The sequence below is a fragment of the Kitasatospora sp. NPDC127067 genome, assembly GCF_042724755.1.
Taxonomy (GTDB): domain Bacteria; phylum Actinomycetota; class Actinomycetes; order Streptomycetales; family Streptomycetaceae; genus Kitasatospora; species Kitasatospora lactacystinica.
In genome coordinates, this window is sequence record NZ_JBHXEM010000016.1 from 36,130 (window position 1) to 93,301 (window position 57,172).

The 57,172-nt window shown below is 73.2% G+C and carries 48 protein-coding genes, 2 tRNA genes and 1 pseudogene (1 of these 51 cut by a window edge); 29 read left to right on the forward strand and 22 right to left on the reverse strand.

The features are described from left to right. Positions 1-116: 116 nt before the first annotated feature. From ACFWJ4_RS09600 to ACFWJ4_RS09620, 5 genes are all read right to left on the reverse strand, one after another. Positions 117-1,181 (reverse strand): hypothetical protein, encoded by a 1,065-nt coding sequence (locus ACFWJ4_RS09600; RefSeq protein ID WP_380541279.1) that lies wholly within the window; start codon positions 1,179-1,181, stop codon positions 117-119. A gap of 37 nt (positions 1,182-1,218) precedes the next feature. Next, positions 1,219-1,899, reverse strand: a complete 681-nt coding sequence (locus ACFWJ4_RS09605; protein WP_380541282.1) for a hypothetical protein — start codon at positions 1,897-1,899, stop codon at positions 1,219-1,221. A 108-nt stretch (positions 1,900-2,007) separates the two neighbouring features. Then, on the reverse strand, positions 2,008-3,330 hold the full coding sequence (locus tag ACFWJ4_RS09610; RefSeq protein ID WP_380541285.1) for an MFS transporter: 1,323 nt from the start codon (positions 3,328-3,330) through the stop codon (positions 2,008-2,010). 127 nt (positions 3,331-3,457) lie between these two features. Continuing rightward, positions 3,458-4,540 (reverse strand): inositol-3-phosphate synthase, encoded by a 1,083-nt coding sequence (locus tag ACFWJ4_RS09615; protein ID WP_359909486.1) that lies wholly within the window; start codon positions 4,538-4,540, stop codon positions 3,458-3,460. Between the two features lie 126 nt (positions 4,541-4,666). Next, on the reverse strand, positions 4,667-5,365 hold the full coding sequence (locus ACFWJ4_RS09620) for a PadR family transcriptional regulator (protein WP_380541288.1): 699 nt from the start codon (positions 5,363-5,365) through the stop codon (positions 4,667-4,669). A 518-nt stretch (positions 5,366-5,883) separates the two neighbouring features. Between ACFWJ4_RS09620 and ACFWJ4_RS09625 the strand changes: the two genes are divergently transcribed. Together ACFWJ4_RS09625 and ACFWJ4_RS09630 are read left to right on the forward strand one after the other, a co-directional pair. Next, positions 5,884-8,352 (forward strand): transglycosylase domain-containing protein, encoded by a 2,469-nt coding sequence (locus ACFWJ4_RS09625; RefSeq protein WP_380541291.1) that lies wholly within the window; start codon positions 5,884-5,886, stop codon positions 8,350-8,352. A 193-nt stretch (positions 8,353-8,545) separates the two neighbouring features. After that, complete coding sequence (locus ACFWJ4_RS09630) at positions 8,546-10,123, forward strand: glycosyltransferase family 87 protein (protein ID WP_380541294.1); 1,578 nt, start codon at positions 8,546-8,548, stop codon at positions 10,121-10,123. A gap of 1 nt (position 10,124) precedes the next feature. Here the strand turns inward: ACFWJ4_RS09630 and ACFWJ4_RS09635 are convergent, their stop codons facing one another. The 3 genes from ACFWJ4_RS09635 to ACFWJ4_RS09645 all read right to left on the reverse strand — a co-directional run bounded on the left by ACFWJ4_RS09635 (position 10,125) and on the right by ACFWJ4_RS09645 (position 12,806). Continuing rightward, on the reverse strand, positions 10,125-11,159 hold the full coding sequence (locus tag ACFWJ4_RS09635; protein WP_359909474.1) for an alanine racemase: 1,035 nt from the start codon (positions 11,157-11,159) through the stop codon (positions 10,125-10,127). Between the two features lie 13 nt (positions 11,160-11,172). Continuing rightward, positions 11,173-12,291 (reverse strand): peptidoglycan bridge formation glycyltransferase FemA/FemB family protein, encoded by a 1,119-nt coding sequence (locus tag ACFWJ4_RS09640; RefSeq protein WP_359909471.1) that lies wholly within the window; start codon positions 12,289-12,291, stop codon positions 11,173-11,175. 215 nt (positions 12,292-12,506) lie between these two features. Then, positions 12,507-12,806 carry a hypothetical protein gene (locus ACFWJ4_RS09645; RefSeq protein WP_359909468.1) on the reverse strand — a complete coding sequence of 100 codons (300 nt, stop codon included), beginning with the start codon at positions 12,804-12,806 and terminating at the stop codon, positions 12,507-12,509. Positions 12,807-13,128: 322 nt separating this feature from the next. On the opposite strand from ACFWJ4_RS09645, the gene rpsF reads away from it, so the two are divergent. The 4 genes from rpsF to rplI all read left to right on the forward strand — a co-directional run bounded on the left by rpsF (position 13,129) and on the right by rplI (position 14,904). Beyond that, the gene (rpsF, locus tag ACFWJ4_RS09650) at positions 13,129-13,419 is read left to right on the forward strand and encodes a 30S ribosomal protein S6 (protein ID WP_188298654.1); all 291 of its coding nucleotides are present in this window, start codon (positions 13,129-13,131) and stop codon (positions 13,417-13,419) included. Between the two features lie 96 nt (positions 13,420-13,515). Beyond that, entirely contained in the window at positions 13,516-14,124 is a 609-nt protein-coding gene (locus ACFWJ4_RS09655; protein ID WP_359909464.1) for a single-stranded DNA-binding protein, read from the forward strand. A gap of 79 nt (positions 14,125-14,203) precedes the next feature. Further along, positions 14,204-14,440: a 30S ribosomal protein S18 gene (gene rpsR, locus ACFWJ4_RS09660; RefSeq protein ID WP_030059640.1), complete on the forward strand. Its 237-nt coding sequence runs from the start codon at positions 14,204-14,206 to the stop codon at positions 14,438-14,440. A 17-nt stretch (positions 14,441-14,457) separates the two neighbouring features. Next, the gene (gene rplI / locus ACFWJ4_RS09665; RefSeq protein WP_359909461.1) at positions 14,458-14,904 is read left to right on the forward strand and encodes a 50S ribosomal protein L9; all 447 of its coding nucleotides are present in this window, start codon (positions 14,458-14,460) and stop codon (positions 14,902-14,904) included. A gap of 97 nt (positions 14,905-15,001) precedes the next feature. Here the strand turns inward: rplI and ACFWJ4_RS09670 are convergent, their stop codons facing one another. Then, positions 15,002-16,354 carry an MATE family efflux transporter gene (locus ACFWJ4_RS09670; RefSeq protein WP_380541297.1) on the reverse strand — a complete coding sequence of 451 codons (1,353 nt, stop codon included), beginning with the start codon at positions 16,352-16,354 and terminating at the stop codon, positions 15,002-15,004. A 577-nt stretch (positions 16,355-16,931) separates the two neighbouring features. Here ACFWJ4_RS09670 and dnaB point away from each other — a divergent pair. Next, on the forward strand, positions 16,932-18,413 hold the full coding sequence (gene dnaB / locus ACFWJ4_RS09675; protein ID WP_380541415.1) for a replicative DNA helicase: 1,482 nt from the start codon (positions 16,932-16,934) through the stop codon (positions 18,411-18,413). Between the two features lie 23 nt (positions 18,414-18,436). Here dnaB and manA read toward each other — a convergent pair whose 3' ends face one another. Beyond that, positions 18,437-19,642, reverse strand: coding sequence for a mannose-6-phosphate isomerase, class I (gene manA, locus ACFWJ4_RS09680; protein ID WP_380541300.1), 1,206 nt, complete (start codon positions 19,640-19,642; stop codon positions 18,437-18,439). A 335-nt stretch (positions 19,643-19,977) separates the two neighbouring features. Here manA and ACFWJ4_RS09685 point away from each other — a divergent pair, with 335 nt between their 5' ends. The 10 genes and pseudogenes from ACFWJ4_RS09685 (at position 19,978) to ACFWJ4_RS09730 (ending at position 31,514) form a co-directional block, all read left to right on the forward strand. Next, on the forward strand, positions 19,978-20,739 hold the full coding sequence (locus ACFWJ4_RS09685; protein WP_380541303.1) for a polyprenol monophosphomannose synthase: 762 nt from the start codon (positions 19,978-19,980) through the stop codon (positions 20,737-20,739). A gap of 201 nt (positions 20,740-20,940) precedes the next feature. After that, positions 20,941-21,945 carry an MBL fold metallo-hydrolase gene (locus tag ACFWJ4_RS09690; RefSeq protein WP_380541306.1) on the forward strand — a complete coding sequence of 335 codons (1,005 nt, stop codon included), beginning with the start codon at positions 20,941-20,943 and terminating at the stop codon, positions 21,943-21,945. A 16-nt stretch (positions 21,946-21,961) separates the two neighbouring features. Further along, a pseudogene (locus ACFWJ4_RS09695) lies at positions 21,962-22,903 on the forward strand (NTP transferase domain-containing protein). Beyond that, positions 22,900-24,108 (forward strand): molybdopterin molybdotransferase MoeA, encoded by a 1,209-nt coding sequence (locus ACFWJ4_RS09700; protein WP_380541309.1) that lies wholly within the window; start codon positions 22,900-22,902, stop codon positions 24,106-24,108. Before ACFWJ4_RS09695 ends, ACFWJ4_RS09700 begins: the two are co-directional and overlap by 4 nt. Next, entirely contained in the window at positions 24,105-25,166 is a 1,062-nt protein-coding gene (locus ACFWJ4_RS09705; protein WP_380541311.1) for a potassium channel family protein, read from the forward strand. Before ACFWJ4_RS09700 ends, ACFWJ4_RS09705 begins: the two co-directional genes overlap by 4 nt. A 43-nt stretch (positions 25,167-25,209) precedes the next feature. After that, positions 25,210-26,187 (forward strand): NAD(P)H-quinone oxidoreductase, encoded by a 978-nt coding sequence (locus tag ACFWJ4_RS09710; RefSeq protein ID WP_380541314.1) that lies wholly within the window; start codon positions 25,210-25,212, stop codon positions 26,185-26,187. 150 nt (positions 26,188-26,337) lie between these two features. Beyond that, complete coding sequence (locus ACFWJ4_RS09715) at positions 26,338-27,102, forward strand: hypothetical protein (protein WP_380541317.1); 765 nt, start codon at positions 26,338-26,340, stop codon at positions 27,100-27,102. A gap of 213 nt (positions 27,103-27,315) precedes the next feature. Further along, a complete protein-coding gene (locus ACFWJ4_RS09720) occupies positions 27,316-27,930 on the forward strand; it encodes a bacterial proteasome activator family protein (protein ID WP_380353386.1) in 615 nt (204 codons plus the stop codon). A 313-nt stretch (positions 27,931-28,243) separates the two neighbouring features. Continuing rightward, a complete protein-coding gene (locus ACFWJ4_RS09725) occupies positions 28,244-29,689 on the forward strand; it encodes a protein kinase (RefSeq protein WP_380541319.1) in 1,446 nt (481 codons plus the stop codon). 112 nt (positions 29,690-29,801) lie between these two features. After that, positions 29,802-31,514: a protein kinase gene (locus tag ACFWJ4_RS09730; protein WP_380541322.1), complete on the forward strand. Its 1,713-nt coding sequence runs from the start codon at positions 29,802-29,804 to the stop codon at positions 31,512-31,514. A 66-nt stretch (positions 31,515-31,580) separates the two neighbouring features. Here the strand turns inward: ACFWJ4_RS09730 and ACFWJ4_RS09735 are convergent, their stop codons facing one another. After that, positions 31,581-32,681 carry a phosphotransferase gene (locus ACFWJ4_RS09735; RefSeq protein WP_380541325.1) on the reverse strand — a complete coding sequence of 367 codons (1,101 nt, stop codon included), beginning with the start codon at positions 32,679-32,681 and terminating at the stop codon, positions 31,581-31,583. A 65-nt stretch (positions 32,682-32,746) separates the two neighbouring features. Further along, a complete protein-coding gene (locus tag ACFWJ4_RS09740; RefSeq protein WP_359897693.1) occupies positions 32,747-33,406 on the reverse strand; it encodes a response regulator transcription factor in 660 nt (219 codons plus the stop codon). Positions 33,407-33,832: 426 nt separating this feature from the next. On the opposite strand from ACFWJ4_RS09740, the gene pdhA reads away from it, so the two are divergent. The 3 genes from pdhA to ACFWJ4_RS09755 are packed head-to-tail and all read left to right on the forward strand — an operon-like array spanning position 33,833 to position 37,400. Continuing rightward, positions 33,833-34,987: a pyruvate dehydrogenase (acetyl-transferring) E1 component subunit alpha gene (gene pdhA / locus ACFWJ4_RS09745; protein WP_380353393.1), complete on the forward strand. Its 1,155-nt coding sequence runs from the start codon at positions 33,833-33,835 to the stop codon at positions 34,985-34,987. Beyond that, complete coding sequence (locus ACFWJ4_RS09750) at positions 34,987-35,961, forward strand: alpha-ketoacid dehydrogenase subunit beta (protein ID WP_380541328.1); 975 nt, start codon at positions 34,987-34,989, stop codon at positions 35,959-35,961. The genes pdhA and ACFWJ4_RS09750 overlap by 1 nt, the downstream gene beginning before the upstream one ends. A 14-nt stretch (positions 35,962-35,975) precedes the next feature. Further along, the gene (locus ACFWJ4_RS09755; RefSeq protein ID WP_380541331.1) at positions 35,976-37,400 is read left to right on the forward strand and encodes a dihydrolipoamide acetyltransferase family protein; all 1,425 of its coding nucleotides are present in this window, start codon (positions 35,976-35,978) and stop codon (positions 37,398-37,400) included. 98 nt (positions 37,401-37,498) lie between these two features. Here the strand turns inward: ACFWJ4_RS09755 and ACFWJ4_RS09760 are convergent, their stop codons facing one another. Beyond that, positions 37,499-38,440, reverse strand: coding sequence for an LAETG motif-containing sortase-dependent surface protein (locus ACFWJ4_RS09760; RefSeq protein WP_380541334.1), 942 nt, complete (start codon positions 38,438-38,440; stop codon positions 37,499-37,501). 364 nt (positions 38,441-38,804) lie between these two features. On the opposite strand from ACFWJ4_RS09760, the gene ACFWJ4_RS09765 reads away from it, so the two are divergent. Next, positions 38,805-40,037 carry a M64 family metallopeptidase gene (locus ACFWJ4_RS09765; RefSeq protein ID WP_380541337.1) on the forward strand — a complete coding sequence of 411 codons (1,233 nt, stop codon included), beginning with the start codon at positions 38,805-38,807 and terminating at the stop codon, positions 40,035-40,037. Positions 40,038-40,200: 163 nt separating this feature from the next. Then, entirely contained in the window at positions 40,201-41,493 is a 1,293-nt protein-coding gene (locus ACFWJ4_RS09770; protein ID WP_380541340.1) for a nitrate/nitrite transporter, read from the forward strand. 48 nt (positions 41,494-41,541) lie between these two features. Here the strand turns inward: ACFWJ4_RS09770 and ACFWJ4_RS09775 are convergent, their stop codons facing one another. After that, positions 41,542-42,363, reverse strand: a complete 822-nt coding sequence (locus tag ACFWJ4_RS09775; protein WP_359897700.1) for a maleylpyruvate isomerase family mycothiol-dependent enzyme — start codon at positions 42,361-42,363, stop codon at positions 41,542-41,544. 174 nt (positions 42,364-42,537) lie between these two features. Between ACFWJ4_RS09775 and ACFWJ4_RS09780 the strand changes: the two genes are divergently transcribed. From ACFWJ4_RS09780 to ACFWJ4_RS09790, 3 genes are all read left to right on the forward strand, one after another. Beyond that, the gene (locus tag ACFWJ4_RS09780) at positions 42,538-43,335 is read left to right on the forward strand and encodes a carbon-nitrogen family hydrolase (RefSeq protein ID WP_380541343.1); all 798 of its coding nucleotides are present in this window, start codon (positions 42,538-42,540) and stop codon (positions 43,333-43,335) included. 146 nt (positions 43,336-43,481) lie between these two features. Next, complete coding sequence (locus ACFWJ4_RS09785) at positions 43,482-44,501, forward strand: GntR family transcriptional regulator (protein ID WP_380541346.1); 1,020 nt, start codon at positions 43,482-43,484, stop codon at positions 44,499-44,501. A gap of 115 nt (positions 44,502-44,616) precedes the next feature. Beyond that, the gene (locus ACFWJ4_RS09790) at positions 44,617-45,264 is read left to right on the forward strand and encodes a hypothetical protein (protein WP_359897704.1); all 648 of its coding nucleotides are present in this window, start codon (positions 44,617-44,619) and stop codon (positions 45,262-45,264) included. A gap of 17 nt (positions 45,265-45,281) precedes the next feature. Here the strand turns inward: ACFWJ4_RS09790 and ACFWJ4_RS09795 are convergent, their stop codons facing one another. Next, positions 45,282-46,067, reverse strand: a complete 786-nt coding sequence (locus ACFWJ4_RS09795) for an SLATT domain-containing protein (RefSeq protein ID WP_359897705.1) — start codon at positions 46,065-46,067, stop codon at positions 45,282-45,284. 367 nt (positions 46,068-46,434) lie between these two features. Here ACFWJ4_RS09795 and purD point away from each other — a divergent pair, with 367 nt between their 5' ends. From purD to ACFWJ4_RS09815, 4 genes are all read left to right on the forward strand, one after another. Next, positions 46,435-47,682 (forward strand): phosphoribosylamine--glycine ligase, encoded by a 1,248-nt coding sequence (gene purD, locus ACFWJ4_RS09800; RefSeq protein ID WP_380541349.1) that lies wholly within the window; start codon positions 46,435-46,437, stop codon positions 47,680-47,682. Between the two features lie 662 nt (positions 47,683-48,344). Continuing rightward, positions 48,345-49,928 carry a hypothetical protein gene (locus tag ACFWJ4_RS09805; protein ID WP_380541352.1) on the forward strand — a complete coding sequence of 528 codons (1,584 nt, stop codon included), beginning with the start codon at positions 48,345-48,347 and terminating at the stop codon, positions 49,926-49,928. A 228-nt stretch (positions 49,929-50,156) separates the two neighbouring features. Continuing rightward, complete coding sequence (locus ACFWJ4_RS09810; protein WP_359897708.1) at positions 50,157-51,704, forward strand: N,N-dimethylformamidase beta subunit family domain-containing protein; 1,548 nt, start codon at positions 50,157-50,159, stop codon at positions 51,702-51,704. Between the two features lie 152 nt (positions 51,705-51,856). Beyond that, positions 51,857-52,756, forward strand: coding sequence for a phosphoribosylaminoimidazolesuccinocarboxamide synthase (locus tag ACFWJ4_RS09815; protein WP_380541355.1), 900 nt, complete (start codon positions 51,857-51,859; stop codon positions 52,754-52,756). A gap of 27 nt (positions 52,757-52,783) precedes the next feature. On the opposite strand, the gene ACFWJ4_RS09820 is transcribed toward ACFWJ4_RS09815, so the two are convergent. From ACFWJ4_RS09820 to ACFWJ4_RS09850, 7 genes are all read right to left on the reverse strand, one after another. After that, the gene (locus ACFWJ4_RS09820) at positions 52,784-53,407 is read right to left on the reverse strand and encodes a response regulator transcription factor (RefSeq protein WP_359897711.1); all 624 of its coding nucleotides are present in this window, start codon (positions 53,405-53,407) and stop codon (positions 52,784-52,786) included. A 17-nt stretch (positions 53,408-53,424) separates the two neighbouring features. Beyond that, positions 53,425-54,654, reverse strand: coding sequence for a sensor histidine kinase (locus ACFWJ4_RS09825; RefSeq protein WP_380541358.1), 1,230 nt, complete (start codon positions 54,652-54,654; stop codon positions 53,425-53,427). A gap of 97 nt (positions 54,655-54,751) precedes the next feature. Beyond that, the gene (locus tag ACFWJ4_RS09830; RefSeq protein ID WP_380541361.1) at positions 54,752-55,582 is read right to left on the reverse strand and encodes an ABC transporter permease; all 831 of its coding nucleotides are present in this window, start codon (positions 55,580-55,582) and stop codon (positions 54,752-54,754) included. Next, complete coding sequence (locus ACFWJ4_RS09835; RefSeq protein WP_380541364.1) at positions 55,579-56,586, reverse strand: ABC transporter ATP-binding protein; 1,008 nt, start codon at positions 56,584-56,586, stop codon at positions 55,579-55,581. Before ACFWJ4_RS09835 ends, ACFWJ4_RS09830 begins: the two co-directional genes overlap by 4 nt. 187 nt (positions 56,587-56,773) lie before the next feature. Further along, positions 56,774-56,846 (reverse strand) — tRNA-Gly (locus ACFWJ4_RS09840). 39 nt (positions 56,847-56,885) lie between these two features. Further along, positions 56,886-56,958, reverse strand: a tRNA-Gly gene (locus ACFWJ4_RS09845). A gap of 143 nt (positions 56,959-57,101) precedes the next feature. After that, positions 57,102-57,172, reverse strand: the 3' portion of a protein-coding gene (locus ACFWJ4_RS09850; RefSeq protein WP_359897715.1) for an Lsr2 family protein. 247 nt of this gene lie beyond the right edge of the window; only the last 71 of its 318 coding nucleotides appear in the window; its start codon lies beyond the right edge, outside the window; it ends in the stop codon at positions 57,102-57,104.

Genomic DNA, 57,172 nt, shown 5'->3' on the forward strand with positions numbered 1-57,172 from the left:
CGCTCCTGTTGTGCGTGGTGGCCTGTGCCCCGGGTGGCCGGTCCTTGTCCGGGCCCCCAATCGGTGGGGGGGGCGCCCGCGCGCGCGGGCCGCCCCCACCCCTCCTCCGTACCGGGCTACTTGAGCTGCTTCAGGCAGAGCACGTAGTCCAGGGCCGGGAGGTTGGGGTGCTTGCTGGTGTACCAGCTGTCCGACTTCGGCTGCTTCTCGCAGGCCTTCTCGTCGGAGGTGGCGAGGTACTTGTAGACGATCTTGTACTGCGCCTTGGTGTCGGTGCAGGGCACCACGGTGATCTTCGGGTTGGTGTCGGTGGTCTCGCTGGTGCCGTTCGCGTTGCGCAGGCAGTCGCCGGGGTTGGCCGAGTCCACCTTGCTGTCCGAGTCGGTCGGCGTGGTGACCGGCGGGAACGTCAGCGTCGGGACCGGCAGCGTGAAGGTCGGAGTGGGTATGACCGGTGAGGTGTAGGTCGGCTTCGGCAGCGGCATGGGCGAGAAGGTCAGCACGGTGGGGGACGGCGTCGGGTCGGCGACCGGGTCGACCTTCTTCGGGCCGAGCACCCCGGTCGCGGCCAGGGCCACGGTGACCGCCAGCGAGACCGGCACCAGCAGCATCGCGATGTGCGGCCGGCTGGTCAGCGGAACGCCCGGGTTCAGCTGGGGGCCGTGGCTGCCCGGGACGGGCGGCGGCAACTGCTTGAACTTGTTGTGCGGGCCGAGGTTCAGCAGCAGCGTGATCGGGGTCAGCAGCCAGGACACCAGGCTCCACCAGCCCTGGACCAGCGTCCGGGCCGACATGTCGCGCACCGTCGCCGTTCCGCAGGTGCGGCAGAACGGGCCGGTCATCCGCAGCATCCGGTAGGCGATGATCAGGCCCTGGTGGCCGCGGACGGTGGCGTTCACCGCCGGGTAGCCGCCGCAGAACCGGCAGGTGGTCCCGTCCGTCGGCGGCGGCGGGTACCCGTAGCCGTAGCCGTCCGGCGGGGGCTGGGCGCCGTACGGCTGCTCGGGCGGCGGCGGGGCGCTGGGGTAGCCGTATCCGGGCGCCGGCGGCGGTGCGCCGTATCCGGGCGCCGGCGGCGGTGGGGGCGGTGCGCCGTAGGAGCCGCCGGAGGCGTACGGGTTGCCGTCGCCCGGTGGCGGGCCGTACGGCATCTGCGGTGGTGGCGGAGGCGGAGCGGACAAGGGGGTCCCCCGGGAAGGAAAGGAGAGGCGGAAGGGGTCAGGACTTCTTCACCGGCGGGACGCCGGTGGTGGTGGGCGCCAGCGGGCCGAGGCAGAGCACGTACCGCTTCTTGTTCCAGCGGCGGCCGCTCTTGCCCGAGACCGCGCTCGTGGTCTGCGGCGTCTGCTTGCAGCGGGTCACGTCCGTGGTGCCCTCGAACTTCGACAGGACACGGTAATTCGCTTTGCTGTCAGTGCACTTGACGATCTCGACGTCACGGGAGCCGCTCGCCCGCACACAGTCCCCGGGCTTGGCGCTGCTGACGCTCGGCCCGGCCACGAAGTAGCCCACGGCCAGTGCCACGCAGCCGCCGACCAGCCCGACGATCCGCAGCTTGGACCGGATGCCGCGCTTGGCGGCCGGCGCGGGCGGCGCCGCCGGGGCGGGCTGGGGCGGGCCGTACGGTCCGGCGGGCGGCAGCTGCCCGTACGGTCCGGGAGCCGGCTGTCCGTACGGCTGCTGTCCGTAGGGCGGTTGGCCGGGCGGCTGCTGCCCGTAGGCGGGCGGCTGTCCGTACCCGGGCGGCGGACCGTAGCCGGGCGGGGCCGGCGGTGCGGGCTGCCCGTAGGCCGGCGGCGGTCCGTACGGCGCGGCCGGCGGGGGTGGCGGTGCCCCGTACGGCGTGGCGACGGGCGGCCCCACCGGGGCCGGGCCGTACGGATTCGGCGGTGTGCTCATCAGTTCGTCCCCCGAGACGGAGTTCTGTCGATCCGACAGGTTCGAGTACCTTAGCGAGTCGGTCGGACGCCGTCGGCCGCGAGCCCCGAGGGTTCCCAGGAGCCCTGGTCACCGGGGGAGCGGGCTCCGGCGGGCGGCGCGCAGGTAGAGGACCGCCGTCAGGGCGTATACCCCGGCGACCCCCAGCACCACCGCGACCGAGCGGCCGGACAGCGGCAGCACCAGTGCCGTGACCAGGGCGGCGGCCACGAAGGCGACGTTGAACAGCACGTCGTAGATGGCGAAGACGCGGCCGCGGTACTCGTCCTCGACCGACTCCTGCACCGCCGTGTCGGCGCAGATCTTGGTGCCCTGGGTGACCACCCCGAGCAGCAGGGCGGCGATCAGGCAGGGCACCAGGGTGAAGCTCAGGCCCAGGGCGGGGACGAAGGCCACGGGGGCGACCAGGCAGGCCGTCATCCACCCGGCCAGGCCCAGCCGACGGGTGCACCAGGGGCTGACCAGCGCGGCGACGAAGAACCCGGCGGCGGACAGACCCACCGCCTGGCCGAGGGTGACCAGCCCGGCCGCGCTGTCGGTCGGGTCGTTGAAGGTGTACCGGGCGAGCATCACCACGACCACGATCAGCACGCCGTAGCAGAACCGGGCCGCGGTGACGGCGGCCAGCGCGTGCACGGCGGGCCGGCAGTCCCGCACGAGGTGGCGCACCGCGGCGCCGAGTTCGACGGCGGCCCGGACCAGTGCCTGGCCGAGCGCCGGGCGGCCCTCGTGCTGCTCCGGGCCGAGCAGGTCGCGGTCCATCCGCCGGGCGGCCAGCGCGGCCGACAGGTAGAGCAGCGCGGCCACCGTGACCAGGGCGGCGTCGGCGCGCGGCCCGGGATCCATCAGCTGGTGCAGCGCGAAGCCGATGCCCCCGCCCGAGGCGGCGGCGACCGTCCCGAGGGTGGGGGAGAGGGCGTTGGCGGTGACCAGCTGGTCCTGCTCCACCACCCGGGGCAGGGCGGCGGACAGGCCGGCCAGGATGAACCGGTTGAGCGCGGTGACCAGCAGGGCCGAGGCGAAGAACAGCCAGGTCGGCGCCTGGGCCAGCAGTAGCGCGCCGGTGCCCAGGCCCAGCACGAAGCGGGCCAGGTTGCCGAAGTAGAGCACCTGGCGGCGGCGCCAGCGGTCCAGCAGTACGCCGGCGAACGGGCCGATGACCGAGAACGGCAGCAGCATCACGGCCAGCACCGAGGCGATGTCGGCGGGGGAGGACTGCTTCTCGGGGGAGAACACCACGTACGCGGCGAGCGAGACCTGGAAGACGCCGTCCGAGAGCTGGGAGAGCACCCGGGCGGTCAGCAGCCGCCGGAAGTCGCGGCCCTTCAGCAGGTCCAGGAGCGTGGCGCGGTGCGCGGACTGGTGGGTGCTGCCGTTCTCGGTGATCGCCACCCGCCCAGAGTGCCATGGAACCGGCCACTGTTTCACGTGAAACATTGGCCGCGAGAACGTGAGGGGCCCACGATCCGAAGACCGTGGGCCCCTCCTACGGCTGTGCGAGCCGTGAGCGGTCAGCCGCTCAGCGCTCGACCTCGCCGCGGATGAACTTCTCGACGTTCTCGCGGGCCTCGTCGTCGAAGTACTGGACCGGCGGGGACTTCATGAAGTACGAGGAGGCCGACAGGATCGGGCCACCGATGCCGCGGTCCTTGGCGATCTTCGCGGCGCGGACGGCGTCGATGATGACACCGGCGGAGTTCGGGGAGTCCCAGACCTCCAGCTTGTACTCCAGGTTCAGCGGGACGTCGCCGAACGCGCGACCCTCCAGGCGGACGTACGCCCACTTGCGGTCGTCCAGCCAGGCCACGTAGTCCGAGGGACCGATGTGGACGTTCTTGGCGCCCAGCTCGCGGTCGCGGATCTGCGAGGTGACGGCCTGGGTCTTGGAGATCTTCTTGGACTCCAGGCGCTCGCGCTCGAGCATGTTCTTGAAGTCCATGTTGCCGCCGACGTTCAGCTGCATGGTGCGCTCGAGGATGACACCGCGGTCCTCGAACAGCTTGGCCATCACGCGGTGCGTGATGGTCGCGCCGACCTGGGACTTGATGTCGTCACCGACGATCGGCACGCCGGCCTCGGTGAACTTGTCCGCCCACTCCTTGGTGCCCGCGATGAACACCGGCAGGGCGTTCACGAAGGCGACCTTGGCGTCGATGGCGCACTGGGCGTAGAACTTGGCCGCGTCCTCGGAACCGACGGGCAGGTAGCAGACCAGGACGTCGACCTGCTGGTCCTTGAGGACCTGGACGACGTCGACCGGAGCCTCGTCCGACTCCTCGATGGTCTCCAGGTAGTACTTGCCCAGGCCGTCGAGGGTGTGGCCGCGCTGGACGGTCACGCCGGTCGGCGGCACGTCGCAGATCTTGATGGTGTTGTTCTCGCTGTTGCCGATGGCGTCGGCCAGGTCGAAGCCGACCTTCTTGGCGTCGACGTCGAAGGCGGCGACGAACTCCACGTCACGGACGTGGTAGTCACCGAACTGGACGTGCATCAGCCCGGGGACCCTGCCGGCCGGGTCGGCGTCCTTGTAGTACTCGACACCCTGCACCAGCGACGCGGCGCAGTTGCCCACGCCCACGATGGCTACGCGAACCGAACCCATTCCGGTTGCTCCCTGTGATCTCATGAGGACCGCCGGGGTCGGCGGAACTCGTCCTGCTTCTTCGATGACTGCATGTACGGGCGCGAGGCGCCCGATCCTGCCGCGCGGCACAGGGCTGGCGCGGTGTCAGCGCTCCTGGGCGGAGCGCCCCGGGCGGTCGTACGGTGGCCCGGGCGGGTCCTGGGACCCGTCCTCCTGGCCACGGCCGTCCGAAGTCTTGTGGGGGCCGGCGGCGGGGCCGCCGGCGTCGGAGCCGGCCCGACCGGTGCGGTTGGACCGCTCGGTCTCGATCAGCTCGTTGAGCCAGCGGACCTCGCGCTCCACCGACTCCAGTCCGTGCCGCTGGAGTTCGACGGTGTAGTCGTCGAACCGCTCGCGGGCGCGGGCCAGCGAGTTGCGCATCCGCTCCAGCCGCTCCTCCAGCCGGCTGCGGCGCCCCTCCAGGACGCGCATCCGCACGGCCCGGTCGGTCTGGCCGAAGAAGGCGAAGTGCACGCCGAAGTGCTCGTCCTCCCAGGCGTCCGGGCCGGAGTCGGCGAGCAGTTCCTCGAAGCGCTGCTTCCCCTCGGCGGAGAGCCGGTAGACGATCTTGGACCGCTTGCCGTTGAGCGCGGTGGCCGGGACGTACTCGACGTCCGGGTTGTCCTCGACCAGGAAGCCCTGGGCGACCAGGCTCTTCAGGCAGGGGTAGAGCGTTCCGTAGGAGAGCGCCCGGAACGTGCCGAGCAGGATGTTCAGCCGCTTGCGCAGCTCGTAGCCGTGCATCGGGGCGTCGTGGAGCAGTCCGAGGACGGCGAACTCCAGCACTCCTGAGCGTCTGCCCATTGCCTTCGTCCTCCTCCCTCTCGGTGTCCGTCCGGCCGCCGCATCCGGCGGTATTCCGCTTCGATGTATCGGCTCGATATATCGAGAACAGTAAACCCGGCCCTCGGAACGAGCAAGGGGGGCACGCGTGAATGTGATCACAAGCCGACGCGCAGGTGAGGTTAGCAACGGGCTTGTAATGATCTGTTGCCGTTTTGCGGTCATTGGCAACTGATGTCCGATTAGTTGTATATCCGTGCTGCGTACGCTGTCGCGTGTGCACGAGGACCACCTCCGGGATCAGGGCGGTTTGCGGGCATCGGACGTGAACCCTGCCTTCAGGCTGGAAACGCCTGGCGAGGAGTGGCTGGAAGATGAGCGAGCGACGGCGAAGGACGCCCAACCCGGGCGGTGACGGGCAGCAGCCCCCGGGAGGCGGCGGCCGTCGGGGAGGTGGGTCGGAGCCCGACGAGCTGAGCTCGGACGGCGTCGGCCGACGCCGCCCCTCGGGGGTGAGGGAGACCGCACAACAGCCCCGGATGACCCGTGCGGAGATGCGCAAGGCTGCCCAGAAGAAGGGCAAGGGGGGCGGCCGGCGCGGTGACGCCGCGGCCTCCGCCGCCGTGGCCGCGGGCCCCGGCAAGAAGCGCTTCATCGACTACCCGCGGTTCGGCAAGAGCGGCATCCGGCGCTGGCTGCCGTCCTGGAAGCAGTGGCTGAGCGGCTTCCTGCTGGTCTTCGGCTGCTTCGTCGGCCTGGTGTTCTACCTGTACCAGAGCACCAAGGTCCCGGAGCTGAACGATCTGGTGCAGAACCAGAACACGATCTACTACTGGGCCGACAACACGGAGATGACCCGCAAGGGCCAGACCAACCGTCAGATCGTCGAGCTCAAGGACATCAGCCCCAACCTCCAGAACGCCGTCATCGCCGCGGAGAACAAGAGCTTCCAGACCGACAGCGGCATCGACCCCAAGGGCATGCTCCGCGCCGTCTGGAACATGGCGAAGGGGGGTGAGACCCAGGGCGCCTCGACGATCACCCAGCAGTACGTGAAGAACGCCTACCTGAGCCAGGAGCAGACCCTCAGCCGCAAGGTGAAGGAGTTCTTCATCACGCTGAAGATCAATCAGGAGAAGAAGAAGCCCGAGATCCTCACCGGCTACCTGAACACCAGCTGGTTCGGCCGCGGCGCGAACGGCGCCCAGGCGGCCGCCCAGGCGTACTACGGGGTGGACGCCAAGGACCTCAACGTCTGCCAGAGCGCCATGCTGGCCGGTCTGCTCAAGGGTGCGGCGTACTACGACCCCACCAACCCGGACAACAAGGAACGGGCCCAGGGCCGGTGGAGCTGGATCCTGGACCAGATGGTGGACACCAAGGCCATCACCCCGGACGAGCGCGCCAAGTGCAACGTGTTCCCGGACCCGATCCCGCAGAAGCCCAGCTCCAACATGAACGGTGAGATCAGCTACCTGGTCGACACCGCCAACAAGTACGTGATGGCCACCGACAAGTCGATCACCCCGCAGATGATCGACCGGGGCGGCCTGAAGATCTACACCACCTTCGAGAAGGACAAGGTCGACGCGCTGAAGAGCGCCGTCGACGCCGTCAAGTCGGAGAACCTCAACCCGCAGAAGCGGCCGGACAACGACACCAACATCCAGTTCGGCTCCGCCAGCATCCGCCCCGGCGACGGCGCGATCGTCGCCCTCTACGGCGGCGACGGCGTGGAGAACGGCCACTTCGACAACAACGCCGACGCCACCGGCGTCCAGGTCGGCTCGACCTTCAAGCCCTTCGTGCTGGCCACCGCGATGCAGACCGGCGTGCAGACCGCGAAGGACGACAAGGGCAAGCCGAAGCGGATCAACGCCGACAGCCGCTACCTCGCCGACGACATGTCCGAGATCCGCAAGCCGGACGGCTCGCTGGTGATCGGCGACGACGGCAAGCCGTACCGGCAGAAGAACGAGGACTCCGGCAAGCGCGGCTACGTCTCGCTGCGGCAGGCCATGCAGTACTCGTACAACGTGCCCTTCGTCCAGCTCAACCAGGACGTCGGCGGCCAGAACGTGGCCGACATCGCGGTGCAGATGGGCGTCAAGAAGGAGAGCCTCGCCGACCCGAAGACGGCGACCTTCCCGCTCGGCACCTCCACCATCAGCCCGATCCGGATGGCCACCGCCTACGGCACCCTGGCGGCCAGCGGCAAGGAGGCCGAGCCGTACTCGGTCACCAAGGTCGAGGTGAGCGGCGTGGAGCGCCCGGGCTTCGGCAAGAAGGAGCCCAAGGTCGCGCTGGAGCCGGCCGTCGCCGACAACGTCACCGACGTGCTGGTGAACGTGGCCGTGAACGGTACCGGAAAGAAGACGAAGGACCTGGGCCGCCCGGTGGCCGGCAAGACCGGTACCACCGACCAGAACAAGTCGGCCTGGTGGGTCGGCTACACCCCGCAGCTGGTGACCAGCGTCGCGATGTGGCGCGAGGACCCGACCAAGCACGAGCGGCAGTCGCTCAACGGGACCGGCGGCAAGGAGTCCATCCACGGTGGTGACATCCCGACCGACGTCTTCACCCGGTACATGAGGGCCGCACTGGCCAACGAGAAGAAGATGGACTTCCCGACCCCGCAGCCGGTCGGCACCGAGGTCGACTCCTCCGGTGCGCCGTCCACGGCCTCCGCGACGGCCACCCCGACCACGGCCGACACCCCGACGGCCCCGGCGCAGCCCCAGTCGCAGGCGCCGCAGCCGCCGGTGCAGCCGCAGCCCACCCAGACCTGCGTGCCCGGCGTGGACTGCCCCGGCGACCAGCCCAGCCCGTCGAGCACCAAGAACCCGCACCCGGGCAACAGCTGTCTGCCGGTGTTCGGCTGCCAGACGCAGCCCCCGGGACCGACGGACAGCTCGTCGCCGGGCGGCGGCGGAAAGCCGGGCGGTGGCGGCAGGCCGACGCCGAGCAGTACCGGCGGCGGCCAACAGGGCGCGGCAGCCGGGCAGTAGCCCGGTCCCGGCTCGACCCCGAACGGCGGTGGCGGTCCTCCTCGGAGGGTCGCCACCGCCGTTTTCGTCCGGATCACCGCCGTTTCCGGCCCGGCCGTCGCGTCGCGACCGGCGGGCCGCCCGCCGTGCGGGGGCGCGGACCGTTGCGGGGGCCTCCTCGTCCCGACGGGATCGGTGCGGCAGGATGTCCGGCATGACGTCGAGCGATCGTGACGAAACCGCCGGCCCGGTCGGGTCCGGCGCCGCCGCAGGGCCCCTCCCGGCAGCCGTCGCCACGGCCGCGCCCCCGGTCAACACCGTGGTCGTCCCGGCCGACGAGGACCCGGTGGCGGCGGCCGGCAGCGAGGTGTTCGGCGGGCCGCCGGGCCGCCGGGCGCTGCTCGGCGTCTCCTGGTGGATCCCCGCGCGCTTCCTGGCGCTCGCGGTGATCGTGGTGTCGGTGCTCGGCATGGTGCAGAAGCTGCCCTGCTACGAGCAGGCCTGGTTCCAGCCGGGCTCGCCGCAGTACATCCACGCCTGCTACAGCGACATCCCGCACCTGTTCTCCGGACGCGGCTTCGCGGCCGGGCTGCACCCGTACGTGGACCGCATCCCGGGCTCCTCGGGGGATCTCCAGTACCTGGAGTACCCGGTGCTGACCGGCCTGTTCATGCAGGTCGCGGCCTGGCTGACGCCCGGCGGCGGCGACCAGCAGAGCCAGGAGCAGTGGTTCTGGGCGATCAACGCCGGGCTGCTGATGGCCTGCGCCGTGGTCGCCGCGGTGGCGCTCTCGCGCACCCACCGGCGCCGCCCGTGGGACGCGCTGCTGTTCGCGCTCGCCCCGGTCCTGCTGCTCAACGGCACCGTCAACTGGGACCTGCTCGCGGTCGCCCTGGCCGCCGTGGCGATGGCCTGGTGGGCCGGTGCCCGGCCGGGCTGGGCCGGTGTCTTCATCGGTCTGGCCACCGCGGCCAAGCTCTATCCGCTGCTGCTGATCGGCCCGCTGCTGGTGCTCTGCTGGCGGGCCGGCAAGTGGCGCGAGTTCCGGGTGATGCTGGGCGGTGCGGTCGGCGCCTGGCTGGTGGTCAACCTGCCGATCATGCTGGCCAACTGGCGGGGCTGGTCGACCTTCTACGTGTTCAGCAAGCACCGCGGCGAGGACTACGGCTCGTTCTGGCTGATCCTGATGCAGCGCCGCGGCGCCGGGCTGGCCGACCTCGACGTCTACATCGGCGTGCTGATGGTGCTGGGCTGCCTGGCCATAGCGTGGCTCGGCTTCTCGGCCGCGCGCCGGCCGCGCTTCGCCCAGCTGGCCTTCCTGGTCGTCGCGCTGTTCGTGCTGGTCAACAAGGTGTACTCGCCGCAGTACGCGCTCTGGCTGCTGCCGCTCGCGGTGCTGGCCCGGCCGCGCTGGCGGGACTTCCTGATCTGGCAGGCCTGCGAGGTGCTCTACACCCTGGGCATCTGGTCCCACCTGGGCCTGGTCACCGGCTCCAAGCAGCACGGGATCAGCGAGGGCTGGTACCACTTCGCGATCGGACTGCACCTGCTGGGCACGCTCTACCTGGTCGCCCTGGTGGTCCGCGACGTCCTCCACCCGGACCACGACCCGGTCCGCTGGGACGGCAGCGACGACCCCTCCGGCGGGGTGCTGGACCACGCCCCGGACGTGTCCGTGCTGGGCACCGCCCGTCGGCTGCGCGAGGAGGAGAGCTACGCCGCGTACGCGCCGGCCGGCCCCGGGCAGTGGCTCGACGAGCCCGAACTGCCGGAGCCGGCCGAGAAGCCGTAGCTCAGCGGTCCACCACGCGGTCGAAGTGCGTGGTGGTGTGCCGGACCTGGAGACCGAGCTCCTCGCCGATCGCGGGGGGCGTGGTCTCCCCGTCCAGGAACAGCAGCGAGACCTGCATGTGCGGCGGCTCGGCGAACCACAGCTGCTTGCCGGCCCAGTGGAACGGCGACTTGGTCTTGTTGACCGTCGCCAGGCCGGCCCGGGCGATGCCCTTGGCCCGCGCCCCCATGCTCTGGACGTACTTGGGCGCCTCCAGGCCGATGCCGTGCGCGGTGCCGCCGGCGACCACCAGGATGTGGCCGTCGGAGGGCGCCGGATGCTGGCGGTAGCCGTAGCGGTCGCCCTTGCGCAGCTGGGTGACGTCCAGGACGGTGGCCCGGACCTCCAGCGCGGCGTGGTCGCCCAGCCAGAGCCGGGTGCCGATCCGGGCCCGGAAGACCGTCTGCGGGTAGCGCTGGGCCAGCTGGTCCAGGCCGGCCGCGCCGAGGTGGCTGACGAACACGGTGTGCACCGGGATGCCGGCCGCCCGGGCGGTGTCCACCCAGTACGCGACCTCCTCGACGGGGCTGGAGCCGTCCGGCCGGTCCATCGGCAGGTGCAGCGCCAGGCCCTCGAAGCTCACGCCCTCCAGCTCGGCGGCGACGGTGCGCAGGTCGTCCGCGCTCACGCCGTGCCGGCGCATGGTGGTCATGCACTCCAGCACCACCCGGGCGCCGTGCAGCGCGCGCAGCGCGTCCACGCTGGCCACCGTCCGGATCACCCGGGCGTGCGGCAGCGGCAGCGCCTCCTCGCCGACCCGGTACGGGGTGAGCACCAGCAGCTCGCCGCCGTACCACTCGGCGGCGTCGGCCGCCTCGTACGCGGTACCGACGGCGAGCACCCCGGTGCCCAGCAGCGTCGCCTCCTCGGCCAGCCGGTGGTTGCCCAGGCCGTAGCCGTTCCCCTTGGCGACCGGCACCAGGCCGGGGAACTCGGCGAGGACGGAGCGCTGGTGGGTGCGCCAGCGTTCGGTGTCGAGGTAGAGCGACAGCGTCATCGGGGCAGCCTCCTCAGCGGCGGGACATGTAGAGGTCGAGGGCCTTGTGCAGCAGCTTGTTGAGCGGGAAGTCCCACTCGCCGAGGTACTCGGCCGCCTGGCCGCCGGTGCCGACCTTGAACTGGATCAGACCGAACAGGTGGTCGTCCTCGTCCAGGGTGTCACTGATGCCGCGCAGGTCGTACACCCCGCCGCCGAGGGCGTAGGAGTCGCGCATCATCCGCCACTGGATGGCGTTGGACGGCTTGACCTCGCGCTTGTGGTTGGCCGAGGCGCCGTAGGAGTACCAGACGTGCTCGCCGACCACGAGCATCGTGGTGGCGGCCAGCGGCTCGCCCTGGTGGTAGGCGATGTAGAGCCGCATGCGGTTCGGGTCCTCGGCCACGAGGGCCTTCCACATCCGCTGGAAGTAGGCCAGCGGGCGCGGGGTGAACTTGTCGCGCTCGGCGGTGACCAGGTAGAGCTGGTGGAAGATCGGCAGGTCGTCGTAGCCGCCCTGGACGACCTCGACGCCGCTCTTCTCGGCCTTCTTGATGTTGCGGCGCCAGAGCTGGTTGAAGTTCTTGTGGATGTCGTCCAGCGAGCGGTTGGCCAGCGGCACCTGGAAGACGTAGCGGGGCTGGACGTCGCCGAAGCCCGCGCCGCCGTCCTCGCCCTGGAGCCAGCCGGCCTTGCGCAGCCGGTCGGCCACCTCGAAGGCGCGGGCCTCGTACCAGTCCGCCTCGACGTCGCGCAGGCGCTTGGCCTGCTTCGCGGCGATGGCCTCCTTGATGGTGGGGGCGTTCCAGCGGCGGATGACGATCGGCGGGCCCATCTTCACCGAGAACGCGCCCTGCGACTTGAGGTGCGCCAGCATCGGGGAGAGCCAGCGGTCGAGGTCGCGGTCGAACCAGTCGATGACCGGGCCCTCGGGCAGGTAGGCGAGGTAGCGCTTGAGCTTGGGCAGCTGGCGGTACAGGACCAGGCCGGCGCCGACGAGCTGGTTGGCCTCGTCGAACCAGCCGATCGACTCGGACCGCCACTCGGCCTTCACGTCACCCCACGACGGCACCTGCATGTGGCTGGCCGAGGCGCGGCTCCTGATGAAGGCGAGGTGCTCCTCGCGGGTGATCGTCCTCAGGCGCAGGCTCATTGCTCGGTGCTCCTCGTCGGTCGGGCTGCGGTGGCCCCAGTTCTCGGGCTGACCCTATCGTCCGGGGCTCGGGCACCCGTCGTGGTGGGCACGACGGCGCCCCCGCCGGGTACCTGTCTCCTCTGCAGATACGCGACGGGGGCGGCGAGGGTTCCGGGCGGGCCCTGTGGGCTCGGTCCCAGTGGCGGCGGCGCGGGGCGGGCGCGGGGGAGGGGTCAGCCCCAGAGACCGCCCCGGGCGATGCCGAGGTAGAAGCCGAGCGCGGCGGCGCCGAGCGAGACCATCAGGACGAAGCGCTCGGCGGTGGTGACCGAGACGAACATGCCCCACAGGCCCGTGACGATGCCGAACAGGCCGGTCCACGAGGTCAGCAGGTGCAGGTTGTGGAAGAACGAGGTGGTGAACGCGATCACGCCCAGCAGGGCGGTGACGCCCACCAGGGTGTTCTCGCGGGGGTGCGGGTGGCCGTCGGTGTTCAGCGTGAGGGCGGGCATGCGGTGGACGGACTGGGCCATGGGTCCCACCTCCTGGCGTGGAGACGAACGGGCAGGAATCCCGTTCCGTCCAGATTGCGGTGCTTGGGTCGCTCTCACAACCCCTATGCGTTTTGTTCGGCCGTCCGGGTGCAGGTAGGCTGTGCCGTCTGCACTGGTGTAGTTGTGCCCCCTTTGCGTCCGCTTCCGGGCGACGACCACTTTCGGGTGGAGCAGGGGGCCGACTGTCCGACCCGGCCGCTACGGTGGGCCGGAGTCGTCACTGCTCCGGTGCCGACGCTACGCACAACCCTCCTGCCACGGAGAGACCGTGGCCGCTGAGTCCAAAGGAGGTGGGTTACTCATGCGTCACTACGAGCTGATGGTCATCCTCGACCCCTCGGTCGAGGAGCGCGCTGTCTCCCCCCTGATCGAGAGCTTCCTCGCCGTCGTCCGCAACGCGGGTGGCAAGGTGGAGAAGGTCGACACCTGGGGTCGCCGCCGTCTGGCTTACGAGATCAACAAGCAGTCCGAGGGCATCTACTCGGTCATCGACCTCAAGGCCACGCCTGAGGTCGTCAAGGAGCTCGACCGCCAGCTGGGCCTGAGCGAGTCGGTTCTGCGGACCAAGGTCCTGCGCCCGGACACCCACTGAGCCACCTCTGAGGCCTTCGGGTCTCGGGTAGCTCGCGTCCGCTGTTTCACGTGAAACGGCGGCGAACGGACATCTTCCCGAGAGGTCATCACCACCATGGCAGGCGAGACCGTCATCACCCTCGTCGGCAATCTCGTCGACGACCCCGAGCTGCGCTTCACCCCGTCGGGTGCGGCGGTCGCGAAGTTCCGCATCGCGTCCACCCCCCGCACCTTCGACCGTCAGACGAACGAGTGGAAGGACGGCGAGAGCCTCTTCCTCACGTGCAACGTCTGGCGGCAGCCGGCGGAGAACGTGGCCGAGTCGCTGCAGCGCGGCATGCGCGTCATCGTGCAGGGCCGACTGCGCCAGCGGTCTTACGAGACCAAGGAAGGCGAGAAGCGGACGGTCTTCGAGGTCGAGGTCGACGAGGTCGGTCCGAGCCTGCGTTCGGCGACCGCCAAGGTCACCCGGGCCAACCGGTCCGGCGGCCCCGGTGGCGGCTTCGGCGGCCAGCAGGGCGGCGGCCAGCAGGGCGGCGGTAACTGGGGCGGCGGCGGTGGCGGCCAGCAGGGCGGCGGCAACTGGGGTGGAAACTCCGGTGGCGGCCAGTCCGGTCCCTCCGACGACCCCTGGGCCTCCAGCGCCCCGTCCGGTGGAAACCAGGGCGGCGGCTGGGGTGCCCCGTCCGGTGGTAGCGGTTTCTCGGAAGAGCCCCCGTTCTAAGAGCTGACAGATTTCGTGCGGCCCGGCGGCCGGCGTCCTCGGACGCCCGCCGGGCCGTGAACCCCAAATGGAGCACACAATGGCGAAGCCGCCTGCTCGCAAGCCGAAGAAGAAGGTTTGCGTCTTCTGCAAGGACAAGGTCAACTACGTTGACTACAAGGACACGAACCTGCTGCGGAAGTACATCTCCGACCGCGGCAAGATCCGTGCCCGTCGGGTGACCGGCAACTGCACCCAGCACCAGCGTGACGTCGCCACGGCCGTGAAGAACAGCCGTGAGATGGCGCTGCTGCCCTACACCAGCACCGCGCGCTAAGAGAGGGTGACCAAGTAATGAAGATCATCCTCACGCACGAGGTGCCGGGTCTCGGCTCCGCCGGCGAGGTCGTCGAGGTCAAGGACGGCTACGCCCGCAACTACCTGGTCCCGCGTGGCTTCGCCATCCGCTGGACCAAGGGTGGTCAGAAGGACGTCGACGCCATCCGTCGCGCCCGGAAGATCCACGCCATCCAGACCCTCGAGGCCGCCAACGAGGTCAAGGGTCAGCTCGAGGGCGTCCAGGTCAAGCTGGCCGTCCGCTCGGGCGAGGCCGGCCGTCTGTTCGGCTCGGTGACCCAGTCCGACGTCGTCGAGGCCATCAAGGCCGCCGGCGGCCCGGCCGTGGACAAGCGCGCCGTCGCGATCGGCTCGCCGATCAAGACCGTGGGCTCCCACAAGGTCTCGGTCAAGCTGCACTCGGACGTCGTGGCCAACCTCGACGTCGCCGTCGTGGCTGCCTGAGCTCCGTAGCCAAGGCCCGAGGGCCGGACTCCTCCGGGAGTCCGGCCCTCGGTCATTTCCGGACGGGACCCCCGCGGGAGTCCCGTCCGGAGGCGTTTCAGCCGCGCACCGCCCCGGTGACCAGCCACTTGCCGCCGCGGGCGCGCCAGGCCAGGAAGCCGGCCCGCAGCAGCATGAACAGGTTCATCGCCCACCAGAGCCCGGCCAGTCCGGTGCCGGTGGCCGGGACCGCCAGCGCCACCGGGACGAACACCGCCAGGGTCGCGAGCCCCGCCCACGCCAGGTACGGCCCGTCCCCGGCGCCCATCAGCACGCCGTCCAGCACGAAGACCAGGCCGGCCACCGGCTGGGTGAGCGCGAGCAGCAGCAGGGCGGTGTCCAGCTGGGCCCGGACGGCCGGATCGGGCGTGAACAGCGGGACGTACAGCGGGCGGGCGAGCACCACCAGCAGGCCGAGCACCAGCCCGGAGACGATGCCCCACTCGACCATCCGCCGGGTGGCGGCCCGGGCGCCGGGGGCGTCCGAGGCGCCCAGGTAGCGGCCGATGATGGCCTGGCCGGCGATCGCGATGGCGTCCAGCGCGAAGGCCAGGAAGTTGAACAGCGTCATGGTGATCTGGTGGGCGGCCACCTGGTCGTCGCCGAGCCGGGCGGCCACCGCGGTGGCGGTCATCAGCACCGCGCGCAGGCTGATCGTCCGGACCAGCAGCGGGCCGCCGGCCCTGGCACTGGCCCGGATGCCCGCCGTGTCCGGCCGCAGCGAGGCCCCTTCCCGGCGGGCGCCGCGGACCACCACGACCAGGTAGGCGGCGGCCATCCCGGTCTGGGCGAGCACGGTGCCCCAGGCCGACCCGGCGACCCCGAGTCCGGCGCCGTACACCAGGCCGACGTTCAGGCCGATGTTGGCGGCGAAGCCCGCGACGGCCACCACCAGCGGTGTGCGGGTGTCCTGGAGGCCGCGCAGCACACCGGTGGCGGCCAGCACCATGAGCATCGCCGGGATGCCCAGGGAGCTGATCCGCAGGTACGTCACCGCGTGCGGCGCGGCGGTCGCCGAGGCGCCCAGCACGTCGGCCGCCCAGGGGGCCAGCAGCAGGGTGAGGAGCACGACCGGGACGGCCAGGCCCAGGGCGAGCCAGATGCCGTCGATGCCCTGCTGCACGGCGCCCCGGCGGTCTCCGGCGCCGATCCGGCGGGCGACCGCCGCGGTGGTGGCGTAGGCGAGGAAGACGAACACGCCGGTCGCGGTGGAGAGCGCGGCGGAGGCGACGCCCACCCCGGCCAGCTGGGGGGTGCCGAGGTGGCCGACGATCGCCGAGTCGGCCATCAGGAAGAGCGGTTCGGCGACGAGCGCGCCGAAGGCCGGGACGGCCAGGGCGAGGATCTCCCGGTCGTGGCGGCGTCGCGAGGGGGCCGGGGCCGGGGCCGGGGTCGTGGGCGAGGCGGTCATGGGCTCCAGGCTACTCATCCACAGGTAATGGATGTAAGTGCCATGTGACCATTACTCGAAATCTTGAGCGGTGCGGTTCGCCCGCTCTGTGCCCACAGCCGTTCGGAGGTGTGTGAAGAATTTCTCATGCACAGGCCCGGAACGGGGTAATCCCAGGTCAACAGGTTGACGGTGGATCGATGGTCCGGTTATCCACAGGAACGTCCACAGGGGTGTCCACAGCTTTGCGGCAGTTCTCCACAGGAGAGGGCCGGTCATCCACACCCCCTGTGGATAACCGCCTTGGCGCAACGGCGTCCGGCGCCTTAGCGTGGGCCCTCCGCCCGACACTCCCGCCGCACCGGCGTCCGATTTGTCGGAGCCGTGGCGTACAAAGAGGAGCGGATCCGCTCCACCCAGCCACCGGCAAGCCCGCTCCAACTTCGCACCACTCGCTGATCGGGGAACACGCGTGACCGGCCCCCAGTACGACGACCACGACGCCCCGCCGCCGGAGGAGGACTGGCAGACCGCCGAGGACCCCTTCCCGGCCGGCGCCTTCGACGACGCGCCCTTCCCGGACGGCCCGGGGGACCGACTGCCGGTCTCGCGCGGCCGCGGCGAGGGACGTCAGGGCGGTGGCCGCGACGGCTTCCAGAAGGGCGGCTTCCAGAAGGGCGGCAAGGGCGGCCGGTCGGAGGGCGGCCGACAGCGCCGGGACGAGGGCGACGGCGACGGCGGCGGCGGGGCGGACGGCTTCGAGCGCGTCCCGCCGCAGGACCTGGCCGCCGAGCAGTCCGTCCTGGGCGGCATGCTGCTCTCCAAGGACGCCATCGCCGACGTGGTCGAGGTGCTCAAGCCGGCCGACTACTACCGGCCCGCGCACGAGATGGTGCACGGCGCGATCCTCGACCTCTACGCCCGCGGCGAGCCGGCCGACCCGATCACCGTGGCCGGCGAGCTGACCAAGCGCGGCGAGCTCCAGCGGGTCGGCGGCGCCTCGTACCTGCACACCCTGGTCAACTCCGTCCCGACCGCGGCCAACGCCGAGTACTACGCCCAGATCGTGCACGAGCGCGCGGTGCTGCGCCGGCTGGTCGAGGCGGGCACCCGGATCGCCGGCATGGGCTACGCGGCCGAGGGCGACGTGGACGAGATCGTCAACGCCGCCCAGGCGGAGATCTACGCCGTCACCGAGCAGCGCACCAGCGAGGACTACGCGCCGCTCGCCGACATCATGGAGGGCGCCCTCGACGAGATCGAGGCGATCGGCTCCCGGCAGGGCCAGATGTCCGGCGTGCCGACCGGCTTCGCCGACTTCGACCAGCTCACCAACGGGCTGCACCCGGGCCAGATGATCGTCATCGCGGCCCGTCCCGCGATGGGCAAGTCCACCCTCGCGCTGGACTTCGCGCGGGCCTGCTCGATCCAGCACAAGCTGCCGAGCGTCATCTTCTCGCTCGAAATGGGCCGCAACGAGATCGCCATGCGCCTGCTCTCCGCCGAGGCGAGGGTGGCGCTGCACCACATGCGCTCCGGGAACATGACGGACGACGACTGGACGCGGGTGGCCCGCCGGATGCCCGACGTCAGCGAGGCGCCGCTGTTCATCGACGACTCGCCGAACCTGTCGATGATGGAGATCCGGGCCAAGTGCCGTCGGCTGAAGCAGCGCAACGACATCAAGCTGGTCGTCATCGACTACCTCCAGCTGATGCAGTCCGGCGGCTCCCGGCGGGCCGAGAACCGTCAGCAGGAGGTCTCGGACATGTCCCGTAACCTCAAGCTGCTGGCCAAGGAGCTGGAAGTCCCGGTCATCGCGCTGTCCCAGCTGAACCGTGGCCCCGAGCAGCGCACCGACAAGCGGCCGATGGTCTCCGACCTCCGCGAGTCCGGCTCGATCGAGCAGGACGCCGACATGGTCATCCTGCTGCACCGCGAGGACGCCTACGAGAAGGAGTCCCCCCGCGCGGGCGAGGCCGACCTGATCGTCGCCAAGCACCGAAACGGTCCGACCGCGACCATCACGGTGGCCTTCCAGGGCCACTACTCGCGCTTCGTCGACATGACCCGGGACTGAGCCCGGAGCGCGCGGGGAGCCGGTCAGACGGTGACGGTGGCGCGGAACAGCGTGCTGCCGGTGCCGCTCAGGCGGGTCGGGGTGCCGGTGGCGGGGAGGAAGGCGCACTGGCCGCGGGCCAGGTCCAGGACGGTGCCGTCGGCGGCGGTCAGGCGGGTGGCGCCCTCGGTGCAGAACAGGATCTGCGGGGTGCGGCCGTCGATCCCGCGCTCCGTGCCGTCCAGGACGAAGCGGGAGAGCCGGAACTCGTCGATCGGGACGGGGTAGAGCTCCTCGCCCGGGGTGCCCGGGACCGGGGCCGGTTCCAGCACCTCGGGGGCGCCGGCCTCGAAGACCACGACCTTCAGCAGCTCCGGCACGTCGATGTGCTTCGGGGTGAGGCCGGCCCGCAGCACGTTGTCGGAGTTGGCCTGGAGCTCCACGCAGACGCCGGACAGGTAGGCGTGCGGCACCCCGGCGCCCAGGTAGAGCGCCTGGCCGGCCCGCAGCCGGACGTGGTTGAGCAGCATGCCGGCGATCACGCCGCGGTCGTCCGGGAAGTCCTCGGCGATCCGGGCGTACGGGGCGTACTCCCCGTCGGGGTCGGTCAGGGCCAGCACCTCGACGGTCCGCCGGACGGTCTCCCCGTCCAGCGAGAGGGCGGCGGTCAGGGCGCCGCGCAGCGCCTCGGACTCTCCCCCAGCCTTCGGCCGGGAGGTGCCCCCACCGGCGGCCAGCCGCTCGATCACGGGGGCGAGCCCGGGCACCGCGAGTCCGGTCAGCAGCCGGGCCGCCCCGGCAGGCCGGCGGAAGCCGCACAGGCCCTCGAAATCGCCCAGCGCGCAGACCATCTCGGGCTTGTGGTTGGCGTCCCGGTAGTTGCGCTCGGGGGCGTCCAGGGGGATCCCGAGGGCGTTCTCGGCGGCGAAGCCGGCCCGGGCCTGGTCGAGGGTGGGGTGGGCCTGGATGGACAGCGGGATGCCCGCGGCCAGGACCTTGAAGAGGAACGGCAGGGCCGGGCCGAACCTGGCGACGCTCGCGGCGCCCAGTTCGCCCTCGGGGTCGGCGGCGATCAGCTCGTCCAGCCGGCGCGGGCCCTCGCCGCGGTCGGCGCGCGACGGTGCCCCGGGGTGGGCGCCCATCCACAGCTCGGCCTGCGGTTCACCGGTCGGCCGCTGCCCGAGCAGCTCGGGCAGGGCGGTGAGCGACCCCCAGGCGTACGGGCGGACGGTGTTGACGAGCCTGTCCATGCGCGCGGTCCTACTCCTTCGCTGTCTGGGCGGCCCCGGATGTCCCGAGTCCGGATCGCCGGGATGGTCCCGGCGGTGCGGGCGGTCCGGGCACGGGCAAGGGAAACGACCCTAGCCGACCGGTGTCACCCAACGGGAAACGGCGGGCATCGGGTGGGAGTGCCACGGTCGGGCGGGTGGTTCCCGGCGCGGTAGTAGGATGCCAGGACGCAGTAGCCTCCGCCCTGCGCGCAGTTCGCCACCGGGTCCTCCCCGGCGGGTTGCCGGCGGAGCCGCGTTCCAGAGTGCGGGCGCCGGTGTTCCGAGACCCCCGCCATCGGCCGAGAGGTTTGTACGTGACCGTGAACCAGCAGAGTTTTGCTGATCTCGGCAAGGTCCTGGTGATCATCCCGACCTACAACGAGGCGGAGAACGTCGAGCGGATCGTCGGCCGGGTCCGTGCCGCCGTGCCCGAGGCGCACGTGCTGGTCGCCGACGACAACAGCCCCGACGGCACCGGCGAACTGGCCGACAAGCTGGCCGTCGAGGACGAGCACGTCCACGTCATGCACCGCAAGGGCAAGGAGGGCCTGGGCGCCGCCTACCTCGCGGGCTTCCGCTGGGGCATCGACAACGGCTACGACGTCCTGGTCGAGATGGACGCGGACGGCTCGCACCAGCCCGAGGAACTGGACCGGCTGCTGGGCGCGCTGCGCGGCGCCGACCTGGTGCTGGGCTCGCGCTGGGTGCCGGGCGGCCGGGTGGTGAACTGGCCGAAGTCGCGGCTGCTGCTCTCGCGCGGCGGCTCGACCTACTCGCGGCTGATGCTGGGCGTGCCGATCCGGGACGTCACCGGCGGCTACCGGGCGTTCCGCAAGGAGACCCTGCTGGGCCTGGGCATGGACGAGGTCGCCTCGGCCGGGTACTGCTTCCAGGTCGACCTGGCCTGGCGCACGGTGAAGGCCGGGTTCAAGGTCGCCGAGGTGCCGATCACCTTCGTCGAGCGCGAGCTCGGCGCGTCCAAGATGAGCCGCAGCATCGTGGTCGAGGCGCTGTGGCGGGTGACCACCTGGGGCGTCACCGACCGGCTGGCCCGGCTGCGCGGCGCCCAGCGCTGACCGACCGAACAGCCCTCCCCGTGGCCGAAGGGCCCGTCCGCCGGAACCGGTGGGCGGGCCCTTCCGCATGTGCCGCCCGGAGCGCGGTGTGACGTGGAGCGGAGGCGCGCCCCGCCGGGCGCGCCTTCCGCGCATTCGGCCGCCGGTGCTCCCATGCTGTAGGGCGCAGGACATCCGACCGCCGACCAGAGGGAGCAGCCCGTGACGACGTCCCCGTCCGAGGAGAGCGCCGGCGCGGAGCGTGCCCAGGCCGGGCCGGACCGCTCCGGCGGGCCCGCCGGGCCGGCCGCGGGCGCCGAGCCGCCGGAGGCCGGACAGCCGGCCCGGCCGCTGGAGGTCGCCGTCTTCACCGGCCCCGAGTCGGCCTTCTTCGCCACCTCCACCCTGATCCTCGGCGAGCGGACCGCGATCCTGGTGGACGCCCAGCTGACCCGCAGCGCCGGGCGCGAGCTGGCCGAGTGGGTCGCCGGCAAGGGCAGACGGCTGCTCGCCGTGGTGGTCACCCACCAGCACCCGGACCACTACTTCGGCGCCGAGGAGGTGCTGCGGCTCTTCCCCGACGCGCAGCTGCTGGCCGCCCCGGCCGTGGTCGAGGGCATCCGGCGCACCGTCGCCGCGAAGGTCGCGCAGTGGAAGCCGGTGTACGGCGACGACATCCCGGACCACCCGCTGATCCCCGCCCCGCTGCTGCCGCAGCCGCTGATGCTGGACCGGCAGGTGATCCCCGTGCTGCTGCTCGGCCAGGCCGACTGCGGGGACTCCACGGTCGTCCACGTGCCGAGCGTCCGCACCGTGATCGCCGGGGACTTCGTCCACAACGGCACCCACGTCTGGACCGCCGACACCACCCCGGCCCAGCGCACCACCTGGGGGCACAACCTCGGCCGGATCGCCGACCTCGGCGCGGACCGGGTGATCGCCGGCCACCGGGCCCCGGGCCAGGGCGACGACGCCGCCCGGGTGCTGGCCTTCACCGGCGAGTACCTCCAGGACTTCGACCGGCTGCTGGCCGAGCACCCGGACGACCCGGAGGCGCTGGTCACGGCGATGAACGAGCGGTACGGGGAGCTGACCCTGCCGTCCATCCTGGAGCTGGGCGCGGCGGCCAACACCGCCCGCGCGGCCGGGGCCGCGCCCGGCGCGGACGCGCAGGAGGGGCAGGAGGGGCAGGAGGGGCCGGAGGACGACGGGACCGCGGCGCGGTAGGGCGGATACTGGCCGCATGACGCCGTACGACGTGATCGTTCCGGCGGGCGGGGCCGCCCGGCGCCTCGGCGGCGCCGACAAACCCGGGCTGACAGTGGGCGAGACCACCCTGCTGGACCGGGTCCTCGCCGCCTGCGCGGGCGCCCGTACCGCCGTCGTGGTCGGCCCGGCCCGGCCGACCGAGCTCGGCGGCGTCCACTGGACCAGGGAGCGGCCGCCCGGCGGCGGGCCGGTGGCCGCCGTCGCGGCCGGGCTCGGCCTGGTCACCGCGGACACCGTGCTGCTGCTCGCCGCGGACCTGCCCTTCCTGGACCGGCGGACGGTGGAACGGCTGGTCGCCGCCCTCGACGGGGCCGGCGCGGCCGCGGACGCCGCCGTGCTGGTCGACGCGGGCGGCCGCGACCAGCCGCTCGCCGCCGCCTACCGCACCGGCCCGCTGCGCGCCGCGCTGGCCGCGCTCGGCGATCCGGCCGACCAGCCGCTGCGCCGCCTGGTCGGCGGGCTGGCCCGGCTGCGGGTGGCCGACACCGACAACGTCGCCTACGACTGCGACACCTGGGAGGACCTGGAGCAGGCCCGCGAGCGCGACCGGACGTGACCCGCACCGGCACCGTCACCGGCGTGTGAGCGAAACGACGCGCGCCGCACACGGGGCGAACACCTCGGCGAACCGGCCATCGGGCAGCATGGGCGCATGGAGCGCACGCTGGATGACTGGATCGCCGAGGTCAAGGCCGACCTGGGCATCGACCTGGACGTCGACGTCCGTGGTCTGCTCGACACGGCCCGGGTGGTCGCGCACGGAGTGGCCCGGCCGGCCGCACCGCTGACCGCCTTCCTGATCGGCTACGCGGCCGCCCGGCAGGGCGGCGGGGCGCAGGCCGTCGCCGAGGCGGCCCGGCGGACCGAGGCGCTCGCCGAGCGCTGGGTCGCCGCCGAGCGGCCGGACGAGTCGTGAGCGCGGTCGGACAGTCCACCGTGGCCGCACCGTCCACCGGCCCCGGCGTGCTGAGCTGGCCCCGGGCCCGGGAGATCGCGCGCCGGGCCGGGCTGCGCCCGCTGCCCGGGGTCCGGGCCCCACTGGCCGAGGCGCTCGGCCGCACCCTCGCCGAGCCGCTCTCCGCGCTGACCGACCTGCCCGCCTTCGACACCTCCGCGATGGACGGCTGGGCGGTCGCCGGCCCCGGTCCGTGGCGGGTCGCCGGCCGGGTGCTGGCCGGCCGGGCCGAACCGGCCGCGCTGGCCGACGGCACCGCCGTGGAGATCGCCACCGGCGCCCAACTCCCGCCCGGAGCCACTGCCGTACTGCGCCGTGAGTACGGGCGGACGGACGGCGTGCTGCTGCACGACCGCGGCCCGCAGCCGCTGACCACCGGTCAGGACGTCCGCCCGCGCGGCCAGGAGTGCCGCCGGGGCGAGGAGTTGCTGCCGTCCGGCGTTCCGGTCGGGCCGGCCGTGCTCGGCCTGGCCGCCGCCTGCGGCCACGACCGGCTGTCGGTCCACCGCCGCCCGGAGGTCCAACTGCTCGTCCTGGGTGACGAGTTGCTCACTGCCGGGGTGCCCGGTCCGGGGCTGGTCCGGGACGCGCTCGGGCCGCTGCTGCCGCCCTGGCTGCGGGCGGCCGGCGCCGATCCGGCCGAAGTGGGCTACGTCCGGGACGACTTCGGGCTGCTCCGGGACGCGCTGCGGCACTCCACCGCGGACCTCGTGGTCACCACCGGCGGAACGGCCGCCGGGCCGGTCGACTTCCTGCACCGGGCGCTCGCCGACGTCGGCGCCCGGCTGCTGGTGGACGGCGTCGCCGTCCGGCCGGGCCACCCCATGCTGCTGGCCGAGCTCCCCGGCGGACGCCACCTGGTGGGCCTGCCCGGCAACCCGCTGGCCGCCGTCGCCGGGACGGTCACCCTCGCCCTGCCGTTGCTGCACGCCCGCAGCGGGCGGACCGTCGGCGCCCCCGTCCTCGCCCCGGCCGCGGCGGCCCTGCCCGGGCACCGGACGGACACCCGGCTCCACCCGGTCCGGCGGACCGCCGAGGGCGTCCTGCCGCTGGCCTTCGACGGACCGGCGATGCTGCGCGGGCTCGCCCGGGCCGAGGCGCTGGCCGTGGTGCCGCCCGGCGGGGCGGCGGCGGGCGAGCCGGTCGAACTCCTGGAGGTGCCGTGAACCGATTCCGACGCAACCTGGCCCCGGGGACGGAGCCGTGGGCGGACGCCGGGATCGTGCTGCCCGCCCGGCGGGCCGATCCCGCCGTCCGGCAGGTCAGCTCCCGGCTGCTGCTGGCGCTCGCCGTCCTGGTCGCCACCTCGTTCATCGTCTACCTGGACCGGGCCGGCTACAACGACAACGCCGGGGGCGAGCTCAGCTTCCTGGACGCGGCGTACTACGCCACGGTGACGCTCTCCACCACCGGGTACGGCGACATCACCCCGTTCAGCGACAGCGCCCGGCTCACCAACATCTTCGTGATCACCCCGCTGCGCGTGGTGTTCCTGATCATCCTGGTCGGCACCACCCTGGAGGTGCTCACCGAACGGACCCGCCTGCAATGGCGGTTGAACCGCTGGAGGTCCACCGTGCGCGAGCACACCGTCGTCATCGGCTACGGGACGAAGGGCCGCAGCGCCGTCGACACCCTGCTCGGACAGGGGGTGAAGAAGGAGGAGATCGTCGTCGTCGACCCGCAGCGCAAGGTGATCGACCACGCCGCCCAGCACGGCCTGGTCGGGGTGGTCGGCGACGCCACCCGCACCGACACCCTGGTGCGCGCCGCGCTGCCCACCGCCGCCCGGGTGGTGGTCGCACCGGAGCGGGACGACACCGCCGTGCTGATCACGCTGACGGCCCGGCAGCTGAACAAGGCCGCCACCGTGGTCGCCGCCGTCCGGGAGGACGAGAACGCGCCGCTGCTGCGGCAGAGCGGGGCCGACGTCGTGGTCACCAGCTCCAGCTCGGCCGGACGGCTGCTCGGGATGTCGATGCTCAGCCCGCACGCCGGGGCGGTGATGGAGGACCTGCTGACGTACGGCAACGGGCTGGACGTGGTGGAGCGTCCGGTCACCCGGGCGGAGGCCGGGCACAGCCCGCGCGAGTGCGCGGACCTGGTGGTCGCGGTGGTCCGGGGCCGACGGGTGCTCAACTACACCGAGCCGGAGGCCGCCGTGCTCCAGCTCACCGACCGGGTGATCGTCATCAAGTCCAGTACGGTCCTGCCGACCGGCTGAGCCGTACCGCGCAACCGCCCCGGCCCCGCAGTAGGTTCGGGGCATGCATGCGATGACGATTCCCGTACCCGGAGGTCCCGAGGCACTGGTGTGGGCCGAGGTGCCCGACCCGGTGCCCGCCGAGGGCGAGGTCCTGGTCGAAGTGGCGGCCACCGCCGTCAACCGTGCCGACCTGCTCCAGCGGCAGGGCTTCTACAACCCGCCGCCCGGCGCCTCGCCCTACCCGGGGCTGGAGTGCGCCGGGCGGATCGTCGCGCTCGGCCCCGGGGTGTCCGGCTGGGCGGTCGGCGACGAGGTGTGCGCCCTGCTGTCCGGCGGCGGCTACGCGCAGCGGGTCGCGGTGCCCACCGGGCAGCTGCTGCCGCTGCCCGCGGGGCTGTCCGTCGAGCAGGCCGCGGCGCTGCCCGAGGTCGCCTGCACGGTGTGGTCCAACGTCTTCCTCACCGCGCACCTGCGGCCCGGCGAGACGGTGCTGCTGCACGGCGGCGCGAGCGGGATCGGCACGATGGCGATCCAACTGGCCAAGGCGGTCGGCGCGCGGGTCGCGGTCACGGCGGGCAGCCGGGAGAAGCTGGCGCGCTGCGCCGAGCTGGGCGCGGACATCCTGATCGACTACCGCGAGCAGGACTTCGTCGAGGCGCTCCGGGAGGCCACCGGCGGGGCCGGGGCGGACGTGATCCTGGACATCATGGGCGCCAAGTACCTCCAGCGGAACGTGGACGCGCTGGCGGTCAACGGGCGACTGGTGATCATCGGACTCCAGGGCGGGGTGAAGGGCGAGCTCGACCTCAACGCGCTGCTGCGCAAGCGCGGCGCGGTGATCGCCACCAACCTGCGCGGGCGGCCGCTGGCGGAGAAGGCGGCGATCGTGGCGGCGGTGCGGGAGCACGTGTGGCCGCTGGTCGAGTCCGGGGTGGTGCAGCCGGTGGTGGACCGGGTGCTGCCGCTGGCCGACGTGGCCGAGGCGCACCGGGTGCTGGAGCGCGGGGAGCAGGTCGGGAAGGTCGTGCTGCGGGCCTGAGAAGGGGGCGGCCCGGCGGCGGGGCGACGGCAGACCGGGCGTGAAATCGCCCGAAATGCCGTAGCGCCGGGGGCGTGGGAATCTGGTCCGGAGCAGTCCCGCCGCCGATCCCGCCCCCGGGCGCCGTCGGCCGTCGGAAGGACTCCGACCGTGGCCGCATCACCGCACGCATCCCTCGGGCCGCTGCCCGTCGCGCCGCACCACCGTCGTACTTCCCGCCGCTCCCCGGGCCGTGTCCAGCGGCTGGTCGCGGCGGCCGTGCTGGGGCTCACGCTCCCACTGGCCGCCGCCTCGGCGGCGATGGCACTGCCCTCGTCCGCGGTGCTGTCCCCGCCGGAGGCCGCTCCCTCGCCGGAGGCGGGGGCGAGCGCCGGGCAGGGCGGGGAACCGGACACCGCCGGGCCGGTGGCCGCGCCGCGGCGGCGGCCGGTGCCGCGCCCGCATCCGAAGCCGGACGGCGGCCTCCCGCAGGCCCACCGGCACCACCCGGCCTCGCTGCCCGAGCGCTCCGACGCCGCCGTGGAGCAGGCCCCCGAGCAGTCCGTCGAGCAGGCGCCCGAGCAGGCACCCGAGCAGGCTCCGGAGCAGGGCCCGGAACAGAACCCGGAGCAGGCCCCCGACCAGGCCGCCGAGCAGGCCCCGGAGCAGGGCGTCGAGGCCGAGCTGCCGGAGACCGACGGGGAGGCGGCGGAGGGCGCGGCCCCCGGCGATGCCGCCGCCACGGACCCGGCCGCCGTGGACACCGCGGACGCCGCCACTGCCGCCGGACAGCCGGTCGCGGCCGTCGCCGCCGTGCCCGCGATCTTCCCCGTCCACTGGCAGGACGCCTCCACCACCCAGCTGCCGCTGGGCGTCGGCCTGGGGCTGATCGGCTGCGGCCTGGGACTGGTCGGCGTGCGGCTGCGCAAGGGCTGAGGCGCCGGTGCCGCGGCCGGGTGCGGCGGCGGGCCGTGACACCCGAGCCGCGGGCACCGTCGGCGGGCGCGCGGCGGCCGGGGAGCGGGAACTGAGTATCCGTACGGATTCCCGTGCGGCGGCCGGGGGCGTACCTTCGTCACGGGTGGCGCAGGACGGCGGGACGACCGGGGGCTTCCGCCCGACCAACCCCAGTGAGAGAGAATGTTGTTCATGACGAATCCGATGAACGAGCGCCCGTCGCAGGAGCCCTTCCGGGCCGCCGGCGGGCAGTCGCAGGACGGCCAGAAGGTGCTGATCGTCGGACCGGACGGGCTGCCCGTGGGCCAGGGGTTCGCCGGCACGGTCGGGGACGGGGACGACGAGGGCGACGTGCCGCGTGAACTCCCGGTGACCGAGATGGTCGAGCAGCCCGCCAAGGTCATGCGCATCGGCAGCATGATCAAGCAGCTGCTGGAGGAGGTCCGGGCGGCGCCCCTCGACGAGGCGAGCCGGGCCCGGTTGAAGGACATCCACGCGAGCTCGATCAAGGAGCTCGAACTGGGACTGGCCCCGGAGCTGGTCGCCGAGCTGGAACGGCTGTCGCTGCCGTTCACCGACGACACCATCCCGACCGAGGCCGAGCTGCGGATCGCCCAGGCCCAGCTGGTCGGCTGGCTGGAGGGCCTCTTCCACGGCATCCAGACGGCCCTGTTCGCGCAGCAGATGGCGGCGCGGGCCCAGCTGGAGCAGATGCGGCGGGCACTGCCGCCCGGTCTGAACAGCGGCGAGTCGGACGAGGACGAGCCGGGCCCGGGCCGCGGCATCCGCTCCGGCCCCTACCTGTAGCCGCACCCGGCGGGTACCCGCCGGTACCCGCCGGCGGGTGCGGCCGGTCCGCCCGGACCGCCGCCGGACCGGACGTACCACGACGGTCCGCCCCGGCCCCGGCCACCGGGACCGGGGGCCGGCGGCCCGGGACCGCTCCCCGGCCCTGGGCCGATCACCGTCGGCGCGAGCCGATACCCTGACCCCTGTCGCCGGCCGGTGGAACCGCCGCGACAGGGGTCCGCCGGGCCAGCGGGCCGGGCCCACCACGCACGGACGAGACCGAACGTCAGGCTGCGGCGAGCACGCCCGCGCCGAGGGGGAGCAGAGGACCATGAGCGAGCACGGCAACGCGGCGGTCGAGGGCTTCTCGCTGGGCAACGGCCGCTATGTGCTGCAGCGGCTGCTGGGCGAGGGCGGCATGGCCTCCGTGCACCTCGCCCACGACCGCGTGCTGGACCGGCAGGTCGCGCTGAAGAGCATGCACAGCGAGCTGGGCCGGGACGACTCGTTCAAGGAGCGGTTCCGCCGCGAGGCCCAGGCCGTGGCCCGGCTGGAGCACCCCAACATCGTCACGGTGTACGACAGCGGCGAGGACGTCGCCGCGGACGGCTCCAGCACGCCGTACATCGTCATGCAGCTGATCGACGGCAAGGGTCTGCGCGAGGCGATCAACGAGGCGATCGGCCAGTACGGCGCGATGCCGGCCGAGGAGGCCCTGAAGGTCACCATCGGCGTGCTGAACGCGCTGGAGGCCTCGCACGACATGGGCCTGGTGCACCGCGACATCAAGCCCGGCAACGTCATGTTCGACCGCAAGGGCAACGTCAAGGTCATGGACTTCGGCATCGCCCGTGCGCTGGAATCCGGCGTCACGTCGATGACCCAGACCGGCATGGTGGTCGGCACCCCGCAGTACCTCTCGCCCGAGCAGGCGCTCGGCAAGCCGGTGGACGCCCGCTCCGACCTGTACTCGGTCGGCGTGATGCTCTTCGAGATGATCACCGGGCAGCTGGTCTTCGACGGCGACTCGGCGTTCTCGATCGCCTACAAGCACGTCCAGGAGGAGCCGCCGGCCCCCTCCACCCTCAACCGCTCGGTCACCCCCGAGGTGGACGCCTTCGTCGCCCAGGCGCTGCGCAAGGACCCGGCGCACCGGTTCCAGAGCGCGGCGGCGATGCGGGACGAGGCGGAGCGGCTGATCGAGGCCGCCAAGGGCGGCGGCAACGGGCAGTGGCTGCAGGCCAGCACCCCGCTGGTGATCAACGAGGGTCCGCGCTCGGTGCACGCCGCCCCGCAGGCCCCACAGGCCCCGCAGGCGCCGCACAACCCGCAGACGCCTCAGCCGCAGTACCTCCAGCAGGGCGGGCCGCAGCAGTACCGGACCCCGCCGCCGGCGTACCCGACGCCGCAGCCGCAGACCCCGCACCCCTTCCCGCAGCAGTACCAGACCCCGCCGCCCGCCTTCCAGCCCCCGCGGCCGCAAGCCCCGCACACCCCGCACCCGCAGTTCCTGCAGCAGGGCGCGCCGCAGGCGCACACCCCGCCGCCGCAGCCGATGCCGCCGTACCAGCAGCCCAAGGCGCCCAGCGGCGGCGGCTGCTCGACGGCCGTGGTCGTGATCGGGATCATCGTCGGCGTGCTGGTGCTCGCGGGCATCATCATCGCCATCGTGGTCAACAAGGCGGACGTGAAGACCGGCGGCAAGTACAGCCACGGGGAGCGCCCCGCCAACGTGCTGGTCGTCGACCTCCCCGCCGACCGGAATGGCCTGCTCTGACGGATTCCGGCCGGTTCGGGGGTGCCGCGTCCGTCCGCCGGAAGCGGTAGCGTTCGGGGATACGTAAGCGACAGGGCAGCGCGATCCGAGCGAACGCCCGGGGCGAGGAGCGATGGCACAGACGCAGCAGCCGGACGACGACGCGGGTGTCCGAGCGGTCGGCCGGACCGGCGGGACCCCGAGGATTCCCGAGCCCGGCAGCGAGGCCCAGACCTCGGCGCTGCCGCCGTTCGGCGGTCCGCAGACCCCGGGCCGCGGCACCGCCGTGCCGCTGAGCACCGTCGGCGACGGCCGCTACCGGCTGACCTACCGGCTCGGCCGTGGCGGCATGGCCGAGGTGTTCGCCGCCGAGGACGTGCGGCTCGGCCGCACCGTCGCGGTCAAGCTGCTGCGCGGCGAGCTGGCCCAGGACGAGGTCGCCCGGCTGCGCTTCACCCGCGAGGCACACGCCGTCGCCGCGCTCAACCACCACTCGATCGTCGCGGTCTACGACACCGGCGAGGAGTACGTCGGGGACGAGTCCACGCCGTACATCGTGATGGAGCTGGTCGAGGGCCGCACCGTCCGCGAGCTGCTGGCGGACGAGGAGGCGCCGCCGGTCGACCAGGCGCTGATCATCATCGCCGGGGTGCTGGAGGCGCTCGCCTACAGCCACCGCAACGGCATCGTCCACCGTGACATCAAGCCCGCCAACGTGAGCATCACCAACGCCGGCGCGGTCAAGGTGATGGACTTCGGCATCGCCCGGGCGCTCACCGGCGGGGCGACCACGATGACCCAGACCGGCATGGTCATGGGCACCCCGCAGTACCTCTCGCCCGAGCAGGCGCTCGGCAAGCCGGTCGACCACCGCTCGGACCTGTACGCGGCCGGCTGCATGCTCTACGAACTGCTCACGCTGCGCCCGCCCTTCACCGGTGACACCCCGCTGTCGGTGGTCTACCAGCACGTCCAGGACCCGCCGCTGCCGCCCTCGCAGGCCAACGGCCGGGTGCCGACCGGGCTCGACCCGCTGGTGCTGCGCTCGCTCGCCAAGAACCCGGACGACCGCTTCCAGGACGCCGACGAGTTCCGCGCCCACGTGCAGCACGCGCTGCGCGAGATGCACGGCGCGGGCGGGGCCGGCTGGGTCGGCGCGACCGCGGGCGACACCGGCGCGACCCAGGTGCTCCGGCCGGACCAGGCCGCGGCCACCGCGGCCTTCGGCGCGGTGCGCCCCGGCGACCAGACCTCCGTGCTGCCGTACCCGACGGGCGGCCCGCACACCCCCTCGTCGCCCTACCCGGCGGCAGGCGGCCCGTACGGCGACGGCGCCGGCGAGGAGGACGGCGGCGGCCGGCGGCGCGGGCCGTGGGCCTGGGTGGCCGGTGCGATCGCCGTGCTGGTCGCGGCCAGCGCGGGCATCGCCTTCGCGCTCAGCGGCAACGACAAGGTCGACCCCGCGGTGTCCCCGACGCAGCCCCCGGCGGTCACCAGCAGCGACACGCCCGTGCCGGTCCAGAGCGGCCTGACGCCCCCGCCCGCCTCGGGCTCCGGCAGCAAGAAGCCGCAGCAGCCGACCGACCCCAACACCACCGGGAACACCACCGGGAACAGCGGCAACAACATGTCGCCGTCGCCGGGTTGGGGCAAGCACAACACGCCGACCCCGACACCGACCGGGAGCGCGAGCCACACGCAGACGTCCGCGTCGACGGCGCCCTCGACCGGTGGCTCGACGCCCGGCGGGGGCGGCAACACGCCGCCGCCGAACCCGCTGCCGACCAAGACGATCCCGCCGGTGACGCCGCCGGCCTCGCAGCCCGCGCAGCCCGGGACCGGCTGACCGGCCGACCCGCCTCGACCGGTCCGGCCGACCTCGCGGGTCGGCCGGACCGGCCGGTGGACGCGGTCAGTTGGCGAAGGCGTCCAGGACCTGTTCGTACTCCTGGCACCACCACGCCAGCTGCCCCGCGGAGGCGGGGTAGAGCGGGTCGGCCCGGTGGTCGGCCCGCTGGTAGCGCCACTGCAGCATCCAGAAGTCGTTCAGCCGCTCCCACCAGACCCGGTGGGCGGCGGCGGCCAGGTGCTCGGCGGTGGCGGCGCCGGAGGCCCGGTAGGCCTGTGAGTAGCGGCGGACCCGGACCAGGTCGAGGACGCCGGACGAGCGGTCGTTGAAGAGCAGCGTGGCGGCCCGGACCGCCTCCTCGGCGCGTGGCTGCGGGCCGAGCTTGTCCCAGTCCAGGACGGCCGTCACCCGGCCGCCCCGCGGGCCGTCGTCGTACAGCAGGTTGAGGCCGTGGAAGTCGCCGTGGGTCCAGCCGGTGGGGGGCGCGGCCGCCGGGGCGGGGCGGCGGTGGGCGTGCTCGGCGAGCAGTTCCAGCCGTTCCGTGAGCCGTTCCACCACCAGGGCGTCCAGCTCCCCGGCGGGGTGCTGCTCGCGGGCGCGGCGCCGCAGGTCGTGGGCGAGGGCGGCGCTGTCGACGGCGTCGGCGCTCCGGTATCCGGCGGGTTGTTCGAGGGGGGCGCAGACATCGTCGAGTGCGCCGTGCAGCCGGCCGAGCAGCGTGCCGAGCGCGTCGCACTGCGACGGTTCGAGCTCGCCGCCGTGCCGGTGCCGGCCCTCGACCCAGGGGAACAGCGCGAACAGCCGGCCGCCCCACGAGGCCACCGTGCCGGACCGTTCGGCGCAGGCCAGCGGGGGTGCGACGGGCAGTCCGAGGGCGTTCAGCGCGGCCATCGCGCGGTGGTGGGCGACGATCTTCGGGCGGCTGGCGGTGGCGGAGTCGACGTAGCACTTCAGGAAGTACGGACCGGCCTCGGTGGTGACCAGGTACCCCCGGTTCAGCAGACCCTCGGCGACCGGTTCGGCGGTCAGCAGCCGTCCTGTCCGGTAGCGGGCCAGTACCTCGGCGAGCGCGCCCAGCGGGACGGGTGGGCTGAGGGTCCCCATCGGCGGTGCGGAGAGGTCGGGGCGGGCCGGGGCGCAGGCGAGGGTCTGGCTGAAAGTCACGTGCAGAGGTTATGGCCCCCTTGCGGGGGCCCTTGACAAGCCGTCAGTTCTGTGCAGTCGTGCGGTCAGTACTGGTGGTCGGCCTGGTGCCGCGCCACGAAGGCGGCCGCCTGGGTGCGCCGCTCCATGCCCATCTTGGCGAGCAGACTCGAGACGTAGTTCTTCACCGTCTTCTCGGCCAGGTGCAACTCGTTGCCGATCTGACGATTTGTCATACCTTCGCCGATCAAATCCAGGATTCGCCGCTCCTGCTTGGTGAGCTGGGCGAGCCGCTCGTCCTCCTTCTCCCCGCCGTCGCGCAGCCGGGCGAGCACCCTGCTGGTGGCGATCGGGTCGAGCAGCGAGCGGCCGGCCGCGACGTCCCGGACGGCGGTGATCAGGTCGGTGCCGCGGATCGCCTTCAGCACGTAGCCGGAGGCGCCGGCCATGATCGAGTCGAACAGCGCCTCGTCGTCCGAGAACGAGGTCAGCATCAGGCACTTGATCTCCGGCAGCCTGGACCGGATCTCGCGGCAGACCTCGACCCCGTTGCCGTCCGGCAGCCGGACGTCGAGCACCGCCACGTCCGGGTGGACCGCCGGGATCCGGGTGAGCGCCTCGGCGGCCGTGCCGGCCTCGCCGACCACCTCGATGTCGTCCTCGACCGAGAGCAGATCGTGCACGCCCCGCCGGACGACCTCGTGATCGTCGAGCAGGAATACCCTGATTTGTCCGTTATCAGTCACGTCCAAAGCCTCCCATACCACCGTACGAAAGACCTATCACCCGTACCCCGGTCACGACGTGATCCGGCCAGAGCCGTCCGAAACCGATACCGAGAACCCCCTTACGCACGGGCTTCCGCCCGGATAACGTGCGCTGGTGTCCTGAAGGCGCTCGAATTGAGAGCTGCGTCACGCCGACCGTCACCCCCACCCTTCCGACGGCGAGCCGATCGCGGCACCCTCGGGGTTGTAGGCCCTGAACAAGTAGGACGTCCTAGCGCAAGCGCGTCGAGGGCGGACGCTGGGTAACGTTCTCGTGAGGGACGCCGTCGGAACAGGATCACCACCTGCCCCGCAGTGGGAGCGCACACCCACGCGCGCCCCGCGAGGCGGTGACCGGACCGGTCACCGGCGACCCCGGGCGGCCGGACAGACCGAGGAGTGAACGTGACCGTCAAAAGCACGGCGAGGGCTCGCAAGAAGGCGGCCCCCGGCGTCCCTGACACCCTCCGCGCCAAGGGCAAGGACGCCCAGCCGGAGCTCGTCCAGCTGCTCACGCCGGAAGGCGAGCGGGTCGAGCACCCTGACTACCCCCTCACCACCACTCCCGAGGAGCTGCTCGCCCTCTACCGCGACCTGGTGCTGGTGCGCCGGTTCGACGGCGAGGCCACCGCGCTCCAGCGCCAGGGCGAGCTGGGCCTGTGGGCCTCGCTGCTCGGCCAGGAGGCCGCCCAGGTCGGCTCCGGCCGCGCCATGCGCCCCGGCGACTACGCCTTCCCCACGTACCGCGAGCACGGCGTCGCCTGGTGCCGCGACGTCGACCCGCTGAACCTGCTCGGCATGTTCCGCGGCGTGAACCACGGCGGCTGGGACCCGAACGAGAAGAACTTCCACCTGTACACCATCGTGATCGGCGCGCAGGCCCTGCACGCCACCGGCTACGCGATGGGCATCACCAAGGACGGCGCCGACGACGCGGTGATCGCGTACTTCGGCGACGGCGCCTCCAGCCAGGGCGACGTCAACGAGGCCTTCACCTTCGCCTCGGTCTACAACGCGCCCGTGGTCTTCTTCTGCCAGAACAACCAGTGGGCGATCTCCGAGCCCACCACCACCCAGACCAAGATCCCGCTGTACCGCCGCGCCTCCGGCTTCGGCTTCCCCGGCGTCCGGGTCGACGGCAACGACGTGCTGGCCTGCCTGGCGGTCACCCGCTGGGCGCTCGACCACGCCCGCAGCGGCAACGGCCCGGTGCTGATCGAGGCGTTCACCTACCGGATGGGTGCCCACACCACGTCCGACGACCCCACCCGCTACCGGCACGCCGAGGAGACCGAGGCCTGGAAGGCCAAGGACCCGATCAGCCGGCTCCGCGCCCTCCTGGAGAAGGAGGGCCTGGCCGACGAGGCGTTCTTCGCCGCCGTCGACGCCGAGAGCGAGCAGCTGGGGCTGCGGGTGCGCGAGGGCGTGCGCGGCATGCCGGACCCGGACCCGACCCTGATCTTCGACCACGTGTACAGCGAGCCGCACACGCTGGTCGATGAGGAACGGGCCGAGTACGCCGAGTACGCGGCCTCCTTCGAGGCGGGGGAGAACCACTGATGGCCGGTCAGCTGAGCATCGCCAAGGCGCTGAACGGAGCGCTGCGCAAGTCGCTGGAGAACGACCCGAAGACCCTCCTGATGGGCGAGGACATCGGCAAGCTCGGCGGCGTCTTCCGGATCACCGACGGCCTCCAGAAGGACTTCGGCGAGGACCGGGTGATCGACACCCCGCTCGCCGAGTCCGGCATCCTGGGCACCGCGATCGGTCTGGCGCTGCGCGGCTACCGTCCCGTCGTGGAGATCCAGTTCGACGGCTTCGTCTACCCGGCCTTCGACCAGATCGTCTCCCAGCTGGCCAAGATGCACGCCCGTGCGCTGGGCCACGTCAAGCTGCCGGTCACCGTGCGCATCCCCTACGCGGGTGGCATCGGCGCGGTCGAGCACCACAGCGAGTCGCACGAGGCCTACTTCGCGCACACCGCCGGTCTGCGCGTGGTCACCCCGGCCAGCGCGCACGACGCGCACTGGATGCTGCGGCAGTCGATCGAGTCCGACGACCCGGTCATCTTCCTGGAGCCCAAGCGCCGTTACTGGGACAAGGGCGAGGTCGGCGACGCCGCGGACCTGGGCCTGCACGACGCCCGGATCGTCCGGCCCGGCACCGACGCGACGCTGATCGCGTACGGCCCGATGGTCAAGGTCTGCCTGGAGGCCGCCGCGGCCGCCGAGGAGGACGGCCGCCGGCTGGAGGTCGTCGACCTGCGCTCGCTCTCCCCGGTGGACTTCGCCGCCCTGGAGGAGTCGGTCAAGCGCACCGGTCGGGCCGTCGTGGTGCACGAGGCACCGGTCTTCCTGGGCATGGGCGCCGAGCTGGCCGCCCGGCTGACCGAGAAGTGCTTCTACCACCTGGAGGCACCGGTCCTGCGGGTCGGCGGCTACCACGCGCCGTACCCGCCGTCCCGGGTCGAGGAGGCCTTCCTGCCCGACCTGGACCGCGTGCTCGACGCCGTCGACCGCGCGCTCGCGTACTGAACCGGGGAGCGAAGATGACCACCGAAGTTCGCTCGCTCCGCGAGTTCAAGATGCCCGACGTGGGCGAGGGCCTCACCGAGGCCGAGATCCTCAGCTGGTACGTCAAGCCCGGTGACACCGTCACCGACGGGCAGGTCGTCTGCGAGGTGGAGACCGCCAAGGCGGCCGTGGAGCTTCCCATCCCGTTCAACGGGGTGGTCGAGAAGCTGCACTTCCCCGAGGGTGCGACGGTCGACGTCGGCACCGTGATCATCTCGATCGCGGTCGCCGGGGAGGCGGGGGCCGCGGCTCCGGCCGCCCCCGCCGCGGCTCCGGCGCAGGCTCCGGCTCCGGCCGAGGAGGCCGAGCCCGAGCGGCGCGAGGTGCTGGTCGGGTACGGCCCGCGCACCGGCACCGCCCAGCGCCGGGCGCGGCGGACGACCACCACCAGGGTCGCCGCGACCACGCCGGCTCCGGCGGCCGCTCCGGCCCCGGTCACCGCCCCGGCTCCCGCGGCGCCCGCGCCGGTCGCCGAAGTGCCCGGCGGGGAGCGCCCGTTGGCCAAGCCGCCGGTGCGCAAGCTGGCCAAGGACCTCGGCGTCGACCTGCGCGCGGTCACCCCGACCGGCCGGGACGGCGTGATCACCCGCGAGGACGTGCACGCCCACGCCGCCGCTGAGGCCGCTCCGGCGGCTCCGGCCGCCGCGGTGGCGGAGGTGGCCGAGCCGGCCGCGCCGCAGGTGCTGGTGCCCGCCGCGGGCGACGTCCGGGTGCCGATCAAGGGCGTCCGCAAGGCGACCGCGCAGGCGATGGTGGCCTCGGCCTTCACCGCCCCGCACGTCACCGAGTTCGTGCAGGTCGACGTCACCCGCACGATGAAGTTCGTCCGCCGGCTCAAGGAGAGCGGGGAGCTGGGCCGGGACGTCCGGGTCAGCCCGCTGCTGATCGTCGCGAAGGCGCTGCTCACCGCGATCAAGCGGCACCCCGGGATCAACGCGCAGTGGGACGAGGCGGCTCAGGAGATCGTCCTCAAGGGCCAGGTGAACCTCGGCATCGCCGCGGCCACCCCGCGCGGCCTGATCGTCCCGAACATCAAGGACGCCGGGTCCAGGACCCTCGCCGGGCTGGCCGCTTCGCTCGGCGAACTGGTCGAGACCGCCCGTCAGGGCAAGACCTCGCCGGCCGACATGCAGGGCGGGACGGTCACCATCACCAACGTCGGCGTCTTCGGCGTCGACACCGGCACCCCGATCCTCAACCCGGGCGAGGCCGCCATCCTGGCCTTCGGGGCGGTCCGGGAACTGCCGTGGGTGCACAAGGGCAAGGTGGTCCCGCGTCAGGTGACCACGCTGGCGCTCTCCTTCGACCACCGCCTGGTGGACGGGGAGCTGGGCTCCAAGGTGCTGGCCGACGTGGCCGCGCTGCTGGAGCGCCCGAAGCGCCTGATCACCTGGGGCTGACGGAACCGAAGGAACCGGCGGGACCGAAAAAACCGAAGAAGGGGCCCTCCTCCGCACCGCCGTGCGGAGGAGGGCCCCTTCGGTGTACCGCCCGTCGACTAGCGCTGGGGACGGAGTCGACGGACGGCGACCAGGACGCCCGCTCCGAGGGCGAGGAGGACGGCGGAGCCGAGGGCGAGGAAGGTGTTGCTGGAGGAGGAGCCGGTCTGGGCCAGCTCGGGGGTGCCGGCGGGGGCGGTGGTGGCCGGGGCCGACGCCTTCGGGGCCTGGGTGGCGGGGGCGGCCGGGGCGGTGTCCCCGGTCCGGTCGACGGCGGGCTCGGCGTCCTTGGTGGGCGCGGCCTTGGTGGGCGCGGGCTTGGGCTTGGCCGGGGTGGTCGGCTTGGCCGGGGTGGTCGGCTTGGCGGTGGCGGTGCCCTGGGGGTGGGTCACCTTGACCGTCTTGAAGGCCGAGCTGCCGGCGCCCTGGGAGCCGGCCATCTCCGCCGAGGCGAACAGGTTGATCGTGGTCACGCCGGCGGGGGTGGCGGCGGCCAGCGAGTAGCGGAACTTGAAGGTGTCGGAGCTGTTGGCGGCCATGCGCTGGCGCTGGGAGCCGGTGACCTCGACGGAGCGCATGCAGCCGTCCTGCAGCTGGAGGTTCTTCCAGGCGCCGGTGTAGTCCAGGTACTGGATCCTGACGTCCTTGAGGCGGGCCGCGGCGCCCGGGCCCGGGGTGACGAGGCCGAGGAAGGGCTCCATGCCGTGGGCGTCCTCGGCGGCCTTGTTGGTGACCTTGAGGGAGACCTCGTTCCAGCTGCCGTCCGCGACCACCGAGGACTTGGCCGAGGTGATGGCGGTGTCGGGGGAGAGCCCGGGCACGTTGGTCGGGGCCTCGTACGCGCCGCCGAGCCGGTGGTCGCCGCAGGCCCAGGCGGTGTCGGTGGCGAGGAACTGGACGCCGCCGGCGAGGACGACGCCGGCGGCGACGGTGGCGATGCGGCGGCGGCCGGAGAGCGCGCGGTCGTTCTTCGCAAAACGGGTGATAACGGGCATGCGCATGACGTGAGTCCCCAGGGTCGACGTGCTGATGGTGTGAGTGGGTGAAGACGACCGGCTCCGCTCCTCGTGAGCGGAAGCGCCCCCCGGCTCCGCCGGTCTCGCTCTCCGTGCCTTCATCCGTATAGACGCGCATCCCCGCGGGGGGTTGCAGGCGGGTTCCGAAATTTTTTCGGGCTTCTCCGGCGGGTCCCGAAGACGGCCCGAGGAATGGTTGGTATGACCTGGATGATCCGAAATGTGCGGATCGTTCGGCCAGGTCGGTGACTTTTTCGCGGCCGGATAGGGGAGTCCCGGCCGCCCGGGTACGTCTCCGCTCCATCACCCGGGCGACACCGGGTGACCGGCTCCCGGAGGACGCACCCGTATGCCGCCTGGCAACCCTGGCCGTCTCGTCCGGAGTCTGGCCGCACTCGTGCTGGTGTCCGCCGCCGCCCTCCCGGCCGCCCTGGAACTGACCGGCCCCCCGCCGTTCGGCGTGATCGGTCCGGGGACCCCGGCCGACCGCGCGGTGCCGCCGCACACGGCCCTCCAGGCCGACCAGCGGATATCCGCGGCCGCCCCGACGGTCGACATACGCCGCACCGGGGACCCGGCCAACCGGATCACCCTGGTGCTGCTCGGCGACGGCTACACGGCCGACGAGCAGGAGCTCTTCCGGCAGCAGGCCGACAAGGCCTGGCACGCGCTGATGGACATCGAGCCCTTCCGCACCTACCAGGGCTTCTTCAACATCAGGCGGGTCGAGGTGGTCTCCCCGGTCTCCGGGATCGCCGAGTCCGAGAGCCGCGGCCGCAGGACCGCCACCCCGCTCGGCATGCACTTCTGGTGCGAGGGCACCGCCCGGCTGCTCTGCGCCGACGAGTCCGCCACCGCCCGCTACGCGGGCAACGGCGCCGGGCCGCAGTACCTGATAGCGCTGGCCAACTCCACCGAGTACGGCGGCGCCGGCGGCACCGGGGTGACCACCCTGGCGGGCGGCAGCCCGGACGCCGGGCGGATCATCCAGCACGAGATCGGGCACACCGTGGGGGACCTCGGAGACGAGTACGACAGTGCCCCGGACGACGCCGACTACCCGAACCTCGCCACCCTCAACGCCGACGACATGCGCAGGAAGCAGACCAAGTGGTGGCGCTGGCTGGGCGCCGAGTCCCCGGACGGGGCCGGCGTGATCGGGGCGTACCGCAGCGCCAACGGCCTCTACCGGCCCACCCCGGACTCGGTGATGCGCACCCTGGGCAGCGCGTACAACCTCCCCTCGCGCGAGGCGATCATCGAGGAGCTGTACCGCAGGGTCCGGCCGACCGACGCCCCGGTGCCCGCTCCCGGCGAGGTGTCCGGGCGGCCCCGGCTCGACGTCCGGCCGCTGCCGCTGACCGGCCCGCGGCAGCTGAAGGTGGAATGGAAGGTGGACGGCGTCCCGGTGGCCCCGCAGTCCGCCGACGGCTCGTGGCTGGACACCGCCCGGCTGGAGCTGGCCCCGGGTCGGACGGCCACCGTGACGGCGACCGTCCGGGACACCACCGACTGGGTGCGGGACGAGGCCTTCCGGGAGCGCTCCATGACCCGCTCGGTGTCCTGGACGCTGACCGGCTGACCGACTGAGGCCCGGTCGCGCGCCCCCGGGTCCGAGCATCCCATCATGGGATGACTAATCTGGTCGGACTATGACCGTGGAGCCCGCTCGCCCAGCCCCGTCCCCGTCCGTCCCCGCTCCCCGGCTCATCGCCGACCCCCCGGCCGCGCCCGTACCCGCGCCCGTGTCCGCTTCCGCCCCGGCGTCGGTGCGCGCGTCCGCGCCGCCCGGCGGCCGGGCGGCCTGGCTCGCCTGGTCCATCGGGGTCAGTGTCTACATCCTGGCCGTCATCCACCGCACCAGCCTCGGGGTGGCCGGACTGGACGCCGCCGACCGCTTCGGCATCGGCGCCTCGGCGCTCTCCACCTTCTCGATCCTCCAGGTGCTGGTCTACGCGGCCATGCAGATCCCGGTCGGCCTGCTGGTCGACCGGTACGGGCCGCGCCGGGTGCTGCTGTCCGGCGTCGTGCTGCTGAGCGCCGGCCAGCTGGCCTTCGCGTTCAGCTCCGACTTCGGCCCCGCGCTGGCCTCCCGCGCGGTGCTCGGCTGCGGCGACGCGATGACCTTCATCAGCGTGCTGCGGATCGCCGCCCGGTGGTTCCCGGCGGCCCGGAACCCGTTCGTGGCCCAGCTGACCGGCCTGGCCGGGATGGGCGGCAACCTGGTCACCACCGTGGTGCTCGCCAGGGCGCTGCACAGCGAGGGCTGGACGCCCACCTTCACCGCGATCGCGCTGCTGGGCGCGGTGGTGTTCGCGCCGGTCGCGTTCCTCCTGCGGGACGCGCCCCACCAGGAGGCCGTCGTCCGGCCCGGGGCGGCCGCGGCGCGGCCGAAGGTCGGCCGGCAGGTCCTCGCCTGCTGGCGGGAACCGGGCACCCGGCTCGGGCTCTGGATCCACTTCACCACCCAGTTCCCCGGCAACGCCTTCGGCCTGCTCTGGGGCCTGCCCTACCTGGTGCAGGCCCAGGGGATGTCCCGGGCCGGGGCCGGCGGGCTGCTGACCCTGCTGGTGCTCAGCAACATGACCTTCGGCTTCGTCTTCGGCCGGCTGCTCTCCGTCTCGGCGCGGGCCCGGATGCCGATCGTGCTGACCGTCGTCGCGACCACCGCGCTCGGCTGGGCGCTGGTGCTGGCCTGGCCCGGTGGCCACCCGCCGGCCTGGCTGCTGGTCGGGATCATCCTGGTGATGGGCAGCAACGGCCCGGCCTCGCTGGTCGGCCTGGACTACGCGCGCTCCCGCAACCCCGCGGAGCGGCTCGGCACCGCCTCGGGGATCGTCAACATGGGCGGCTTCATCGGCACGATGATCACCCTGTTCGGCATCGGCGTGCTGCTGGACGCGCTCTCCCCGGACGGCGCCGGGTCGTACTCGGCCACCGCCTTCCGCTGGGCGTTCTGCTGGCAGTACGTCCCGCTGGCGGTGGGCACGGCGATGATCCTGCGGCTGCGCCGGAAGGTCGCGGCGCAGGCGGGCTGAGCCCGGGGCCGGACGGGCCCCGGGCGACGGACCGTACGGCCCCGGGCCTCAGATGGTGACCGAGAAGTTGGCCAGCACCCGCTCGGCCAGCTCCCGGTCGCCCTCGACGGAGACCGGGCCGGGCCGGCCGCGGCCGCAGGCGAGCCGCAGGTAGGTCTCCCAGTCCATGGTGAGCTGGACGTCGGGGGCCAGGCTGATCGACTCGTCCACGGTGCAGTGGCCGGTGGCGTCCACCCGGACGGTGCGCAGGAACTCCACCGGGCCGGTGACGTCCAGCACCAGGGCCGTCCCGGCCGGGGCCCCGGCCTTGTTGGCGACGGCCTTGGGCAGCAGCTCCAGCAGCAGGTCCCGGGTGATCAGCGCGGCCGGGGCGTCCAGGTTGCCCGGGGTCTCCAGGGCCCGGCGCAGGTCCTGCTCGTGCACCCAGACGTCGAAGGCCCGCATCCGCAGCAGCTCGTGGTACGGGACGTCCCTGGCCAGCGGCCCGGCCGGCCAGCGCACCGGCTCCTCGGGCGTCTGCTTGGCGTTCCGCAGCGCCCGGGAGCGGCGGATGATCGTGTACTCCAGCTCGCCGGTCATCTCCAGCGCGGTGTGGCAGCGGCGCTTGTCGACCGGCAGCTCGACGTAGCGGGCGAACTCGGTGGTGACGTGACGGAGGTCACGCGGCAGTGAGTGGATCGGGCGCGGGTCGCCGAGCAGGTCGGACTCGACCGCGATCACGTGCGAGACGACGTCGCGGACGGACCAGCCGGGGCACTCGGTGGCCCGGTTCCAGGAGCCCTCGGGAAGGGGGGCGACCAGCTCCGATATGGACTCGATGGTCTGGGTCCACGCCTCGGTGTAAGCCTGCACGGTCTGGTTGTCCGTCACGGGAATCTCCGGCCCTCCGTCAGCTTCCTTGCCGCCTGCGCCCCGCCGTCACTGCCGACCGGGATGGTCCGGCTTTCCGGGCGCGCACGCTAACCGCACGTTACGCTGCCGGGAGACAGCTGGGCAGCGCTTTCGGGTGACGATCGTAGGTCTCTTGCCGTGGACGGTGGTACTGTGCGCGCTTCATTGATCCAACTCGCGGTCTCCGACGAGGAGCCGCCCGCCGAGCGGAGGGCTCGGGCGGCGGCCCTGGTACGGGCACAGCAGGGCGCCGACCTGGTGGTGCTCCCGGAGCTGTGGCCGCTCGGCGGCTTCGCCTACGACCTCTGGTCGGACGGCGCGGAGACGCTGGACGGGCCCACCTCGGACGTGATGTCGGCCGCCGCGCGGGCCGCCGGGGTCTGGCTGCACGCCGGTTCGGTCGTCGAACGCGATCCGGACGGGCCGATCTACAACACCTCGCTGCTGTTCTCCCCGGACGGCGAGCTGGTGCACACGTACCGCAAGATCCACCGCTTCGGCTTCGACAGCGGCGAGGCGGTGGTGATGGGCGCCGGGCAGGAGATCGTCACCGCTCCCACCGACTTCGCCACGCTGGGCCTGGCCACCTGCTACGACCTGCGCTTCCCGGAGCTGTTCCGGGCGCTGCTGGACGCCGGGGCGCAGCTGCTGGTGGTGCCGGCGGCCTGGCCCGCCCGGCGGCGCGAGCACTGGACGCTGCTGGCCCGGGCCCGGGCGGTGGAGGAGCAGGCCTTCGTGCTGGCCTGCAACACCGCCGGGACGCACGCCGGGGTCGAGCAGGCCGGGCACAGCATCGTGGTGGACCCGTGGGGCCGGGTGCTGGCCGAGGCGGGGGCGGGCGAGGAGGTCCTGACGGTCGAGTTCGATCCGGCCGAGGTGGCGAAGGCGCGCGCGGAGTTCCCGGTGCTGCGGGACCGTCTGCTGGGGATTCCGGCGCCGGTCCAGCGCTGAGCGGGGGTGGGCGGGGCGCCGGGGACGGCGTTCCGGAGGGTTGGTTCGTACCTGGGTCGGTCGGGTTTGAGAAGATGAGCACTCGTCGTGTTCCCCGCCGGCCCGGACGAGGGCCGGCACGGTAGGCCGCCCGAGGAGGTCGCCCCATGCCTGACAACGGCGCAGGCGACACCCCCCGCCCCGTCATCCACCGCAACAGCCTGCGCGAGCAGATCGCCGGCGCGCTGCGCGAGGAGATGATGGCCGGCCGGCTCGCGGCCGGCCGCAACTTCACCGTCAAGGAGATCGCCGAGCTGTACGGCGTCTCCGCGACCCCGGCCCGCGAGGCCCTGGTCGACCTCGGCGCGCAGGGCCTGCTGCGGGCCGAGCACCACCGCGGCTTCACCGTGCCCGAGCTGGGGTGGGACGACTTCCTGGAGATCTTCGAGTCCCGGGTGCTGATCACCGACAGCTTCCACCGCCAGTACGCCACCCGCCGGGCACTGCCCGACCTCGGCCGGCTGCCCTCGCTGCACCGGCGGGCCGACGCGGCGGTGCGGGCGGCCCGGGCCGGGAACCTGGACGTCATGGTGGGCTGCGACCGCCGGTTCTGGCAGGAGGTCGGCGCGCTGCTCGGCAACCGCCGGATCGCCGACTACCTGGACTGGCTGCGGGTGCAGTCCTGGATGTTCGCCGCGCCCTACCTGCGGGAGCTGCCCGCGCTGGGCGGGATCTGCTGGGAGCGCCACCCGGACCTGGTCGCGGCGATCGAGGCCCGCGACGCGATCGGCGCGCACCGGATCATCTGCGAGTACAACCTGTACACCGTCCGGCTGCTGGCCGGGCTGGCCGGACAGCCACTGGAGTCGGTGACCGTCCTGGACCTGCTCACCGAGTTCGTCGGGGAGGAACCGGCGCCGGTGCCGGTCGAACCGCCGCCCGCGCCGGCGGCCCCGCCGGAGCCGGGCGACGAGCCCGAGCCCGGCGCCGGGCCCGGTGCGGCCCGCACCGGGCGGACCCGCAGCGCGGAGGTGGGCCGGGAACTCGGCCGTGAGCTGGGACTGGGCCTCGGCCTGGTGCCGCAGCCGCGCACGGTGCCGTACGGCCGGTTCGGCCGACGGCTGTCCGAACCGCCCCCGGAGGCCCCTCGGGGACGGCCCGACCCGCACGCCGCGCCGGGCCGGTAGGGTGGGCGGTCATCGGACCGGGCGCCTCCTGAAGGGCCGTCCGGGTACCGACCCGACCCCCGTCGTCGCCCCGCCCGCGCGGGCGATCCCCGCCTCCGGAGAGGAACTGCCGGCCATGGCCTGCGACCTCTGGCTCGTCCCGCTGGTGGACGCGCTGAGCCACAGCCCCGACAACCCCTTCCGGGACGACCTCGCGCTCTACAACTCGGTGCTGGCCTCGCGCGGGCTGCCCGAGGTGCCGGTCTACCGGTTCGTCCCGGGCATCAGCGGCGCGGTCGAGCCGATAGCCGCCTTCGACTACGACTCGCTGCACTTCCTGCGCCGCGCCTACCTGTTGGGCCTCACCGGCCTGGACATCACCCCGGTCGACGCGCTCGGCGGCGACTACGAGCAGTTGCTGGAGATGTTCGAGAGCAGCGCCGAACAGTCGCACCTGGTCTGGCACTTCGACCACGCCGGCGCGTACGTGCCGGTCGAGTTCGCGGTGCCGCTGGTGGACGACACGCTGCTCGCCGCCGGCGGCCCGCTCGGCTCCAGCCACGGGCTGCTGCGCGAACTCCAGGCCGTCGCACCGGCGCTGGGCATCGACCCGCTCAACCCGCCGGACCCGACCCGGCCGCTCGGCCCGACCGGCCTGGAGCAGCCGTTCGGGCCGCCGATCGACGACGTCCACCCCTTCGCCCGGGAGCGGCACGCCTGGTCGGGCCTGTACGCGGCGGCGACCAGGAGCGTCACCCAGGGCTCGATGATCGTCTTCGCCTGACCCGGGGCGGACACGCCCTAGCGCAGCGGCCCCTCCGGCGGCCGCTGGCGCGGCATGGTGGGCCGGGTGCCCGGCGGCGGCAGCACCCGCACCTGGGCGCCCACCCCGGGCTCGCTGCGCCCGCCCCAGGCCCCGCCGGACTGGGTGGGCAGCTGGGTCATCGAGGCGCGGAACTCCAGCATCCACTCCGAGGTCTCGGAGCGGACCATGTCCGAGACGTCCTCGCAGAACCGGCGCAGCACGCCCAGGCAGCGCTCGGCGGCCTCGCCCGCGGTGCCCTCGGTCGGGCCGAGCACCTCGCGCACGCACTCCGACGCCCAGTCGAACTGGAAGGCCTCCAGGCGGCGTTGCAGGGCCTGACCGGTGGAGACGTCCCGCATCCAGCCGGAGGTGAGGCCGAAGACCCGGTCGGTGGCCAGGCAGGCGGCGGAGAGCGCGAAGCCGACGTAGCCCCAGCCGGTGCCGTGCGCGAAGGCGCCGGCCAGGTCGACCAGCGGGGCGGTCACCCCGCCCACCGCGAAGCCGGCCGCGCCGAACCGCAGCACGCGGGCCCAGCGGCGCTTCCAGACGCGGTCCCGGCGGTACCACTCGATCGCCTCGACCGCCCGCTCCTCGGACCAGCGGTAGAGCTCCTCCAGCCGTTCGGCGGGCTCGCCCCAGTCCCCCAGCGGGAACTGGCGGGTGCTCAGATCGGCCCGCTGGCGGGTGGAGGCCCGTCGGACGACGGCGGCGGCGGGCGGGTCCTCCTCACCGATCTCCTTGCCCCAGGCACTCTCCTCGGGCTGCATTTCCGGCTGGCTCACCTGTGGGGCTCCCTGTGGCGGGCGGACTGCTGGCTCTGTCGGCGCAACGGCTGACGTGGTGTCCGCCGGTGGTTCTCCAACAGCACTTCTTACCGCCAAATGGCTGACCGTGGGGGCGCTTCTCCGCTGATCGTTACCGGTTTCGGCCAACGGAACCCGAGGTGGGCGGGTTGCGGGAGGCGGCGAGATTTCACCCGTCCGAGCGAGGGGTCGGTGACCCGACGTCGTGACCCGACCACCCACCGCCGAACCGGCCCCGTCGGGCTTGGAGGATCCTCCGACATCGTCGGCGTACGGAGCTCCTCCGCTGGAGGATCCGACGGGACCGGAGAGCGGCCGGAACAGGCCACCGACTACGCTGCCAGGCGTGAAGGTCCTCGTCATCGGCGGCGGCGCCCGCGAACACGCCCTGTGCCGCTCCCTGTCCCAAGATCCCGCAGTGACCGAACTGCACTGTGCCCCGGGCAACGCCGGGATCGCGCAGGTCGCGACCGTCCACCCGGTCGACCAGCTGGACGGCGCGCAGGTCGCCGCGCTGGCCGGCCGGCTCGGTGCCGCCCTGGTGGTGGTCGGCCCGGAGGCCCCGCTGGTGGCCGGCGTCGCGGACGCCGTGCGCGCGGCCGGCGTCCCGGTGTTCGGTCCGTCCGCCGCGGCCGCCGAACTGGAGGGCTCGAAGGCCTTCGCCAAGGATGTGATGGCCGCGGCCGGCGTCCCCACCGCCCGGTCCTACGTCTGCACCACCGCGGCCGAGGCCGCCGAGGCGCTGGACGCCTTCGGCGCCCCGTACGTGGTCAAGGACGACGGCCTGGCCGCCGGCAAGGGCGTCGTGGTCACCTCCGACCGCGAGGCCGCGCTGGCGCACGCCGCCGGCTGCGAGCGCGTGGTCATCGAGGAGTACCTGGACGGCCCCGAGGTCTCGTTGTTCGCGATCACCGACGGCACCACCGTCGTCCCGCTCCAGCCCGCCCAGGACTTCAAGCGCGCGCTGGACGGCGACGAGGGCCCGAACACCGGTGGCATGGGCGCCTACTCCCCGCTGCCGTGGGCGCCCGCCGGGCTGGTCGAGGAGGTCATGGAGACCGTCCTCCAGCCGACCGTGGACGAGCTGCGCCGCCGCGGCACCGAGTTCTCCGGCCTGCTGTACGCGGGCCTGGCGCTCACCTCGCGCGGCACCCGGGTGATCGAGTTCAACGCCCGCTTCGGCGACCCGGAGACCCAGGTCGTGCTGGCCCGGCTGCGCACCCCGCTGGCGGGCGTGCTGCTCGCCTCCGCCACCGGAAGCCTGGACCAGCTGGAGCCGCTGCGCTGGGACGAGGGCGCGGCCGTCACCGTGGTCGTCGCGTCCGAGGGCTACCCGGACGCCCCGCGCACCGGCGACCCGATCGAGGGCCTGGCCGAGGCGGAGGCGGACGGCACCGCGTTCGTGCTGCACGCCGGGACGAAGGCGGACGAGGACGGCCGGGTGCTGAGCGCCGGCGGCCGTGTCCTGTCGGTCACCGCGACCGGCACCGACCTGGCCGAGGCGCGCGAGCGCGCGTACGCCGCGGTGGACCGGATCTCTCTCAAGGGCGGCCAGCACCGCACCGACATCGCGCTGAAGGCGGCCACCGCCTGAGCCCCCCGACCGCTCCGCCCGCGGCCCCCGTGCGAACCGCTCGCACGGGGGCCGCGGTGCGTGCCACCGCGGTGCGGGCGGCGGCCCGCAGCCGCCCTACCAGCAGGGGCGAGCGGGATTCGAACATCCGCGCCCACCGGTCAACCCCATGGGCGCAGCGTTCCCGGCGTTTCGGGGCTGGAGCGGCTGCGGGGGCCGACGCACCGTTCGGCCGACGGATTCCAGCCCATCGGGTGACAGCACCCGCATCCGGCTGACGCAACCGGCCGCGCGGCCTTATGGTGCGCTGGATCGCGGTGCGCGGGGCCCGTGCGCCGGGGTCGCCGCCGGGTAGCGGTGCTCCCACGGGGGGATGCTGGACGGCGTCCGGCCGGTCGGTCGTCGGGGTGCTTCGCACCGGACCGGTCGCCGGCGTCCGGGCGGTGTCACCGGAACACCCGGGCGGCGTCACCGGAACAACCGGGCGGTGTCACCGGGACGAGTGGAAACCGGGGTGATCCGGAACGCCCACCCGGACCGGGGCGTCGAAAATGTCAGTAGCGCCACGCAGCATGCACTACCGGGATCGGACGCCTCCGCTTCCCGGTCGGAACTGATCGTTTCGAGTCGGCTCAGGGCCCGAAGCCGGGCGCCCGAGGGCTCCGAAGGGGGTGCCGCACCGTATGGCCGCAATCGACATCGCGCGCGCTCACGCCCAGGTGGTGCTGCGGATCCGAGGCCTCGCCCGGGCCGCCGCCGCCCTGCCCGCCGCCGTGGCGGTGGTCCTGCTCGCCGGCCGGTTCACCGGCCGGATCGGCGCGCCCGGGGCCGCCGACGCCGCGGGCTGGGACGCCGCCCGCTGGGCGGTCTGCGCGGTCGCCGCGCTGACCCTCGCGGTGGCCGGGCTGACCGCCCGGGCCCTGCACCGGACCGTCCCGCCGCGCACCCCGGCCGTCCCGCTGGAGCGCGCCGAGGCCCCCGAGCTGTACCGGCTGATCGGCGAGCTGGCGGACCGGCTGGAGGTGCCCGCGCCCTCCGCCGTGGCCCTCACCCCGGACTGCGACAGCTGGCTGGAGGACGTCCCGCCGGGCCGGCGGACGGCTCCGCCGCGGCGGGACCCCGGGGCGCCCGCCCCCGTCCTGGTGATCGGCTCGCCCTTCCTGTGGTGGATGCGGGCCGGTGAACTGCGCGCCCTGCTCGCCCCCGTGGTGGCCGGCACCGCCGCCTCCGCCGACCCGGAGATCGCCGCCGCCCGGCGCTTCCTGCGCAGCCTGGACGCCTGTCTGGACTCCGGCGCCGGCGCGGCCCCCGGTCTCGGCGGCGCCACCCTGGCCGCCCCGCCCCGGCCGCCCCGGCGCGGTCCGGCCGCGCTCGCCGACCGGATCGTCCGCAGGGTCGTGCGCCGCCTGCTCGGCGCCTGCCGGGGCCACTCCGCCGAGCTGGAGCGCTCGGTCGCGAGCTGGGCCTCCGAGCAGGCCAGGACGGTCGACTACGGACTGCGGATCGCCGCCCAGGAGCAGGTCGGCCTGGCCTACGCGGGCTGGGACCGGCTGCTCACCCGGGTCGCGCTGCCCGCCTGGCGGCTCGGCCGCCACCCGGCCCACCTCAACGCCGGCGTGGTCGCCGCGCTCACCGAGCTGTCCCGGCGCGACCGGCTGGCCGACGGCTACGGCAGCCGGCTCGGCGACCGCCCCGCCTGCGACCTGCTGGAGGAGCCCGGCACCGTCGACCGGGCGGTCTCCCGGCTCGCCGCCGACCTGTTCTTCGGCCGCCCGGCGGCCGGCGCCTGGCGCGAGCTGGAGTGGGCCGACTACCCGGCCGAGGTGGTGGACGCCGGCTGGCGAGCGGGCGCCGCCACCCTGCAGACCGCCCTGAACCGGCTCGCCCCGCAGTCCCGCCCCGGCGCCCCGACCCTCACCCGGCTGCTGGGCCGGCTCGCCGAGGGCGACGGAGAGCTGCTGGCCGCCGCGCTCGCCGCCCAGCTGGCCCGCACCACCGCCCCGGCCCCGCTGCTCGAACCCGACCGCAGCGGCCGCGACCTGCTGGTCGACCACGTCACCGCGATGGTCTGCTGCGCCGCCGTGGACACCGCCGGCGGCGCCCCCGGCCTGGACTGGCTGGACGGCCCGGTGCTGCTGCTCGGCGGGGTGCGCCGCACCGACCTGGCCGGTCCGGTCGCCCAGGCCGTCGAGCAGGGCCAGGACGGTCCGCTGCGCGCCTGGCTGGACGCCGCCGACGTCCGTCTTGAGAAACCCGTGCGCCTCTGACGTCCCGGGCGTCACAGGAGGGCGCTCGGCACCGCCGCACGCGCCCCCAAAAGGGCCGGCTGCCGGGCGTCTTCGCAGGCCGGAGGCCCCTCCCGGGAGGCGCGCGAGATTCCCCGCACCAATCGCTACCGGAGGGTGACGCTGCGCCAGCAGTCTGTGGTGTATTAGACCGCACGCACATCCGGGGGGCACGTGCCAACCGGGCGGAAGTGCACCTGGGAGGGGCGCGTGGGGACCGAACTCAACCGCCGCTGGGAGTCGGGGACGCACGCCTACAGCGTCTCCGACCCCTTCGGCCAGGGCCCGCTGCCCTGGCTGCGCAGCCCGGACCAGTACCTGGCCGGGGCGGAGGGCGCCGTGCCCTGGTACGTCTCGGTGGGCGCGCCGGGCCAGCAGTCGCTGACGGCCGGAGTCCGCAGGAAGCCGTCCGTCGGAACCCCGCAGGGCGCCAACGACGTGGACCAGCAGATCAAGGGCTTCGCCTCGGCCGGGGTGGTCCGCCCCGGCGGCTCGGTGGACTTCCGGGTCACCGTCAACCCGCCCCGCGAGTTCACCGTGAACATCTTCCGGATCGGCCACTACGGCGGCGACGGCGCCCGCCACATGACCTCCAGCCCGTCGATCGCCGGCCTCGCCCAGCCCGCCCCGCTGGTGGTCGACCGGACGGTCTCCTGCCACCACTGGTGGCACTCCTGGCGGCAACAGATCCCGGCGCACTGGAAGCCCGGCGCCTACGTCGCCGTGCTGACCACCGCGGACATGCTGCACCGCAGCCACATCCCCTTCACCGTCCGGGACTTCGAGGACCGGGCGCGCACCGCCGAACTGCTCCTGGTGCTCCCGGACGTGACCTGGCAGGCGTACAACCTGTTCCCCGAGGACGGCCGAACCGGCGCCAGCCTCTACCACGCCTGGGACGGCCGGGGCGGCCTGGTCGGCGAGCCGGAGGCGGCCGTCACCGTCTCCTTCGACCGCCCGCACGCCACCGCCGGACTGCCGCTGCACGTCGGCCACGCGTACGACTTCATCCGCTGGGCCGAGCGCTTCGGCTACGACCTCTCCTACGCCACCGCCACCGACCTGCACGCCGGCCTGGTGGACCCGTCCCGGCACCGGGCGCTGGTCTTCCCCGGCCACGACGAGTACTGGTCCGAGCCGATGCGCCGGGCCGCCGAGCGGGCCAGGGACGGCGGCACCTCGCTGGTGTTCCTCTCCGCCAACACCATGTACTGGCGGGTCGAGCTGACCGCCGCCGCCTCCGGCGAGCCCAACCGGCTGCTCAACTGCCGCAAGCGGCAGAAGGTCGGCGCCGGCAGCCCGGCCGCCGGGGCGCCCGGCGCGGCCAGCGCGCTGTGGCGGGACGCCGGGGAGCCCGAGCAGCACCTGCTCGGGGTGCAGTACTCGGGGCGGGTCGCCGCGCCCGTCCCGCTGGTCGCCCGGCACACCGCGCACTGGCTCTGGGACGGCACCGGCCTCCAGGAGGGCGACGAGCTGCCCGGGCTGGTCGCCGGCGAGGCCGACCGCTACTACCCCAAGGTGGCGCTGCCCGAGCACGTCGAGCGGGTGCTGCTGGCGCACTCGCCGTACCAGGACCCGGCCGGCCGCACCCGCTACCAGGAGACCTCGCTGTACCGCGCGCCCAGCGGCGCGTACGTCTTCGCGGCCGGAACCTTCGCCTGGTCGCCCGCGCTGGGGCGCCCGGGGCTGACCGACGAGCGCATCCAGCGGGCCACCGCCAACCTGCTGGACCGGCTCTGCAAGAACCAGCCGCACTGACCACGGTGGCCGAGAACCGGCGCGCGGTGGCCGGGAACCGGCGCGCGGTGGCCGGAGAACCGGCGTTCCGGCGGGCGTGAAAGACTGCGGGGGCAGTGACCTCCCCTTTCGCGGTGCCCCCGCCCGTGAACGACCCCTGAGGACTGAACACCTTGAGCGGATTTGTCACCAAGCCCGAGCCGGTCCAGGTACCCGGCCTGGTCCACCTGCACACCGGCAAGGTGCGCGACCTCTACCGCACCGGTTCGGGCGAGCTGGTCATGGTGGCCAGCGACCGGACGTCCGCCCACGACTGGGTGCTGCCGAACGAGATCCCGGACAAGGGCCGCATCCTCACCCAGCTGTCGCTGTGGTGGTTCGAGCGGATCGCCGACATCGTTCCCAACCACGTGATCTCCACCGAGGCCCCGGCCGGCGCCCCGGCCGACTGGAAGGGCCGCACGCTGGTCTGCCGCAGCCTGGAGATGATCCCGGTCGAGGCGGTCGCCCGCGGCTACCTGGCCGGCTCCGGCCTGGCCGAGTACCAGGAGAGCCGCACGGTCTGCGGCATCGCGCTGCCGGAGGGCCTGGAGAACAGCTCCGAGCTGCCCGCCCCGATCTACACCCCCGCGCTCAAGGCCGAGGTCGGCGAGCACGACGAGAACGTCTCCTACGAGGAGACCGCCCGCCGGATCGGCGCCGAACTCGCCTCGCAGTTGCGCCGCACCACCCTGGACGTCTACGCCCGGGCCCGGGACATCGCCCGCGAGCGCGGCATCATCCTGGCCGACACCAAGTTCGAGTTCGGCCTGCTGGACGGCGAGCTGGTGATCGGCGACGAGGTGCTCACCCCGGACTCCTCCCGCTACTGGCCGGCCGACGAGTACGAGGCGGGCCGCTCGCAGTCGTCCTTCGACAAGCAGCTGATCCGCGACTGGCTGGTCTCCCCGGACTCCGGCTGGGACCGCTACAGCGAGCAGCCGCCGCCGGCGCTGCCGGCCGAGATCGTCGAGCTGACCCGCGCCAAGTACATCGACGTGTACGAGCGGCTGACCGGGACCACCTGGGCCTGACCCGCTCGACCGCCCGCGGGCACGGCCTCAGATCCAGCCGTGCTCGCGGGCGATCCGCACCGCCGCGTGGCGGTTCTCCGCGCCCAGCTTGGTGGCCGCCGAGGACAGGTAGTTGCGCACGGTGCCCTGGGAGAGCGAGGCCCGTTCGGCGATCTCGGCGATCGGGGTGCCGTCGGCGGCCAGCTCCAGGACGTCCGTCTCGCGCGGGGTCAGCGGGGTCTCGCCGGCGCTGATCGCGTCCGCCGCCAGCTCGGGGTCCACGTACCGGCCGCCGGAGCGCACGGTGCGGATGATGCCGGCCAGGTCCGCCGCCGAGACGGTCTTCGGCAGGAAGCCGCGCACCCCGACCTCCAGCGCCCGCTTCAGGTAGCCGGGGCGGCCGTGGCCGGTGACGATCATGCAGCGGCAGTCCGGCAGCGCCAGCCGCAGCTGGGCGGCCACCTCGATGCCGTCCTTGCCCGGCATCTGGAGGTCCAGCACCGCGACGTCCGGGCGGTGGGCCAGCGCCATCGCCAGTGCCTCGGTGCCGGAGCCGGCCTGGGCGACCACCTCGATGTCGTCCTCCAGCGAGAGCAGCGCGGCCAGCGCGCCCCGGATCAGGTGCTCGTCGTCGGCGAGCAGGACGCGGACGGGCGCGGCGTTCTCGGTCATCGGGCGGTCTTTCTTCCTCAGCGGGGGAGCGGGACGGTGGCGAGCATCCGGAAGACGCCCGCCTCGGCGGTCGACACGGTCAGTTCGCCGTCGTGGGCGGCGAGCCGCTCGCGCAGTCCGCGCAGCCCGGTGCCGCTGCCCTGGGAGGGGAACGGGATGTCGGGCACCCCGTCATTCTCCAGCTCCAGTACGGCCCGTCCGTCCTCGGTCCGCAGCCGGATCAGGCAGCGGCCGGCCTCGCTGTGCCGCAGCACGTTGGTGGTGGCCTCGCGGATCACCCAGCCGAACACCGACTGGACCGGGCCCGGCAGCCGGTCGGCGTGCTCGCCGAGGTCGATCTCGCAGGAGACGTCGGCCGAGCGCAGCACCGCCCGGGCGCCGATCGCCTCGGCGTGCAGGTCGGCGGTGCGGTAGCCGCGGATGACGTCCCGGACCTCGCGCTGCGACTCCTGGGCGATCTTCTGCACCTCGGCCATCTGGTCGGCGGCCTCCTCGCGCCCCCGGCGGGCGAGCTGGACGGCGAGCTCGCTCTTCAGCGCGATGGTGGTGAGGTTGCGGCCCATCACGTCGTGGAGGTCGCGGGAGAAGCGCAGCCGCTCCTCGGCGACGGCCAGCCGGGACTGGGCCTCGCGGGCGGCGTCCAGCTCCCAGACGATCGAGGTGAGCCAGGCGAAGCTGCGGCAGCTGGGGCCGAGGAGGGCCATCCCGAGGGTCAGTCCGGTCAGGTAGCCGGCGGTGCCGGCGGGGTCGATCCCGGCGAGTGCCGCGGCCGGGAAGACGGCCAGCAGCATGCCCAGCCCGACGACGGCGGCCCGGCGGGGAGTCAGTGCCACGCACACCGGGCCGTGGGCGAACAGCAGCAGGGTGCTGGTGACGAACAGGGTGAAGGGGAGGCCGCCCGGGCTTTCCGGTCCGCCGTCGGCGGGGCCGAACAGCAGGACGGTCCAGGAGCCCGCCACCGCGAGGCCGACCGAGAGGGCGAGCCAGAGCCGGGGGTCGGTGGGGCGGCCGAGGTAGTGGTCCATCGCGACGCGGTAGGTCCGCAGCAGGACCAGGGTGGTGGCGAGCCCGATCAGCACGGAGATCCGGATCACCGGGATGTTCCCGGCCTGGCCGACGGCGCTCCCGGCGCCGAGCAGGACGCCGGGTAGGACGAACATCGCCATCAGGTAGAGCGACCAGCGCAGGTACAGCTCGGTGCGCTGGGGTTTGCTCAGGCTGGTCCAGTGCCGATGCGGCGACCGCATTCTCAATTCTTCCGCCCCCAGTTCGACCACGATCCTGCTTGCTGCCTTCATATCAGAGGCCGTACCGGGGGCGTTCCTTCGGATTACTGCTCGAAGCTCAGCGGCGCGGTTCCCAGCGGAAGTAGCGCACCGCGCCCCAGACCGCCAGGCCCAGCCAGATCGCCCCGGTGACCAGGTGCGAGCCGGCGGCACCCCAGGAGCCGGCGAAGCCGGTCGCGGCGGCCGAGCCGTCGGTGCCGAACCAGCCGACGCGGATCAGCTGGAAGGCCGGGGTGGTCGGCAGCAGGCGGCAGATGTCGGCCAGCTGCTTGGGCATGACCTCCAGCGGGATGAACAGCCCGGAGCCGAGCTGCATCACCAGCATGATCGGCAGGGTGGTGATGCCCGCGCTCTCCACGGTCCTGGTGAAGGCGCTGGACAGCGCGGCCAGGGCGATCATGGTGGCCAGCGCCAGCAGCAGGCCGACCAGCATCAGCACCGGGTTGACCGGCACGGCCAGGTGCAGACCGAGGCTGCCGCCGATCCCGATCAGGGCGGCCATCATCAGGCCGAGCGCGACCGAGGGGACGGCCGTGCCGAGCAGGATCTCGATGTCCCGGGCCTCGCCGGTGCGCAGCCGCTTGAGGACCAGCTCGCCGCGCCGCCCGACGTACGCGGCGGTCAGGTTGTAGTACACGACGAAGGCCAGGATCATCCCGACCGAGCCGTAGACCAGCAGCGAGTCGACGTCCAGTCCGGGGTTGGACTCGGCCTGCTGGGAGAGCACGCCCTTCAGGGTGAAGACCAGGAACAGCGGCAGCGCCAGGGCGGTGAACAGGGCCGTGCGGTTGCGCAGCAGCAGGGTGGCCTCGGCCCGGCCGAGGGCGAGCAGCCGACGGGCGGCAGTGCTCTGCGGACCGGTGGCGGCAGTGGCGACGGTGGTGGTCATCGGGCGGATCCGATCAGGCGGCGGCGGGCGGGGCGGTCGGCGGCGGGCGCCTGCGGGGGGTTCTGGTGGGCGGCCTCGGAGGCGATCGCGAGGAAGGCCTCCTCCAGCGAGGCGCTGCGGGCGTCCAGGGCGCCGAGCGCGATCCCGTGGTGCCGGGCCCAGCCGAGCAGGTCGGTGAGGGTGTCCTGGAGCGTGAGGGTCTGCACGGTGACCTTGCGGCCGTCGAGCGCGAGTTCGGCCCCGGCCAGGACGGGCAGTGCGGCGCCGGTGAACTCGGGAAGCTCGAAGCCGATCCGGGCGGGCCGGTCGGCGATCACCTCGGCGACGGTGCCCGAGGTGACGACCCGGCCGCCGTGCATGATGGCCAGCCGGTCGGCGAGCTCCTCGGCCTCCTCCAGGTAGTGGGTGGTGAGCAGCACCGTGGTGCCCTGGGCGCGCAGCTCGCGGACCAGCTGCCAGACGGCGGCGCGCGCCTCGGGGTCGAGACCGGTGCTGGGCTCGTCCAGGAAGAGCACCTCGGGGCGGCCGAGCAGGGCCATCGCGAGGTCCAGCCGGCGCTTCTCGCCGCCGGACAGCTGCTTGACCCGGACATTGGCCCGGTGGCCGAGGCCGACCAGCTCCAGCGCCTCCGCCACCGGGCGGGCGCCGCTGGTCATCCCGGCCCAGACGCGGCCGGTCTCGGCGGCGGTGAGCTCGCCGGGGAAGCCGCCCTCCTGGAGCATGATGCCGATCCGCGGGCGGACGGCGGCGCGCTCCTTGTGGGGGTCCCGGCCGAGCACCCGGACGGTGCCGCCGGTGGGCGCGGCCAGGCCCTCGATGACCTCCATGGTGGAGGTCTTTCCGGCCCCGTTGGTGCCGAGCAGGGCGAACAGCTCGCCGCGGCGGACGGTCAGGTCGACGCCGCGCACGGCGTGGTACCCGTTGGTGCCGCCGCCGTAGTGGCGGTGCAGGTCGGTGACCTCGATCACGTCTTCGCTGGGGCGGGGCGCCCGGCTCGTCTCCATGCCCCAAGCCTTCCGCCGACCGGGCCGCGCGGGCAGTGCGGGCCGTCATGACATCGCGGTGGGGATCCACGGGTCGGCGATGACAAATGTCATGGTCGATATCGCCGGCGCCCGGGGCACCGCCGTGTCAGGAGTGCGGGGAGGAATGCCGAAGGGCCCCCTCGAACGAGGGGGCCCTTCGTATCGGAGCGGACGACGAGATTCGAACTCGCGACCCTCACCTTGGCAAGGTGATGCTCTACCAACTGAGCCACGTCCGCAGGTCAAACTATTGAGTTGTGCTGTGCTCGCGCACTGCGAGCGGACGACGAGATTCGAACTCGCGACCCTCACCTTGGCAAGGTGATGCTCTACCAACTGAGCCACGTCCGCATGGTGCCTGGTGGGGCACCCGCCGCCTCTTCGGATCTCTCCGTTGCGGCGACGAGGAATACTCTACAGCATCGTTCGGGGTGGTCGCCCCACCCTTTCGGCCAGGGCGGGCGGGGCGACCGGGGAGCGGACTCCCGCGAGGCTCAGTTCGCCTCGGCGAACGCCTCGTACACGTGCTTGGGGATGCGGCCACGGGCCGGCAGTTCCATCCCGC

Bases quoted from the DNA above. Each gene is read 5' to 3' on its own strand.
- ACFWJ4_RS09605 (WP_380541282.1), bottom strand. From the start codon at position 1,899: ATGAGCACACCGCCGAATCCGTACGGCCCGGCCCCGGTGGGGCCGCCC.
- ACFWJ4_RS09615 (WP_359909486.1), bottom strand. From the start codon at position 4,540: ATGGGTTCGGTTCGCGTAGCCATCGTGGGCGTGGGCAACTGCGCCGCG.
- ACFWJ4_RS09620 (WP_380541288.1), bottom strand. From the start codon at position 5,365: ATGGGCAGACGCTCAGGAGTGCTGGAGTTCGCCGTCCTCGGACTGCTC.
- ACFWJ4_RS09625 (WP_380541291.1), top strand. From the start codon at position 5,884: ATGACCCGTGCGGAGATGCGCAAGGCTGCCCAGAAGAAGGGCAAGGGG.
- ACFWJ4_RS09630 (WP_380541294.1), top strand. From the start codon at position 8,546: ATGACGTCGAGCGATCGTGACGAAACCGCCGGCCCGGTCGGGTCCGGC.
- ACFWJ4_RS09635 (WP_359909474.1), bottom strand. From the start codon at position 11,159: ATGACGCTGTCGCTCTACCTCGACACCGAACGCTGGCGCACCCACCAG.
- ACFWJ4_RS09640 (WP_359909471.1), bottom strand. From the start codon at position 12,291: ATGAGCCTGCGCCTGAGGACGATCACCCGCGAGGAGCACCTCGCCTTC.
- ACFWJ4_RS09645 (WP_359909468.1), bottom strand. From the start codon at position 12,806: ATGGCCCAGTCCGTCCACCGCATGCCCGCCCTCACGCTGAACACCGAC.
- rpsF (WP_188298654.1), top strand. From the start codon at position 13,129: ATGCGTCACTACGAGCTGATGGTCATCCTCGACCCCTCGGTCGAGGAG.
- ACFWJ4_RS09655 (WP_359909464.1), top strand. From the start codon at position 13,516: ATGGCAGGCGAGACCGTCATCACCCTCGTCGGCAATCTCGTCGACGAC.
- rpsR (WP_030059640.1), top strand. From the start codon at position 14,204: ATGGCGAAGCCGCCTGCTCGCAAGCCGAAGAAGAAGGTTTGCGTCTTC.
- rplI (WP_359909461.1), top strand. From the start codon at position 14,458: ATGAAGATCATCCTCACGCACGAGGTGCCGGGTCTCGGCTCCGCCGGC.
- ACFWJ4_RS09670 (WP_380541297.1), bottom strand. From the start codon at position 16,354: ATGACCGCCTCGCCCACGACCCCGGCCCCGGCCCCGGCCCCCTCGCGA.
- manA (WP_380541300.1), bottom strand. From the start codon at position 19,642: ATGGACAGGCTCGTCAACACCGTCCGCCCGTACGCCTGGGGGTCGCTC.
- ACFWJ4_RS09710 (WP_380541314.1), top strand. From the start codon at position 25,210: ATGCATGCGATGACGATTCCCGTACCCGGAGGTCCCGAGGCACTGGTG.
- ACFWJ4_RS09720 (WP_380353386.1), top strand. From the start codon at position 27,316: ATGACGAATCCGATGAACGAGCGCCCGTCGCAGGAGCCCTTCCGGGCC.
- ACFWJ4_RS09725 (WP_380541319.1), top strand. From the start codon at position 28,244: ATGAGCGAGCACGGCAACGCGGCGGTCGAGGGCTTCTCGCTGGGCAAC.
- ACFWJ4_RS09730 (WP_380541322.1), top strand. From the start codon at position 29,802: ATGGCACAGACGCAGCAGCCGGACGACGACGCGGGTGTCCGAGCGGTC.
- ACFWJ4_RS09750 (WP_380541328.1), top strand. From the start codon at position 34,987: ATGGCCGGTCAGCTGAGCATCGCCAAGGCGCTGAACGGAGCGCTGCGC.
- ACFWJ4_RS09755 (WP_380541331.1), top strand. From the start codon at position 35,976: ATGACCACCGAAGTTCGCTCGCTCCGCGAGTTCAAGATGCCCGACGTG.
- ACFWJ4_RS09760 (WP_380541334.1), bottom strand. From the start codon at position 38,440: ATGCGCATGCCCGTTATCACCCGTTTTGCGAAGAACGACCGCGCGCTC.
- ACFWJ4_RS09765 (WP_380541337.1), top strand. From the start codon at position 38,805: ATGCCGCCTGGCAACCCTGGCCGTCTCGTCCGGAGTCTGGCCGCACTC.
- ACFWJ4_RS09785 (WP_380541346.1), top strand. From the start codon at position 43,482: ATGCCTGACAACGGCGCAGGCGACACCCCCCGCCCCGTCATCCACCGC.
- ACFWJ4_RS09790 (WP_359897704.1), top strand. From the start codon at position 44,617: ATGGCCTGCGACCTCTGGCTCGTCCCGCTGGTGGACGCGCTGAGCCAC.
- ACFWJ4_RS09805 (WP_380541352.1), top strand. From the start codon at position 48,345: ATGGCCGCAATCGACATCGCGCGCGCTCACGCCCAGGTGGTGCTGCGG.
- ACFWJ4_RS09820 (WP_359897711.1), bottom strand. From the start codon at position 53,407: ATGACCGAGAACGCCGCGCCCGTCCGCGTCCTGCTCGCCGACGACGAG.
- ACFWJ4_RS09825 (WP_380541358.1), bottom strand. From the start codon at position 54,654: ATGCGGTCGCCGCATCGGCACTGGACCAGCCTGAGCAAACCCCAGCGC.
- ACFWJ4_RS09830 (WP_380541361.1), bottom strand. From the start codon at position 55,582: ATGACCACCACCGTCGCCACTGCCGCCACCGGTCCGCAGAGCACTGCC.
- ACFWJ4_RS09835 (WP_380541364.1), bottom strand. From the start codon at position 56,586: ATGGAGACGAGCCGGGCGCCCCGCCCCAGCGAAGACGTGATCGAGGTC.